Raw genomic sequence first — 55,404 nt, 5'->3', positions numbered from 1 at the left:
CTCGCCATGTCCGACCGCATCGCCGTGATGTTCGGCGGCAGGATCGCCCAGGTCGCCTCGCCAAAGGAAATCTACCAGCGCCCGGTCAACCGCCAGGTCGCCGACTTCCTTGGCGGCATGAACTTCGTCAAGGCCGAGATTGTCGAGGAGAACGGCGCCTCGCTGATCGTCGACACGCTGGGTTTCGGCCGCATCAAGACCGACAAGCCCAAGGCTTTCGTGCGCAACGGCGGCGGCGCCACGCTCGGCATCAGGCCGGAGCGCCTGCGCGTGCTATGGAACAATGCGACAGCCAAGTTCGAGGTCGCCGGCAAGGTGGTCGAGCGCCACTATTTCGGCGAGATCACCCATCTCATCGTCGAGATCCCCGGGCTGGAAAAGCCGCTATCGGTGACCGAGACCAACGATTTCGGTGCCGATGATATCCCGGTCGGCACCTCCATCCGCCTCGCTTACGATCCCGAAGCCCTGGTCGCGATGGCCGACTGAACATCGGCGATGATCCTGCGCGCCGCGATGCGCCCGGCCACGATCGCGCCTTCGACATAGCCCGGGAATGACGGCGACAGTTCCGACGAAGCGAAAAGCACCGGCGGCGCACCGGCAAGAATGGTGCGCTCGGCATCCCTCGCCGTCACATCGACGATCAGGTCGCTATAGGCACCGCCGCTCCAGCCATCATGCGTCCAGTCGCGGCGGTTGAAATCGAGACTATCGGCAGCCTCCGAACCAAGAGCCTCCACAAGCCTCGTCGTCACCTGCGCCCGCAGGTCCGCCTCGCCGAGTTCGTGCCAGCGCAGCGCCAGCGGCCCGCCAACGAAGACAACTAGCGCCGCGTGCTCGGAATCCCTGCTGGCGTCGCAGGCAAACAGCCCCGGCAGATCCCGCCACATCACCATCCCGCTCAAATTCCGCTCTCGCCAGAATGGCTTGGGATAGCGCACCAGGATCTTGATCGCCGCGCCGCTTTCCCAGGCGCCGAGCGCCGTTTCCAGGGCTGCTGGCAAGGTGGGCGTAAAATCGAGCGTCGCGGCTGTCGCCGGCGGCACGGCGACCAGGACTTCGCACGCTTCGACCACGCCATTGATCGAGACAACCCGAACCCCTGGCGGACCGTATTCGATGCGGGTCACCGGTTCACCGAGCCTTACACGGCCGCCGAGGTCCTCGGCCAGATCATCGGCCATCGACTGCATGGTCTCGCGCAGGGAATATTGCAGCTCCGGCACCTCGTTGGTGATGCGCCGGTCATTGTCGATGAGATACCACAGTGGCACCTTCTCCAATGCCAGGCACCACAGGCCTTCGATCATCGACCGGAAGGCCGCCTTGGCCTCGCCCGCGTCATCCTGCGTCTCCAGCCAACCGGCAACGGTCAATCCCGCAATGGCAGGATCGTTGGGCTCGATCCTGTTCATGCGCTCGCGGATTGCCATAGCGGCGTGATAGGTCCGCTCGGCTTTGCCGACCGACATTGACGGGTGGGTGATGAAATCACCCTCGACGTAAGTCTCGACGAATGTCTTGCCGCGAGCCCGGGCCAGTTCCATCAACTGCGGCATGTCCTCGCACAGGAATTGGCCGCCGCTGTCGATGCGCTCGCCAAGTCCATTTCGCACGGTCTCGACGCGGCCGCCGACACGATCGCGGGCCTCCACAAGCACGAAGTCGACGCCGGCGCGCTTCAATTCAATCGCGGCCGATAGGCCGGTGAAGCCGGCGCCGACGATGACGACGTCGGTTCTTTCGATCTTGTCGTTCAATAGCCAGCCTTGATCTTCTCGAACTCGTCGATCATGCGCTTCTTCAGCTCCGGCGGTACCGGCTGCTGGAACAGGGTCTTGTCGAGGAACTTGTCGAGATTGTCGAAGCCGCGGTCGGCCAGCACCTTGTGGTCGATTTCAGCCATCCCGGCGCCATTGCCGTGGCCGTAGCCGAAGGTCTTGACCAAATAGTCCGACACGCCGGGCGCGTTGACGGCGCTGAGGAAATCATAGGCCTCGTCGAGCTTGCCTGGCGCGTCCTTCATCAGCACATAGCCGCATACCCAGGTCGAAATCCCTTCCTTGGTCTCTCGGTTCATGGCGATCGGCAGGCCCTGTCCCTTCAGCGTCACGAAGGTCTCGTTCCAGCCCCAGACGAGATCGACCTCGTTGCCGATAAAAGCCTGGTTGAGGTCGGTGTCGTCGGTCCAGTAGAAACGGATGTTCTTGTGCACGTCGCGTAGGAAAGCGGACGCCTGCTTGAACTGGTCGTCGGTCATCTTGGTCCAGTCCTTGAGACCGATGACCAAACTGGCCAAGGCATAGGCGTCATCGACATTGTCGCCGATGGTGACGCGGCCCTTGAACCGCGGATCGGCGAAAATCTTGAGCGACTGTGCCTGTTCGGCCGTCACCTTGTCGGTGCGGTAGAGCAGCGAGGTGTTGCCCCAGTCGAATGGCATGAACCAGGCCTTGCCGTCGGCGGTGACGGCGAGATCCTTCATCGCCATGATACCGGGATTGAGATCCTTCCAGCCTTCTATCCTGGACGTGTCGAGCGGCTGCAGCATGCCGGCTTCGCGCCACTTCACCACGCTTTGCGAGCAGGGATGCGCGATATCGGCCTTGAAACCCGCCCGCATCTTCTCGAACGCCTCGTCCTCGTCGCCGAAGAAAGCAAAGGTCGGCTCGGCGCCGTATTTGGTCGTGTACGCCGGGTGTAGCAGCGGGTCCTCATAGCCCGACCAGTCGAACACGACGAGGTCGCCGCCGCCCTCGGCGAGCGCGTAAACCGCGCCGGCACCGAACGTGCAGGCAGCGGCGATGACAAGCCGGCGAAGCACGGAATTCATGGTGCGAAAAACTCCCCCATCGCGAAAGATGCCGAGAGCGAGGTTAGGCAAATTCAAGCGCTTTGGCGAGCCCATCCGCCGCTCCTGCCGGCGCACGGACGGGTCCGCCAGGCAAAGGCTTAATAGCCCGCTTTGATCTTCTCGAACTCGGCGATCATCTTGAGCTTGAGATCCGACGGCAGCGGCTGCTGGAACAGCGTCTTGTCGACGAATTTCTGCACGTCGTCATAGCCCTTTTCCTTCAGGACGGCCTGATCGACGCCGGCCATGCCCTTGGCATTGGCCTGGCCGTAGCCCCAATCCTTGACCAGCACCTTGGCGATCTCCGGATCGTTGACTGCGTTGAGATAATCATAGGCCTTGTCGGTATTGCCGGGTGAGTCCTTGAACAGCACATAGCCGCAGACCCAGGTCGAGATGCCTTCCGCCGTGTCCTTCTTCGACTTGATCGGCACGCCGGCGGCGGCCGACTGCACGGTCGCATCGTTCCAGGCCCAGGCGAGATCGACCTCGCCGCCGCTCAGAAGCTGGACGACGTCGGTGGTGTCGGTCCAGTAGGAGCGCACGTTCTTGTGTACTTGGCGCAGGAAGTCGGAGGCCTGCTTGAACTGATCGTCGGTCATCTTGGTCCAGTCCCTCAGGCCGATGGCGAGGCTCGCCAGCGCATAGGCATCGTCGACATTGTCGCCGATCGAGACCCGGCCCTTGAACTTCGGATCGGCAAACGCCTTCAGCGACTGCACGTCCTTCTCGTCGATCTTGGAGGAATTGTAGGTAAGCTGCGTATTGCCCCAGTCCCAGGGCATGAACCAGGCTTTTCCGTCATCGGTCGTGGCGAGATTCTTCATCGCCATGATGCCGGGATTGAGGTCCTTCCAGCCCGTGATCCTAGAGGTGTCGAGCGGCTGCAGCAGGCCAGCCTCGCGCCACTTCACCACGCTCTGCGAGCAGGGATGGCCAAGGTCGGCCTTGAAGCCGGAACGGACCTTCTCGAACGCCTCGTCCTCATCGCCGAAGAAGGCGAAGGTCGGCGAATCGCCGTTCTTCTCGACGTATTTCGGGTGGAAGCCCGGGGCCTCGTAGCCGGACCAGTCAAACACGATAAGATCCTTGTCGGCGGCGATCGCCAGGGCGGCGGCGGAAGCCGCCAGTGCACCGGCCAGTGCAAGCGTCAGTGTCAGGCGTCTTGTCAGTGTCTTCATTGCTGCTCCATCCTCTGTGGTTTTCTTATGATTTCGTTGGGCTGGCCGCCTTCCGCGGGTAATGTTTCGGGAAAGCCGCCGACAGGAATTCATTGGCCGCCTGCAAGGCCGTCTCGCGGGTCGTGTCCTCGGTGCCCATCATCAACCGCAGCCACAAGCCTTCCAGCATGGCGCTTAGAGCCAGCGCCATGACCTGCGGCTCGTAGGCATAGCCGCCGTTTTGCTTGAGCGCCGTGCAGAGGTCGATGAAAATGTTCTGGTAAACGGCATCCCGCGCACTGCTCAGCGCCTGGTAGGTCGGCCGCGATTTGGCCTCGCCCCAGAAGGCGCACCAGGCGGCAAGCTTGCGCTTGTTGCAGATCGAGCGGTCGAAATCGGCCGCGACCAGCGCCTGGAGCTGGTCGGCAGGATTGTCACCTGCCTTGTGCAGCGCATTGCGCCAATGCGCCGAGTATTCGTCATACATGTACTGCAAGGTCGCGATGAGCAGCTTTTCCTTGCTCTCGAAATGGAAATTGACGATGCCGCGCGACAGACCGGCGCCATCGGCGACATCGGCCATCGTCGTTTCCGAATAGCCGCGCTTGGCCAGCGAATCGATCGTCGCCTCGATAAGCTGAAGCTGCCTGACCTCCTTCGCGGCCTTGCGCCCGCGCTTTTCGGATTCAGCCTTCCGTACGGGTTCAAGGAGCGCGTCCCTGGCGTCTGCCGTCTTCATGCGTATGATGGTCTCCAGCATCGCCGGCTATCCCTTTGCGTCCGGCTTCCACCCGCGAAGATGAGTGGGACGGTGCTCGCCACTGTCAAGCACCTTCTGCATGGCTTCCCAGGTTCGAATGTTGTCGACACAACAGGCCGACCGACCACGGCAGCAACGGCCGAATAGCGATCCCTTCAACCCCATAGCGCATCGAGGAGCGGATGGCGGTGTAGTCATACTCCGGCTCGGCCTCCGCCGTTTCGATCATCAGCCCTCGGTCCCCAATGGACGAACGCCTGTTTCGAACGCCGGCAAAGCGTAATCCATGTCTGGAAAAACGCAACATCATTTGTTGAACATTCATTCAGAATGGCTGGACAGAATGGCTGACACCATGCCAAATTCCACGTATTCGGGAACAGATCACGCGAAAATGAAGAGCGGGTCGCAGATGAGAACTGGGCCAAAATGAAAGCTTGGGACGCGATCATCATCGGCGGCGGACACAACGGTCTGGTCAACGCCTGTTACCTGCAGCGCGCCGGGCTCGACGTGCTGGTGGTGGAGAAGAACGACTGGGTCGGCGGTGCCGCCACCAGCCGCGAGCTGACGCCGGGCTTCCTCTATTCCAACTGCTCTTATGTCTGCTCGCTGTTCCGGCCCGAGATCATGCGTGATCTCGAGCTGCCGCGCTTCGGCCTGCAGGTGATTTCCTATGAAGGCGGCGCGGTCTTCACCCGGGATGGCGATTATCTCGCCAACTACCGCGACCACGACGCGCACCGGCGCGAATTCGCCCGCTTCTCCAAAAGGGATGCCGAGGCCTATGACCGCTACTCCCGCGACGTGACGCGACAGTGCCGCTTCATCCAGCCGCTGCTGATGCGCACGGCGCCGGATCCGACCAGCCTGCGTCCGCGCGATCTCGGCGAACTGCTCTATCTCGGCAAGAAATTCACCGGTCTCTCCGCCGAGGAAATGGCGCTGACCCTGCGCTTCTGGACCATGTCCATCTCGGACTTCCTCGACGAATATTTCGAGACCGATGTCATCAAGGCGAACTTCGCGCTGTCCGGCATCATTGGCACGGCACTCGGGCCGATGTCGCCCGGCACGGCTTACGTCCTGCTGCACCACTATATGGGCGAGGTCGACGGTTCGGTCGGTGCCTGGGGCTATGCGCGCGGCGGCATGGGCTCGGTCACCAAGGCACTGGCCGCTTCCTTCAAGGCCGCGGGTGGAACCATCCGCACCGGCGCCGAGGTCGACCACGTGCTGGTAAACAGAGGCAAGGCGAAAGGCGTCGTTCTGGCCGGCGGCGAGGAGATTTACGGCAAGCTGGTCGTCTCCAATGCCGACGTGAAGCGCACCTTCCTGAAGCTGGTCGAGGAGAAGGAACTGCCCGACATCTTCCTGCGCCGGGTCAAGAATTTCAAGATCCGGGGCTCCTCAGGCAAGGTCAACATCGCACTCGATTCGCTGCCGGAATTTCCCGCGCTGCCAAAGGACTCGCCAGTCTACCGCGGCGACATGCATTTCACCGATTCGATGGAGCGCATGGAGCGCGCCTATGACGACTGGAAGGCCGGCCGCTGGTCCGCCGATCCCTTCCTCGACATGGTCATCCCGACGACGCTCGACCCGACCATGGCGCCGCCTGGCAAGCATTTCATGAGCTGCTTCGTGCAGTACGCGCCGCCCAAGATCGCTGGTCGCGAGTGGACGGACGCCGATCGCGACGGTTTTGCCGAAAGCGTGGTCGCGCAGATCGCTGAGTATTCGCCGGGTTTCCGCGAGCGCATCGTCCACATGGAGGTGCGCACGCCGCGCGAGATCGAAGCCGAGGTCGGCCTCACCGAAGGCAACATCTTTCAGGGCGAACTCACCTTCGACCAGCTGCTGTTCAACCGCCCGGTGCCGGGCTACGCGCAGTATCGGTCACCGCTCAGTGGGCTCTATATGTGCGGCTCCTCGACCCATCCCGGCGGCGGCGTCATGGGTGCGCCCGGACGCAACGCCGCGGCCGAAATTCTGCGCGACCTCGCAAAGTCCACCTCGCATATGAGCCCGGCCCATGACGTCATTTGATGCGCCAAAATGGGATGTGCTTGTCATTGGAGGCGGCCACAACGGGCTTGTCGCCGCCGCCACGCTGGCAAAGGCCGGCCGCAAGGCGCTGGTGCTGGAAGCCGGAGCCGATCTCGGCGGCGCCGCGCGCACCGAGGAATTCGCGCCCGGCTTTCGCATCTCGTCGGTCGCGCATGTGCTGAACCGGCTGCATCCCGATGTGGTGAAGACGCTGGAGCTGGAAAAACACGGGCTGCAAATCGCTCGCGCCGACTTCGCCCCGTCGGTCGCTTTGTCGAAAGATGGACCGCCGCTTGTCCTGCATGGCGCCTATGGCGAGGTGCTGACCGGCGCCAGTTCGTCGGAACAGTCCGCCTGGAAGGAATTGCGCGCGCAACTGCTGCGCTACGCAGGCATCCTGAAGCCCTTCCTCTCTCGACGCCCGCCCGATCTCGGCGGCATGTCGCTGTTCGAAGGCGCGGCACTTGGCCAGACCGCGCTGGCGCTGAAGAAGCTCGGCAAGGAAGACATGCGCGACTTCCTGCGCGTGCTTTTGATGAACGTTGCCGACCTGCTTGACGAGCAGCTCGCCGACGACAGGCTGAAAGGCCTGCTCGCCTTCGATGCCACGCTCGGGAGCCATCTTGGCCCGCGCTCGCCGACCTCGCTGCTCGGCCTCTATTATCATCTGGCCGGAGAGATCGGCGGTGCGGCCGGAGCGCAGATACTGCCACAGGGCGGCATGGGCGCGGTGGTCGCCACCCTCCGCGCCGCTGCCGAAAAGGCTGGCGTCACGATCCGCACGTCGGTGCCCGTCGCAAGGATCATTGCCGAGAAAGGCCGCGCCGTCGGCGTCGTCCTCGACAATAGCGAGGAGCTTCGCGCTAGGACGATCGTCTCCGCCATCAATCCGGCGACCACCTTCCTCGATCTTGTCGGGCCGCGCGGGATCGACACCGGCTTCATGCGCAAGGTCAGAAATATCCGCATGAAGGGCAATACCGCCAAGCTCCATTTGGCGCTCGACCGGCCGCCGCAATTTTCCGGGGTCGATGCTGCCGGCAGCAAGGGGCGGCTGGTCATTGCGCCCTCCCCAAACCATGTCGAGCGTGCCTTCAATCCATCCAAATATGGCGAGTTCTCGTCCGAGCCGGTGATGGAAATCACCTTGCCCAGCCTTGCGGACCCATCCCTGGCGCCGGACGGTGCCTGCGTGCTGTCGGCCGTGGTGCAATATGCGCCTTATGCACTGAAGCAAGGCTGGGATGCCGGCAAGCCGAAATTCCTCGAGGCTATCATGGCTCAGTTGGAGGCCTACGCACCTGGCATAGGCAAGACGGTGGTTCAAGCCGAACTGCTCACCCCTGCCGACATTGAGAAGCGCTTCCGCATGCCAGGCGGCCACTGGCACCATGGTGAACTGCAGGCCGATCAGATGCTGATCTCGCGCCCCGTCTCCGGCCGGTCGGGCTACGACACGCCGCTCGACGAGCTGTTCCTGGCCGGTGCGGGTTCGCATCCCGGTGGTGGTGTTTCGGGTGCGCCCGGCTTGAACGCGGCACGGCACATCATCGCGATGAAAGCGTGACGGGATGTCTCAGTTGGCCAACACCGCCTTCCACTGCGAAGGAACGCTGCCATGACCAGTCAGCTCGACAACGCGGCCCGCACCCTGGCGCAATCCCACTTCCGAACGCCGCGCCTTGGCACGCCGTTCCAGCCACGTATCGACGCGCTAGCCAGGACCCAGGACTGGTACAATTGGGCCGGCTGCCGCGCGCCGCATTCGCTTTGGGACGAGGAGCTCGAATATTTCGCCATCCGCAGCCAGGCAGCACTGTTCGACATCTCGCCGATGACCAAATACCGGATCGAGGGACCGGATGCCGAAGCCTTCCTCGACCGCGTCACCTTGCGCGATGTCACCAAGCTCAGGCCCGGCCGTGTTCATTACACCGCGTGGTGTGACGACGAAGGTTTTGTCCTGGACGATGGTACGCTTTTTCGCTTGTCGCCGACACGCTTCCGGCTGTGTTCGCAGGAGCGGCATCTGCCGTGGCTGCTGGACAGTGCCCTTGGCGTCCACGTCATTGTCGAGGACGAAACCGAGGCCGTCGCCGGGCTCGCCTTGCAGGGCCCAACCGCCTTCGCCGTGCTGCGCGATGCCGGTTTCGCCGGTGTCGAGAAGCTGAAGATATTCGGCCTTGCCGAATTCCCGCATGACGGCGACACGGCCACCATCTCGCGCACCGGCTTTACCGGCGATCTCGGCTACGAGCTGTTCGTGCCGGTCGACAAGGCGCTCAGCCTGTGGGACCGGTTGATGGCCGCGGGCGAACTTCGCGGCATCCGCGCCATCGGCTACACCGCGCTTAATCGGGCTAGGCTCGAAGCCGGGCTGATCGTCGCCAATGCCGATTTCACCACCGCCGAACACGCCATTCGCGCCGACCGCCGGCGCATGCCCGACGAGGTCGGGCTCGGCTTCATGATCGATCTGGAAAAAGGCCATTTCAACGGCCGTCGTGCCATCCTCGAAGCGAGGGCGAAACGCAAGCTGCGCCATGTCCTGGTCGGGCTGGAGATCGAGGGCAACATCCCGGCCGAACACGCGATCGTCTACCACAAGAAGTCAAAGGATGTCGGCCTGGTCAGCGCCGCCATGTGGTCGCCGACGGCCAAGCGCAACATCGCCATCGCCTCGCTGGCGCGGCCCTATGGTGATACTGTCGTGGAGGACCTCTGGGTCGAGATCTACGCCATGCGCGAGCTGCAGTACCAGAAGCTGATGAAACGGGCCAAGGTCGTGGCGCGGCCTTTCATAAAGCTCGACCGCCGCACCGCCAACCCGCCATCGGATTTCTGAGCATGACCGAGGAAGCGGGCAAGCACCAGGAAGAAGGCGAAGCCGCCGAGCAGTGGGAGCTGGTCAACACGCCGCTCGGCGAGAAATGGTCCGGCCGCACGCGCTATGCCGCCGCCATGTTCTTCTACAAGCAGGGCGAGATGAGCGCCGAGACGCTCGAAGTCTATCGCATCTGCGCGCGGCTCGATGCGGAAAATCCGCTGCCGATCATCAGGGATCGTGGCGTCGGCAAGGACTGGCTGAAGCGCATGGGCTTCGAATAAACCATTCTAACCTATCGTTCTTTGCAGCATGCTCAGCCAGTTGCGGTAGGCGATCTTTTCGATCAGCGCGCGGCCGAAACCGCGTGCCGCCACCGCATCGATGAGTTTCGGCAGGCCAGCGACGTCGCCGATGACGGCCGGGATCATGGCACCGTCGAAATCCGAGCCGAGACCGACGCCGTCCTCGCCCAAAGCCTGCAGCAGGGAATCGATATGGCGCACCATGATGTCGAGGCTGGTGTCGGCATTCATGCGGCCGTCCTCGCGCAGGAAGCCGGTGGCGAAGTTGAGGCCGACCATGCCGCCGGACTCGCGGATCGCTCCGAGCTGCCAGTCCGTCAGATTGCGCGAATGGCCGCAGATCGCGTGCACGTTGGAGTGGGTGGCGACCAGCGGCGCATCGCTAAGTGCTGCAACATCGCGGAAGCCCTTCTCGTTGAGATGCGAGAGGTCGATCATGATCTTCAGTTCATTGCAGGCCTTGACCAGCGCCTTGCCGGCATCGGTCAGGCCAGGTCCGGTGTCGGGCGAGGACGGAAAGCGGAACGGCACGCCATTACCGAACGCATTCGGCCGGCTCCAGACGATGCCGAGCGAACGCAGGCCCGCGGCATGCAGAACGTCGAGCATGGTGAGTTCGGGATCGATCGCCTCGACGCCCTCGATGTGGAACACCGCGGCAATCGTGCCTTGTGCCATGGCGTTGCGCACGTCGCCGGCACTGCGGCAGATCGCCAATGCGCCGGCGCGCTCAAGCCGGAACAGGATGGACGCCATGGCGATCGTCGAGTTGAGCGCATCGGCGCGCGGAACCTCGGGCGGCAGCGGCTCGCTGTCGCTCGGCGCCGAAGGCACGGCGCTGCGCCGCGCTTTCTCGACCGGCGGCGGGAAGATGGCGAACATGCCGCCGGCGAATCCGCCGGCCCTCGCACGCGGCAGGTCGATATGGCCGCCCGATTTCCCGTCGATGAACAGCTTTTCGACGTCGCTGTCCTTGGACTGATAGAGCCTCAGCAGCGTGTCGTTATGGCCGTCGAAGACGGGGACGAGGTCGGAGTCTGTCATGGGGGTCATTCGGTTCGTTCATCGGCGCGGGAGCGATATATCATACCCACTTAGGCACGATGTGCTACCCGCGCAAATGACAAAGCCTGTCCGACCTATTGCTTCAGCACGTCGGCCCATTCCGGATGGCGACGGAACTGGGCGTTGGCGAACGGGCAGAGCGGGATGATCTTCTTGCCCGCTGCCCGCGCGTCCTCGACGGCGCGGGTGACGAGCCGAAGCCCGGCGCCCTGGCCGCGAAAGGCGTCCGGCACTTCCGTGTGGTCGATGATGAGCTGGTGCTCGCCGATCTTGGTGAAGGTCATCTCGGCCTCGGCGCCGCCGGGGCCGCGCAGGAAGTAGCGACCCTTGGATCCGCGATCTTCAAGTTCGATCTCTGGCAGTTGATCGGGCATCTCTACACTCCTTGGGCGACACCGGCAAAAAGCCGCCGCGCCGCCTCGATTTCGTTTGGCCGCACCTCGTGCCCGCCGTCGTGCCACTCCACTGTGACATCGGCGCCATCGGCACGCAAATAGGCTTCCAGCCGCGCGGTCACGTTCGGCGGGCAGATCGGATCGCGCCTGCCGGCGGTCACCAGGATGTGACGGCCGGCAAGGCTGCCTTTCACCTCCGGTTCGAACGGGATCAGCGGATGCATCAGCACCGAAGCGTCGAACAGGTCAGGGGCTTCGAACACCAGCGAGGCCAGGATGTTGGCGCCGTTGGAATAGCCGAGGCCCAGCACGGCCGACGGCGTCGCAGCCTCGACATGGGCCTTGACGAATTCAGCCATCTTGCCCGTCGCCCGCGCCAGGTCGTCCATGTCGTAGACGCCCTCGCCGGTGCGGCGGAAGAAACGCGCCGCACCTTGTTCGGAAACATCGCCGCGCGGCGAGATGATGGTGGCCTGGGGCGCGAGATCACGCCCCAGCGAAACAAGCTGGCTCTCGTCGCCGCCCGTGCCATGAAAGACGAAGAGCAGCGAACCGCCCGGCGAACCGGGCAGCACCTTGTGGATGAAAGCGTCCTTGCTCATCGCTCAGCCCTCCAGCTTCTGCAGATGCTGTTCGAGATAGGGCCGCAGGTGCTGATGCTGGGTGGGCAGCTTCAGTGCCTCGCCGAGATGGGCGGTGTCCTCATCACGGTCGAAGCCCGGCTCGTTGGTGGCGACTTCGAACAGCACGCCGCCAGGGGTGCGGAAATAGATCGCCCAGAAATAGTCGCGGTCGATCACCGGCGTCACGCCATAGCCCGTATCCATCAGCGCTTTGCGCACTTCGAGCTGCTTGGCGCGGTTCTCGACGGAGAAGGCGACATGATGGACGGAGCCCGCGCCGAGGTCGGCGAAAGGGGCAGTCGGCAGCGATTCGATGTCGACGACATCGGCGCCGTTGCCGTTCCTGACGGCGAGCCGCCTGACATTGCCCGACTTGTCGACCTCCTCGTAGCCCATGAACTTCAACAGCTCCTCGGTGGCGCCGCCATCCTTCAGCCTGAGCGAAACCGAGTGAAAGCCGCGGATCGCCTCGTCCGCGGCAATGCCGCCTTTCACCCAGGGCGCTCTGCTGTCGGCCTTGTCCTCGACGAGGGCAAATCCATCGCCGTCCGGGCCGGCAAATCCGAGCCGCTTCTCGCCAAAGCTGTCCTCGCGGGCGACATTGGTTACGCCTTCGTCGGTGAAGCGTTTTTCCCAATAGGCAAGCGTGCCTTCCGGCACGGAGTAGACCGTGGTGCCGACTTCGCCGACGCCATGGCGGCCTTTGCCAATATTGGGAAAGGGGAAATAGGTCATCACCGAACCCGGCGTTCCGACCTCGTCGGCATAGTAGAGATGGTAGACGTCGGGCGCATCGAAATTGACCGTCTTCTTGACCCGGCGCAGGCCCAGCTTGTGGGTGAAGAAATCATTGTTCTGCCGTGCATCCCTGGCCATCGAGGTGACGTGATGCAGGCCCTTGATCTGGTCGAGCATGGTCTTTGCTCCTTCCCTTGGTGCTTGTGCGGCCTCGCCGCTGTCCACGCCAATATGAGGACGCGATCGATTGTGGCAAAGGCGGCAAACACAGAATGGACTGTGCTTCAAAAGTGAACAATGAGAAGGCGCTTGTTCACCATCCAGCCAACAGCCTTGGTCTTGCGCGGTTGATGGAAATCGGTTCCATGTGCGCATTCGAATATACTGGGAAGGGGTAGCGCAAGTGACTGGAAAAGGCAGGCGGCCGAATGTCCTCCTCATCACTTGCGACCAGTGGCGCGGTGATTGCCTGTCGGCTGCCGGCCATGCCCAGGTGAAGACACCGAATGCCGATGCGCTGGCCGCCGAAGGTGTGCTGTTCAAGCGCCATTACGGCGGTGCGGCTCCGTGCTCGCCCGCGCGTGCCTGCCTCTATACGGGCCTCTACCAGATGAACAACCGTGTCTGTCGTAACGGCACACCGCTCGATGCCCGCCACGGCAATATTGCGCTTGCCGCGCGCAGCGTCGGTTACGATCCGACCTTGTTCGGCTATACCGATGTGTCGCTCGATCCGCGCCAGCTTGCACCGGCCGATCCGCGGTCGCACAGCTACGAAGGCGTGCTGCCCGGCTTCACTGTGCGCCAATTGCTGCCCGAACATCAGAAGCAGTGGTTGTCCTGGCTGAAGCAGCAGGGCATCGATGCCAGCGCTGGAAGTCCTGATATCCATCGTCCCGTTGGCGAGGCGGACGGCGCGGTGACTGAGGCGCCACCCATCTACTCGAAGGATCAGACCCCAACGGCCTTCCTCGCCGGCGAATTCATCCGCTGGCTGAGCGAGCAAGAGGAAGCCACGCCATGGTTTGCGCATCTTTCCTTTATCAGCCCGCATCCGCCCTTCATCGTGCCGGAACCGTACAACATCCAATACGATCCGGCGGACGGCCCCGCTTTTCACCGCGCGGAAAGTTGGCGTGCCGAATCTCAGGGCCACCCCTACATCGCCTATGATCTTGGCCGGCAAGAACGCGCGAAGTTCCGCCCCGGCGCCACGGGCAAGGTACACGACTGGAGCGAGGACGATTTCCGCCGTATCCGGGCAATCTATTACGGCATGATCTCGGAGGTCGACGCGCAGCTCGGCCGCCTATGGCAAGCGCTGAAGACCGAAGGCGCGTGGGACAACACCATCATCGTGCTCACCTCCGACCACGCCGAAATGATGGGCGACCATTTCATGCTGGGCAAGGGCGGCTATTTCGACGGCAGCTACCATATCCCGCTGATCATCCGCGATCCACGCCACCGTAAGGCCGCCGCCAGCAAGATCGATCGCTTCACCGAAGCGGTGGACATTTTGCCTACGCTCATCGACCTGCTCGGCGTGGCTCCCGAGCCGCATCTTGACGGGTGCTCGCTGAAACCCTTCTTGAGCGGTGGAACTCCAGCCGTTTGGCGCGACGCCGCGCACTGGGAGTTCGACTTCCGCTCGGTCGCGGCCGGTGAAGCCGAACAGCACTTCGGTATTACCTCGCGCCAGTGCAACCTCGCTGTCATCCGCACACAGAAATTCAAATATGTGCATTTTGGTGGCGTCTTGCCGCCCCTGCTTTTCGACATGGAGGACGACCCTGGCGAACTGAAGAACCTCGCCAGCAGTCCGGCACACCGTTCCACCCGGCTGGAATTCGCCGAAAGGCTGCTTGCCTGGCGGGCCGAACATCTCGACCAGTCGCTTGCACTCTGGGAACTGACAGAAAACGGGGTGGCTGGGTATGCCAGGTAGCAAGCAGGGCGGTAAGGGATTTCCCCTACCGCCCGCATTCCTTGCCTACCGGACGACGAGGCGCTGCTCGTCGCGCTTCTGGGCGTAGGAGCCCTTATTGTAAGCCGCTTGCTTCTCAAGCTGCTCCTTGGTGAAGGTCGTATAAAGGTACTTCTTGCCGTTCTTGTCGGTCATGAACTTCAAATTATCCATGCCGACCGCGACCTCCTTCGAGCCGATGCCGAGGAAGCCGCCGACATCGACGATCACGGCATCGGTTTTCTTGTCGGGCGTCAGCACGACATCGCCGATCTCGCCGACCTTGGCGTCGTTGGCGCCATAGACCGTCGTGCCCTTCAGATCGTCACCCCTGATCTCGCCGACCGGCATCTCCGTCAGCTTCGACTTGTCGATGGCCGCGGTCTTTGTCTGGTCGGGAGCCGTGGCGTCAGCCGGCGCCGCCGCCGTCTTGTCCGCCGGAGCGGCAGCGGGAGCTGTCGCGGCGGGAGCGGTGGCCGCCGGCGCGTTCGATGCCGTCGTGGCCGGCGCCGGATCATAGGCCTTGCGGTTGAAGTCCGGCTGCGCCTGCAGCTCTTCCTTGGTGGTCTGCGCCACCAGCCAGCGGTCGCCATTCTTCTGTGCCCACTGCGCCTTGGCGAAATCATAGGCGACGTTCTTTTCGCCCATGCCGAGGAAGCCGCCCACGCCAATAATCAGCGACTGCGCCTTGCCTTCCTTGGTCAGTACGATGTCGTTCACGTCGCCGATCTTCTGGGCGTCATCGCCTGTGCCGTTGTAGACATTTTCGCCGATGATGTTTGTGGCCAGGTTGCCATCAGCCTGTTTCACCGGTTCCGCGTTCGCCTCTGCGGGCTTCTGTGCTGCGTCGGTCGACGTAGCCGGCGCCTGGGCAGTCGTCGGTGCGGCCGGGGCCGGCGCATAAGCTTTGCTGTCGAACTCCGGATGCGCCTTCAGCTCGTCCTTGGTTGTCTGGGCCACGAGCCAGCGGTCGCCGTTCTTCTCGGCCCATTGCAGCTTGTCATAGTCGAAGGCGACGTTCTTGGTTCCGACGCCAAGGAAGCCGCCGACGCCGATGACGACGGATTTCGCCATGCCGTCCTTGTCGAAGACGACGTCAGTGACCTTGCCGATATTCTCGGCATTGTCACCAGTGCCGTTATAGACGGTTTCGCCGATGATATTGGTGACGATGCTGCCTTCCGCCCGGATCACTGGCGCTGCCGGCTCCTGGGCGGCCGGTGGATTCGCGGGGGCTGGGGTTGCGTTTTGCGCGAAGGCACCGGTTGCAACCATTGTTGCAAGGGCGGTTGTCGCTAAAAGGGTGCGGATCATGATAATCTCTCCTCGTGCCTGATTTCGTGCACGCCGCGTAGATCGGGCGCGGCATCTCTACAGGTTCACAACGTCGTGACCATGCTGTTGTTCCGACAAAAAACCGCGGCATCCGAGACCAAAACCACCAAGTGGATGCCTAACCGCCAGCCGACGCAACCCCTGAATTCCGACCTTGGATATCGGCCTGGATTCCAGCACAACCGGAACCTTTCCTGGTCCGCTGCGTTTGGCCTCGGGCTAGGCAGCCTGGGCCAGTTTTGATTGAACAGCGGAGCCGGGCATGAATTTTGCAGCGGTGCTGAACCGGGACGGCGGCACCTTGCGCACCACCGATCTCATGGCCTTTTCCGACCGGATGCGTCAGACGCTGGAATCGGCGGGCCATTCTCTCAGCATCGACATCGTTGCCGGCCGGGATATCGCTGAAACCCTCGACAGCGCCGTCTCGCGCCGCACCGTCGACGTCGTGCTCGCCGGCGGCGGCGACGGAACCATCTCAGCCGCGGCTGCCAGGCTGATGGGCAAGAAAAAGGCGCTCGCCATATTGCCGGCCGGCACGATGAACCTGTTCGCGCGCGGCCTCGGCATTCCGCAGTCGCTCGATACCGCGCTGGAATCCTTCGCCGACGGCGAAATCATCGCCGTCGACATGGCCACGGCCAATGGCCAGCCATTCGTTCATCAGTTCTCGATCGGCATGCATGCCAAGATGGTGCAACTGCGCCAGAAGATGGAATTCCGGTCGCGCCTGGGTAAGATCGGTGCTTCAGCCAAGGCCGCCTGGGCGACGATCAAGAACCCCCCGGCAATGAACGTTACGCTCGGCATTGGCGACGCCGAGGTGACGGCGCGCATATCGGGCATCGGCGTCACCAACAATCTGTTCGGCGAAGGCCATTTGCCTTATGCCGACAACCCTGCGGGCGGCGTGCTTGGCATCTACGTCACGGTGGCGCAACAGCGCGCTGAACTGGTCAAGTTCTTCTTCAACATGGCGCGCGGCAAATGGCGCGACAACGAGCACGTCGAAATCCATCAGGCCGACCGTGCAGTGCTGAAAATCCATTCCGGCGGCAGAAAATTTCGCGCCGTGATGGATGGCGAACTGGTCAGGCTCGATCGTGAGACGACAATCGAAATCAAACCCGGAGCGCTCAATGTGCTGGTGCCGGCCAGCGTGGCCCAGGCGAAGGCCGCCTGATGCGGTGTGAAGCCACGGGAGCCGCGATTTAGCCGGAGGGCGCCGGGCCGGAATCCGGCGGAGCGGGGACGTGTTGTTCGCCTGTGTTCGGTGCTTTGATCAGCTCGCCGTAAATCTCGACGACACCCCAGGCGATGAGCGCAAGGAGCAGTCCGGCGATCAGGATTTGGAACCCATGCCAACCCCATCGCCCCTGACGCGCTTTGTTTTCGGGAATGTTCTTGGTCATGGCGGTTCCTCGTCTGGCTTCGTGTTGGCTGGCCCGATCGGCAAATCACGCTCGGGTAACGGTCCCTCGCAAGGATGGTTCCGGCTGCAAGGCTGTCTCGGGCCGGCGGGGGCAAGGACATCACGGCAAGCCCGTTGGAGACCTGGTTGGATAGCAGGGTGGAAACAGTGTCCAGCGCGACGGCGTCTTCGCCGAGATATCGATGGCGCTGGAATATCTGTCGAAGTGACACGAGGCGGGCCGGCCGGCGCTGCTATCCTTCGCCGGCATCCGGACGGTCGGCGTCGGATTTCACGTTCTCGCGGTAGATGGCATAGGCCGCGAGTGCCACGGCCGGACCAAGAATAATCCCGAGCCCACCTTTTCCCTTGAGCAATGTCGGTAGCACCGCAAGCGCGGCCGTAATGCCGATCGCCTTCATGTCGGCCTTGCGCCGCCTTGCTTCGCGGCGGACCTGGGCGCCCGACACCAGCCGATGGATCAGAACAATAAGGCCCGCGATCACCAGGAAGCCGACACCGAAGCCAACCGCGGCAGCCAGCGATCCATAGCGCGCCGATGTCCAGATGTAAGCCGCCCCGACCAGGAAGCCGAGGCCGCAGAATGCCGCCAGCGCTGCAAGCGCATAGACGATGGCCGCCGTGCGCGCGCGGCGCACCACAGCCATTGTTTCACCCGAAGCGAAACCCGAGAGCAGGGAAGCCAGCAGTCCCATCTCGGCGAAACTAGCGACGCGCGAGCAGCGCGAACAGGAAGCCGATGCCAGCGGCGATTGCCAGCGACGTTACCGGCTTTTCGCGTACGCTTGCCACCATTTGCGCCTCGATATCCCTGGCGTTGCCGCGCAGGCTGTCGAAGGCGGCCTCCCCTTGGGCGCGCAACTGCTCGACGCCTTCGACCGCCGCCCGGCGGGCCGTGCCGTAGCCGTGTTCACCGATCTGGGCCAACTGTTTGGTGAGCTTGTCGATATCGGCCTTCAACTGCCTGATGTCGGCTTCAAGATCTGAATTCGTCCGCGCTTCGTTGGCGGTTTTCCCTGCGGCGGTTGCCATTGCTTAACTCCTTGTGATTGCTCGATTTCAAACGCGATACGCGTCTCAAGGTTCCGATGCCGGGGCAAACTAGGCGAAAACCAGGTCATGCGCACCCGATCCCCCAACTCTGGTAAGAAGCGCTGCGTCAGATCAGCGGCCGTAACGGCCATTCCTCGCAAGGATATTGCCGGCTTGAAAAAACGCGCTCGGTCTTGCTTGGCATTCGCCCCTTGCAAATGCCTGCCGCCAGCAGGTCCGTTCTACGCGCCTGCCTGAGATTGGCCTTTCATCGGAGGCGCATATCTTTTTTAAATGACAACACACCGAATTGCGATCATGACTCCCGACGTTTCAAGGAGCAATTGCCTGTGCCTCAATTACTTGACGGATTGCGCATTCTTGTCCTGGAGGATGAATACCTCATAGCCATGGATGTCGAGCAACTCTGCCGCGACCACGGTGCAAGCGAGGTGGTGGTGGCCCGCGACCTGGCCGAGGTCGATGGCCGGAAGGTCGCGACGGATTTCGACGCGGCCATTGTCGATCTAGTGCTGGGCGGTGCCTCGACGCTCGAATTCGCCGCGGGCCTGCGTGAAGCCGGCGTCCCGTTCGTATTCGCGTCCGGCTATTCGGATGCGGACGAGATCAAGGCGTCATTCCCCGGAGTGAGGCTGGTCACCAAGCCCTATTCAGGCGAAGACCTCGTCGAAGCCGTGGCGCTGGCCTACGGTCGCGGCTTCCCTGGCAGAGACTGACGCGACACGTCCGCATCGCCGTTATTCGGCCCGCATTCAATGCGCCGCCGTCCCCGTGACCTGAGCCGAGATCGCATCGGGACCATACTCGTCCTCGCCGGAGATTTTCAGGATTTCCTGCAGGCGCGTGCGGGCCCTGCTGACGCGGCTCTTGATCGTTCCGACCGCGCAACCGCAGATTTCGGCGGCCTCCTCATAGGAGAAGCCCGATGCGCCGATCAGGATGATGGCTTCGCGCTGGTCCTCCGGCAATTGCTCGAGAGCGCCGCGAAAATCCTTGAGGTCGAGTTGGCCGTGCTGGGCAGGGTGCACTGCAAGCCGGGCCGTCATGATGCCGTCGCTGTCCTGCACCTCGCGGCCGCGTTTGCGCATTTGCGAATAGAATTCATTGCGCAGGATCGTAAAAAGCCACGCCTTGAGGTTGGTGCCGGGCTGAAAGCTCTCATGCTTGTCCCAGGCCTTGACCAGCGTTTCCTGAACGAGATCGTCGGCCTTGTCGGCATTCTGCGTCAGCGACACGGCAAAAGCCCGCAAGCTTGGGATTGCTCCAAGCAAATCGGTCTTGAAGCCTTGGGAGACCGCTGCCATGCCTCAGTCCTTCTTCTGTGCGGGTTCGGCCTGTTCCAGTTGGCTGAGCAACCGGGCGAAGCGATCCGGCACATTGTCGGAGACCAGCTCGTCATAATATTGTTTGAGTTTGCGCCCGATTTCGGAGTTCGGCCCAAGAGGGTCGCCGACGCCGTTCCGGCGCCTGCCCGCGGCGCCAGCCAGAATATCTTTCGTCATATCCTTCATTTCGCCCTTTTATTCCCAGAACTCAAGCCGCTCATACGCAACACAAGGCAAGCGCCGCCCTCGTCTGGTTTCCCCAACCCGACGTGCAAACGCCATTGCCACTGATTCGTTCCATATCGGCGGAACTTTTTCGGAAAAGCGGCGTTATTTCCACGGGGCTTGCAATCAGCGTGACCCGCAATGCATCCAACCGCGTCATCTGAGGGAGACGTCCATCATGAGCTTGTCCGCCACCATCGCTCCGCATCTGCCGTTCCTGCGGCGCTTCTCGCGTGCCGTCTCGGGATCGCAGGAGAGCGGCGACGCGCTGGTCGCCGCGATGCTGGAGGCCATCATTGCCGATGTCGACATCTTCCCGGAGGCGTCGAGTGACCGGATCGCCTTGTACAAGGTTTTTGCCAAGCTCTTCACATCCGTTGCCATCCGCGTTCCGCAGGAGCAGTCACAATCGGCCTGGGAGCAGCGCGCGGCCGCCAATCTCAATGCGATCGCGCCGCTTCCCCGCCAGGCCTTCCTGCTGGTTGCCGTCGAAGGTTTCAGCGAGGACGAGGCGGCCGAAATCCTCGACGTCGGCGACCAGCAGTTCTCCGATCTGCTCGCCCAGGCAAGCAACGAGATTTCCCGTCAGGTGGCGACCGACGTGCTGATCATCGAGGATGAGCCGCTGATCGCCATGGACATAGAGGAGATGGTCGAAAGCCTCGGTCATCGGGTCGTGGGAACGGCGCGCACCCATGCCGAAGCGGTGACGATGTTCGGCAAGACCCGGCCGAAGATGGTCCTGGCCGATATCCAGCTCGCCGACGGCAGTTCAGGCATCGAGGCCGTGAACGAAATCCTCTCTTCGACATCGGTGCCGGTGATCTTCATCACCGCCTTTCCCGAACGTCTCCTGACCGGAGAGCGCCCCGAACCCGCCTTCCTCGTGACCAAACCGTTCAATCCCGACATGGTCAAGGCGCTGATCAGCCAGGCGTTGTTCTTCGACCGGCAGGCCAAGGCTGCCGCATAGATCGCTGACTCGGACGCAGGCAGAGACATCAAGGCGGGGGATGCGATTGTTTCCGGCGGTCTTTTGACAAGCCGGATCGGCCACCGGCGACTTTCCGGCCCGCGCCGCCCGGAACGATTTGCAAGCACCGTCTTTTTCGGCGAAGGGTGGAACAAACCGCATCCACCCACGTTTTTGTCGCATCATTGGAAGGAGATGAGCCATGCTTTACTGGGCGCTCGTATTTCTCGTCGTGGCGATTATCGCCGGCGCGCTTGGTTTCGGCGGCATTGCCGGCACCTCCGCCGGTATCGCGCAGATATTGTTCTTCATCTTCCTGGCTTTCCTGATCATTTCGCTTCTGGCCGGCCTGTTCAGGCGGGCGTGAGCGCGGCGAGCTATCAGGCGAACACTGGAAGCCGCACCCCTCAAACGGTTTCCAGCCACCGCCGGGCGGCGTCCTTCAATGGATACCGTCCGGCGGACCGCTTTTAGGGGAACCCATTCGACAGTGAGCCGTTCAGCCGGAGTTGGGTGAACAGATTGACCTATGCGCTCCAGGACTTCAGATAAGACGGAAGGCGCACGGAGCGATGAAGTCATCGCCATGCACCCCGCTGAAAGCGGCATGCAGCTTGGCCGTGCCCTTCTTCACGCCCTGCACAATGCCGGGATTTCCGTTCTTTATCAGGATCGCGAGATGAAAACCGTATGGGCCCGCAACATGCGCGCGCCCTGGGTCTCCGATGAGGTCGAGGGGAATGGCATCCTGCCGATGCCGCAGGCCGACCGCATCGCCGCCGCCAAGCGCGAGGTGGTCGCGACCGGCGATGCCCAGCGCCTTGAAATCAGTGTCCCGGTCGAGAACGGCGTTCGCTGGTTTCAAATCTGGGTCGATGCCGACCGAGGCGACGATGGCGATGTACAAGGCGTCGTCACCACTATGGTCGAGACGACCGAGCAGAAGCGGCGCGAACAGACATTGACGACGTTGCTGCGTGAAGTCAGCCACCGCTCGAAGAACCTGCTGGCGATCATCCAGAGCATCGCGACCCAGACCGGTCGTTATTCCGACGGCGTCGGCGATTTCCTGAAGCGCTTCCGCGGCCGGCTGCAGTCGCTGGCCTCCTCCCAGGATCTGGTGACATCCTCCAACTGGCGAGGGGCAGCCCTTCATGAACTGGTGGCGAGCCAGGTCGGCCGCTACGGAGCGAACCCATCGCACAGCCTTCGCTTCCGTGGCGCCAATCCCTACCTCAATCCCAACGCCGCGCTGCATATTGGCCTGGCGATGCATGAACTCGCCGTCAACTCCGTCAGCTACGGCGCCCTGTCCCGGCCGGACGGTTTCGTCGAGGTCACCGCCGACCTCAACGCCGCCGCCACGGGGGACGTGGCCTTGTCTTTGACATGGGCCGAAACGATAGGGACCGACGACGATGGGGGCGGTCAAAAGCGATTCGGCAGCGTCGCGTTGGAGCGGGTGGTGCCAGCGTCCCTGAACGGAACCGCGAACCTCGATATCGGCGACGGCCACCTCGAATACCGCCTGGTCGTTCCGCACAGCAATTTCGAGACGCAGTGAGAGCCCGGCAAGCAGCGATTCTTAACCGGCTGTTCACCATAAGAGCGAATATTGTTTTTCCCAGACATCGCCGGAACCCACCCCTTTTTCGGACATTGTTGGCAGGCTTGCAGCGCGGTACGGGAGGAACGTCTTGACGGTTGCCGACATGAACAGACTGGAACAAGCCGCCCGGATTTCGATGGGCGAATTTCAGGAATCCGAATCCTCCGCAAGAACACTCCCTGAAGCAGGCAAGGGTTTGATGAAGGGGCTCGTTCTTGCGCTGGCCGCGATAATGTCGCTGGCCGTTCTTTGGCAGTTGACCTGACTTAGGTCCTGCTCTCCTCACCGTGCGCGCTGTTGAAATCGCCGATCGGTCAACGCGGGGGCACCTTCGACCGTGAGAGCCCCGTTGGAATGACAGGAACTTTTTGATGATGTTGGTCGTTATTGCGGCCAGAGGAACATCTGTCATGCAACACATAACCGCGTTGGCCGAATGCCGGGAACTGCAGGTCCCTGTCAGTGTTTTTGCGACTGCTGACGAATGCCACGCTGAGCGCCCCTTCGCGATGGGCGACGTACAGGGGCAGGCGCAGCATGTCGTCACCGAATGCCTCGCGGTCGATCCTGCGTCGGAGGACGAGTACGATCAAATTGTCTGCAAGATGCGGCCAGACGGTAGCCTTAACGCTTCGTTGACCATTTCCGACCTCAGCCCAGGAAAAGACGACGTTAATCAACAATAAATTGCAGCAGCAAAGGCCGTCGTTTCGTGCTAAACGGCGGTTGGAGCTTACTAAAGTGTGGACACAAGTGAGGAGTGACTCTATGCGGAAAATACTTATTGCCATGGTTGCGGTGGTCGCCGTCAGCGGCTGCACCACGACCGAGCAGGACGTCGTCGGCGGCGGCTTGATCGGTGCGGGCGTAGGCGGGTTGGTCGGCGGCGGCAAGGGCGCGCTGATCGGCGCGGCCGTCGGTGCCGGGTCCGGCCTGCTGGTTCGCAACCTGCGCAACGGCTACTGCCAGTATCGCGATCATCGCGGCCGTATCTATACGGCCCGCTGCAACTAATTCAGCGATTAGAGCAATCAGGAGCGGCTCGGCGATTTCTATCAAACGCTGAACCGCTCTAATGGAATACAAAACCGGGGGCCATATCCGGCCTCCGGATTTTCTTGGCCGTTGCCGATCGGCAGGATTTCAGCCGACCAACGGAATTCTGATTTCCACCTTCAAGCCGTCAGCCTGGAAATCCCGCGTGATCGTGCCGCGCAATTCGCGGGTGACGTTGAGGTCGATCAGTTTCGTACCGAATCCGGTCACGGCCGGCGCCTCGATCTTGTTTTTTCCAGCTTCCCGCCAGTTCAGCGCCAGGATCCGCTCGCGTCCACGCCCTTCCAGCGACCAGTCCACTTTCAGCGCCCAATCCCCCTTGGACGAATTCGCGGAATTGCCGGCTTCACCATATTTCAGCGCATTGGTGGCGAGTTCATGAAAGGTCAGGCCAAGTGCCTGCGTCGTGGTTTCATCGAGCAGCACCTCCGGGCCTGACAGGAGCCCCTCCGGCAACTCCTTGCCGAACACCTGGCCGAGCTCGATGCGCAGCAGGTCGGCAAGGTCGGCTTTCTGCCAGCGCGAGCGCGTCAACATGTCCTGCGAGGCGGCCATCGCCTGCAGCCTGGCCGAGAAGGAAGCGGAGAACTCATTGACGTCGGTTGCCCGCGACGCCGTCTGCCGGGCGATCGCCAGCACCCTGGTGATCGAGTTCTTGATGCGATGCTTCATCTCCTGCAGCATCAGGTCCTTTTCGAGCAGGCTCTTTTCCGTTGTTTCGTGCAAGGCCGACACCGCGTCATAGGCCCGCTCCTGATAGCGCGCCACCAGCGCGATGGCGCCGGCCAGGAGCAGGCCGAACAGTCCCAGCATGACAGGGATGGCGCGCGACGAGGGTTGCGAGAAGGCACTGGTCGGCCTGAACAACACGGTCCAAGGGCGCCCCGCCACGGTCATCTTGCGGGTGACCAGCAGCCGGTCTCCTAAGGATGAAGCCGGTGGCGTCTCCGAGCGGAACAACAGATTGTCGCTGTTTACCGCTCCGTCATAGATCTCTGTGTTGACCGGCAGCAGCGGCGCGCGGCTCAGCGCGATCTGGAACAGATCCCGGGCGCGGAAGGCGGCATAGAGAAAGCCGGCGGTCGAGGTGCGCGATGCGTTGATGACCTCCGGCGCCGTTTCGACGTTGAGCCGCACGAAGACCAGGAAGCCGGTGAAGGTCTGCGCGGCACCCGTGCCCTGGCCGAGCTGCACCAGCCCGCTTGCATGCTGTTGGTCGTCGGCCATCGCCTTTTCGATCGCCGCGCGCCGCACCGGCTCGCTGAACATGTCGTAGCCGATGCTGGCCTGGTTGGACGGATCCAGCGGCTCGAAAAGCGCAATCGGCGTGCGCCAGGGCTGCGTCGTATCCGGATAGACCGGATGGCTGGCGCCGAAATCGTGGAGGATGTCGCGTTCGACCGTTTTCTCGTCGCCCGTCTTGACCAGCCGCAGGAAGCCGATGCCGCGCAGGCCGCCGAAATTGCTGTCGAGATCCAGCGCCTTGAAGAAGGCCTTGAACTCGTTCTGGGAAATATCGCCGTTGCGGGCGTCGAACAGGGCCTGCGTCGAGCGCAGCAGCGACAGATGCAGGTCGATGCGGCTCTCGATCCGATTGAGGGCGTCATCGGCCGCCCCTTCGAACTTGATGCGGGCGGCTTCCTGCGTCGCGAAATAAGCGAATCCCGCCATGGTCATGCTGATCAATGCAACGGCAATGAACGCGACGATTGGAAAAAGCTTCTTCAACGGATGATGCGGTCCACGATCAAACAGGACCTTTATGGGCAAGTCGCCGGGCCAACACAATGGTCAGGCCAAGCCATCGTGATCACTGGCATATCATGTGAACGGCAACGGGGCGTGCCAGAACAGCCTGGCCGGCCTCAGGCGGCGATCTTCAGCGCACCCGGCCCCGGTATGGCACCTGGAGGACATTTACCCAGGATGATCATGCCCAGCACCTCGTCCTGGGTGACATCCGTGGTGCGTGCCGTGCCGACGACCTGGCCGTTCTTCATCACGCAGACCCGGTCGGCAAGCTCGAACACGTCGTGGATGTCGTGGCTGATCAGGAAGATGCCGATGCCCTCGGACTTGAGCTGCCTGACCAGTTCGCCGACCTGTGCCGTTTCCTGGGGCCCGAGTGCCGCCGTCGGCTCGTCCATGATCAGGATGCGGGCGTTGAACAGGATGGCGCGTGCGATCGCCACCGACTGGCGCTGTCCGCCCGACAGTTTGATCACCGGTTCCTTGAAACGCTGGAAGCGAGGATTGAGCCGCCCCATCACCTTGCGCGCCTCGGCCTCCATGGCGACGTCGTCGAGCGTGCCCCAGACGGTCATCAGCTCGCGGCCGAGGAACAGATTGGCGGCGGCATCGACATTGTCTGCCAACGCCAGCGTCTGGTAGATTGTCTCGATCCCGTATTTCTTGGCCTCGCGCGGGTTGGAGATCGGTGCCTCCTCGCCATTGACGAATATCTGGCCGGAGTCGCGCTTGTAGGCGCCGGACAGTATCTTGATCAGCGTCGACTTGCCGGCGCCGTTGTGGCCGAGCAGCGCCACGACCTCGCCGGGGAAAAGATCGATCGAGGCATCGTCGACGGCACGGATGCCGCCGAATGCGATCGAGATATTACGCATGTCGACCAGCGCGGTGGCTGCAGGAGCAGTCTTGTCAATCACGGCGATGCCTCCCTAAACGCGCTTGCGGTAAACGGTGTCGAGCCACACCGCGATGACCAGCACGGCGCCGACGACAATGCTCTGCAGCGGCGAATCGACGCCGAGCAGCACCATGCCCGACTGCAGCGACTGCATCAGCAACGCGCCGAGCATGGCGCCGATGATCGTTCCCGAGCCGCCGGCAAGCGACGTGCCGCCGATGACGGCCGCGGCAATGACGAGCAGTTCATCCAATGTTCCAAGCACATTGGTGGCCGAGTTCTGCCGGGCCGACGAAATGGCGGCGGCAATCGTGGCCAGCACGCCCATGATCATGAACACCTTCATGGTGATCCAGCGCGTGTTGATGCCGGCGAGGTTGGCCGCTTCCGGATTGCCGCCGATGGCAAAGACATAACGGCCGAAACGGGTGCGTTTTGTGATGAAGGTCATGACCAGACCGACGGCGACGGCCATCAGTACCGGTATGGCGATGCCGTGGGCGATGAATAGCCCGCCCTCCGGCACGGTGATGTTGTTGGCGGCCGCGTACCGGTTCACGATGCCGATCGGCCACGGATAGGAGTTGGCCAGCCACACCGCGCCCATGATGACGGCACAGGTGACGACGCCGAGCAGCGTCTCGGCCCAGATCGGCCGCAGCGGGAAGCGGAACCGCTTTCGTTGCACCCGCCCGTTGAACAGCGCAAACACGACGGCCAGGCAGGCGACGATGCCTACGACCCAGCTCCAGGTCGCACCGATCGATCCGGCCGGTCCGCCGCCCATCAACTGGAAGGTGGCGTCGAGCGGTGCCACCGTCTGGCCGCTGGTGACCCACCAGGCGGCACCGCGCCAGACCAGCAGGCCGCCCAGCGTGACGATGAAGGCCGGCACTTCGAGATAGGCGATGACGAAGCCCTGGAAGGCGCCGATCAACAGGCCGAGCGCCAGGCCGATGACCAGTGCCAGCACCCAGATCCATGGATTGCCGAGTTCAAGCCCCACGAACCGGACCAGGAAGTGCACCTGGGCAAAGCCCATGACCATGCCGATCAGGCCCTCGGCGGAACCGACGGACAGGTCGATGTTGCGCATGACGATGACCAGCACCATGCCGCAGGCCATGATTGCGACCGCGGACGTCTGCACCGACAGATTCCACAGATTGCGCGGCGTCAGAAACGTGCGGCTGTCGAAATCGAACGGATTGACGCCAAGACGCAAGCTCGAAATCACATGCAGCGCGACCCAGATCAGCAGCAGGGCGCCGATCATGCCGAGCATACGGGTGTCGATCTCGGTCGCTTTCAGGAACCGGGCAACCGCGCCGAGTTCCGAGGCGCGCGCGGTATCGGCCTGCAGGTTGGACGTCGTGTCGGTCATGATTTCCTCCAACCGGCTGGCCGTCTGACGCGGATGCCGAACCAGCCTAGAAGCTATCCGCGCGATGCGGAAACACAAATCTTTTTGAGAAAACGCCGCGGCTTGGGGGCCGCGGCGCCTTCATTCTTCAAGCGGTCAAACTCAGTTGCAGGCCGCGACGCTGCCGGCGGCGACGCCCGCGCAGACTTCGTCCTTATTGATCCAGCCGGCGTCGATGACGAGGTTGAGATTGTCCTTGGTGATGGCGACCGGGGTCAGGAACAGCGACTTGACGGTGTTGCCGCCAGGCGTCGTGAAGTCCTTCGCGCCGGCGATGTCGGTCATCTTCTTGCCGTCGGCGAGCTGCGAGGCGATCTCGGCGGCGTTCTTGCCGAGTTCACGCGCATCCTTCCACACCGACACGGTCTGGGTGCCGAGCGCGATGCGGTTGAGCGCGGCGTGGTCGCCGTCCTGGCCAGAGACCGGCACGGTGCCGGCGAGCCCCTGCGCCGTCAGCGCCGCGACGACTCCGCCGGCGGTGCCGTCATTGGCCGCGACCACGGCGTCGACCTTATTGTCGTTGGCGGTGAGGAACTGCTCCATGTTCTTCTGGGCGTTGGCGGGCAGCCAGCCGTCCGTATAGGCTTCGCCGACATTCTTGATCTTGCCGCTGTCGATGGCTTCCTTCAGCACTTCCATCGAGCCCGAGAACAGGAAGTCGGCATTCGGATCGGCACCCGAGCCCTTGATGAAGACGTAATTGCCTTCAGGCTTCACCTTGAACACCTCGCGGGCCTGCATGCGGCCGACTTCCTTGTTGTCGAAGGTCAGGTAGAAGACGTCCTTGTTCTCGATCAGGCGGTCATAGCCGACGACCGGAATGCCCTCGTCGAGCGCCTTCTGCACCGCCGGGCCGATGGCCGAAGCATCCTGCGCAAGGATGATCAGCGAATTGGCGCCCTGCGAAATCAGGCTTTCGACATCGGTCAGCTGCTTGCCGGGATTGGACTGCGCATCGGCGGAAATGTACTTGTCGCCCGCGGCCTCGATCGCCTTCTTCATGGCGGCCTCGTCGGTCTTCCAGCGCTCTTCCTGGAAATTCGACCACGAAACGCCGATGACCTTGTCCTTCGCCTGCGCCACCGACGCCAGCGTCAGCGACATGGCGACACCCGCCAGGATGGCGACTGTGAATCTCTTCATGATATATCCTCCCTGCGCCGCGTATGGCGCGACCAAACTGGCCCGAAGGCCCGCACAAAGGCCCTATTTTTTCGAGCCTCGAAAAAACACTGATCCATCGTCGGAACACTGTCAACATCGATCCTGATGGATTTTGAGGTGCCGGGAAGCTTTTTTCGAGTCCCGCAATAAATAAATGACAGCTCCTGCCGCATCTGCCAGTATTCGGCCCATTGCCGGAGAGGTTCGAGGGGGTGTCAAGAACCGCGGCGACGGGGAGGATGTGGGAAGCATGTCGGTCGGAATCCGCCACGACGATCTGCGCCGGCGCAACCGCGCCATGGTGATTGCAGCCGTGCGTCAGGGTGGTCAGCCCTCGCGCACCGAGATCGCCGCCACCACCGGCCTCAGCCACTCGACCATCTCGGCAATATCAGCCGACCTGATCGGCGAGGGTATCCTGACCGAAGGCAAGCCGAACGAGGCTGGTTCATTGAAACGCGGCCGGCCGCAGGTCGGTCTTGGCCTCAACCCCGAGGCCGCGGCTGTGATGACCGTGGTGCTGTCGCTGAATTTCCTGTCCGTCGCCGTCATCGATTATTCCGGCCAGGTGGTCGCCGAGGAACAGCGCCGGCTGGACACGCTGACCATGTCGCGCGAGGCGCTGATCGGCGAATGCACGGCAATAGTGCGGCGGCGCCTCGAGGACCCCGATCTCGACGTCCGCAGTATTGCCCGCATCGCGCTGGCGATCCAGGGCATCACCGACACCGAAGCGCGTGCGATGCTGTGGTCGCCGATCACGCCGCAGACGGACATTCCCTTCGCCGACATACTTGAAGCCGAGTTCGGCATCCCCGCCACCATGGAGAACGACTGCAACATGATGGCGGTGGCGCTGCGCTGGCGCGACCCCGAACGCTACCGCGACGACTTCATCGCCATCCTGCTCTCGCACGGCATCGGCATGGGCCTGGTGCTGAAGGGCGAGCTGTTCACCGGCACGCATTCATCGGGAGGCGAGTTCGGCCACATGATCCATCGCCCGGGAGGCGCGCTCTGCCGCTGCGGACGGCGCGGCTGCGTCGAGGCCTATGCCGGCAACTACGCCATCTGGCGCAACGCCAGGCAGCTTGGCGAGGACGCCGAACCGGTCGCAGATGTCAGCGATGCGCAGATGCGGACACTCGCCGCGACGGCAAGGGAGAAAGACGGACCGGAGCGCGAAGCCTATCGCAAGGCCGGCGAGGCGCTGGGCTATGGACTGGGCAGCCTGTTCGCGCTGATCGATCCCGCACCCGTCGCCATGGTCGGCGTCAGCGCCGCCGCCTTCGACCTGATCGAGCCGGCCTTGCGCGAGGCCATCGCCCAGACCGCCGGCGGCCAGCATTCGGAATCGATTTCCTTCGACACCGAGCCGAACGAGCTGCCGCTCATCCGCGAAGGTTGCGCCATGCGCGCATTGACCTTCGTCGACCAGGAGATTTTCGCGCCGGGCGTGCTGGCGAGGCCCGGCGTTTCGGGCAAGAATGTAGCCTGATTTCAGTCTTCGCGGATCGCGTAGCCCGCGCCGCGAATGGTGCGGATCACGTCCGGCATGCGGCCGTTGTTGACCGCCTTGCGCAGCCGGCCGACATGCACGTCCACGGTGCGTTCATCGATGTAGATCGTCTCGCCCCAGACATTGTCGAGCAACTGGCTGCGCGAGAACACGCGGCCGGGATGGCGCATCATGAATTCCAGCAGGCGGAACTCGGTCGGTCCGAGCCGGATCTCGCTCTTCTTGCGATAGACCCGGTGCGATTCCCGGTCGAGCACGATGTCGCCGACCTTGAGCACGCTGGACAGCACTTCCGGCTTGGCGCGGCGCAGCAGCGCCTTGACCCGGGCCATGAATTCCGGTGTCGAGAACGGCTTGACCAGATAGTCGTCGGCACCGGTCGAGAGGCCGCGCACACGGTCGCTCTCCTCGCCGCGCGCCGTCAGCATGATGATCGGCAGCCTCTCGGTCTCGGGCCGCATTCGCAGGCGCCGACAGAGTTCGATGCCGGAAACCGCCGGCACCATCCAGTCGAGCACCAGGAGGTCGGGCACGTTCTCCTGGAGGCGGATCTCGGCTTCGTCGCCGCGTGTCACCACCTCGACCTGGTAGCCTTCCGATTCCAGATTGTAGCGGAGGAGCACGCCGAGCGGCTCCTCGTCCTCCACCACCATGATGCGTGGCGCGATCATCGATTGATCATCCCTGCCGTCAAGCCGCCGGCACCGACATCGCCGTCTCGTCCTGCTTCGGACGGTTGGCGGGCAGTTGCGTGCCGGTCAGCACATAATATGCATTCTCGGCAATGTTGGTCACGTGGTCGCCGATGCGTTCGAGATTCTTGGCGCAGAACAAAAGATGCGTGCAAGCCGTGATGTTGCGCGGATCTTCCATCATGTAGGTCAGGAGTTCGCGGAACACCGATGTGTATTTGACATCGATGCGTTCGTCGTCATTCCTGAGCTTGGCGAGTGCGGCGGCATCGCCGGCCGCATATTCCTCGACCACGCCCTGCACCTGGATCAGCACCAGCTGCGCCATGGAGTCGATCGAATGCGACAGGTCGCGCGGCGTGGCGGAGAGGCCGACGGAGCCGACGCGCTTGGCGATGTTCTTGGCAAGGTCGCCGATGCGCTCGAGATCGCCCGCCATCCGGATCGAGCCGACGACATGACGCAGATCGTCGGCCATCGGCTGACGCTTGGCGATGAGGGTGATGGCGCGGTCGTCGAGTTCGCGCTGGCGCGCGTCCATGATGGCGTCGTCGGAGACGACGCGCTGTGCCAGCGCGTTGTCGGAATTCAGCAGCGCCTTGGTGGCGCCGCCGACCATCGTGCCGGCGAGATCGCCCATGTCACTGATCAGCCTGCTGATCTGTCCGAGATCCTCGTCGAAGGCTGCGACTGTATGTTCGGCCATGATCCTGGTCCTCGTATGCGTGATATCAGCCGAAGCGGCCGGTGATGTAGTCCTGCGTGCGCTTCTCGCGAGGCGACGTGAAGATCTTCTCGGTCTTGTCGAATTCGACCAGTTCGCCCAGATACATGAAAGCCGTCTGGCGTGACACGCGCGCCGCCTGCTGCATATTGTGGGTGACGATGACGATCGTGTAGTCGGCCTGCAACTCGTCGATCAGTTCCTCGATCTTGGCGGTCGACAGCGGATCGAGCGCCGAGGCCGGCTCGTCGAGCAGGATGACCTCCGGCTTCACCGCCACGGTGCGGGCGATGCAAAGACGCTGCTGCTGGCCGCCCGACAGGCTGAGGCCGCTGGCGTTCAGCTTGTCCTTGACCTCGGTCCACAATGCGGCGCGCTTCAGCGCCTGCTCGACACGGCCGTCCATCTCGGCCTTGCTGATCTTCTCATAGAGCCTGACGCCGAAAGCGATGTTCTCATAGATCGACATCGGGAACGGCGTCGGCTTCTGGAACACCATGCCGACCTTGGTCCGCAGCAGGTTGAGATCCTGCGAACGATCGAGAACGTTCTGGCCGTCGAGCAGCACCTGGCCCTCGGCGGTTTGCTTGGGGTAGAGTTCGTAGATGCGGTTGAAGACGCGCAGCAGCGTCGACTTTCCGCAACCCGACGGTCCGATGAAGGCCGTCACGCTGCGCTCGGGCAGCGACAACGTGATGTCCTTCAGCGCCTTCGACTGGCCGTAGTAGAAATTGAGGTTCTTGACCTCGATCTTCGCCTTGGCGGCTGCCTCGGTGGCAATGGTCATGTCTGGAGACAACATCTGGCTCATTTGTCCTCTCTGCGTCCGGTCAGGCTGCGCGCAAAGATGCTGAGCGCGAGAACCGTCAATGTGATTATGAGTGCGCCGGTCCAGGCCAGTTGCTGCCATTCCTCATAGGGGCTGAGAGCGAACTGGAAGATGGTGACCGGCAGGCTGGCCATCGGCGCGTTGAGATTGCTCGACCAGAACTGGTTGTTGAGCGCGGTGAAGAGCAGCGGCGCCGTCTCGCCGGAGATGCGGGCGATCGACAGCAGTATGCCGGTGACGATGCCGGAAAGTGCTGCACGGTAAGCCACTGATTTGATGACCACCCAGCGCGGCGCGCCGATCGCGGTGCCGGCTTCGCGCAAGGCGTTCGGCACCAGGTTGAGCATGTCCTCGGTGGTGCGCACGACCACGGGGATGACCAGGATGGCCAGCGCGACGGCGCCGGCGATCGCCGAGAAATGCCCCATCGGCCGCACCATCAATTCGTAGACGAACAGGCCGATGATGATCGACGGCGCCGACAGCAGGATGTCGTTGATGAAGCGCACCACGGTGGTGAGTTTCGAGAAGCGGCCGTATTCGGCCATGTAGGTGCCGGCCAGAACACCGATTGGCGTGCCGACGATAACGGCGATGATCGTCATCACCACGCTGCCATAGATAGCGTTCAGCAGGCCGCCGGCATCGCCGGGGGGCGGCGTCATCTGCGTGAACACATCAAGGGAGAGCCCGGCTGCGCCTTTGTAGACCAATGCGCCGAGGATCAGTGCCAGCCAGGCAAGCCCGATGCCCGCGGCGGCGACGCACAGCGTCATCATCACCGAGTTTCTGGTCTTGCGGCGGCGGTGAAGCGACGAGGCTGTCGACATCGGTCAGGCTCCGGTGCGGGCGTCGATGCGCATCAGCATGTAGCGTGCGATGGCAAGGATGAGGAAGGTGATGACGAACAGGATCAGGCCGAGCGCCACCAGCGAGGACGTGTAGAGGTCGCCGACGGCTTCGGTGAATTCATTGGCGATGGTCGCGGAGATTGTCGTTGCCGGCGCGAACAGCGAGGTCGAGATGCGGTGCGCATTACCGATCACGAAGGTCACCGCCATGGTTTCGCCGAGCGCGCGGCCAAGGCCGAGCATGACGCCGCCCATGATGCCGATGCGGGTGTAAGGGATGACGACGCGACGTGTCACTTCCCAGGTCGTGCAGCCAATGCCGTAGGCGGACTCCTTCAGCACCGGCGGCACCGTGTCGAACACGTCCTTGGTGATCGAGGTGATGAAGGGCAGCACCATGATGGCGAGGATCAGCGACGAGGTCAGCAGGCCGATGCCGTAGGGCGGACCGGCAAACAGGCTGCCAAGGCCGGGAACGCCATGGAAAACGCTGATGATGAAGGGTTGCACCGTCGTCTGCAGGAACGGCGCCAGGACGAACAGGCCCCAGATGCCGTAGATGATCGAAGGAATGCCGGCCAGCAGTTCCACCGCCATGCCGATTGGGCGCCGAAGTGGGCGCGGGCAAAGCTCGGTGAGAAAAATGGCAATGCCGATGCCGAGCGGCACGGCGATCAGGATGGCGATGGCCGATGTGACAATGGTGCCATAGATAGGCGCCAGGGCGCCGAATTTCTCCGTCACCGGGTTCCAGCTCTCGCTGGTCAGAAACGAGAAGCCGAAGGTCGACAGTGCCTGCCAGGAACCGGCAAACAACGAGATGGCGACGCCGCCAAGCAGCACCAGCACGAGAATGGCGGCGGCGCGGGTCAGCCCATGGAAGATCGAATCGGTTAACGCGAAACGTCTGACGATGGCGTCGCGCGAGCCCTTGATGGCCGGCAAGGCTTCCTGGACAGCACTCATGTCAAGCTCGGCTCTTTGTGTTGAGAAAAAGGAGCGCCGCGTGAAGCGGCGCTCCTTCGGGTGATGTTACTCGCCAGCGTAGACCGGCTTGCCGCCGGCCTGGATGTCGGCCTTCCACGAAGCCTTGATCAGGTCGACGACACTGTCGGGGATCGACACATAGTCGAGCGCCTTGGCGGTTTCCTTGCCGTCCTTGTAGGCCCAGGCAAAGAACTTCAGCGCTTCGCCGGTGGCAGCGGCATCGTCCGGAGCCTTGTGGATCAGCACCCAGGTCGAGGCGGCGATCGGCCAGGTGGCGTCGCCGGGCTCGTTGGTGATGATGACGTTGAAGTTCTTCGCGCCCTTGAAGTCGGCATTCGAAGCGGCGGCGCCGAAGGATTCGAGCGACGGCTCGACGACCTTGCCGGCTGCATTCACCATCTTGGAATAGGACAGCTTGTTCTGCTTGGCATAGGCATATTCGACGTAGCCGATGCCGCCGTCGGTTTGCTTGACGGTGTTGGCAACGCCTTCGCTGCCTTTGGCGCCGACGCCGGTCGGCCATTCGACGGCCGTGTCCGAACCAACCTCGTCCTTCCAGTCGGGCGACAGTTTCACCAGGTAGTCGGTGAAGTTGAAGGTCGTGCCCGAACCGTCCGAGCGATGCACGACCGCGATCGCGGTCGACGGCAGGGTGAGCGAGGGGTTCAGCGCCTTGATCGCGGCGTCGTCCCAGGTGGTGATGGCGCCGAGATAGATCTGGGCCAGCGTCTTGCCGTCGAGGACGAGTTCGCCCGGCTTGATGCCCGTGAGGTTGACGATCGGCACGATGCCGCCCATCACCATCGGGAACTGCACGAGGCCGTTCTTTTCGAGGTCTGCGTCGGACATCGGCTTGTCGGTGGCGCCGAAGGTCACGGTCTTGGCGATGACCTGCTTGATGCCGCCGCCGGAGCCGATCGACTGGTAGTTGAGGCCGATGCCGGTGTCCTTCTTGTAGGTGTCGGCCCATTTGGCGAACACCGGATAGATGAAGGTCGAGCCGGCGCCGGAAAGATCAGCTGCCATTGCTGCGGAAAGGGTGAGGGTGGACGCCGCAGCCATTGCAATCGCAACGGCCGCCGAGCGGATGAAATGTCTCATGTGGCCTGCTCCTGTTCGGAAGATGGTCTCTCGGCGCCACTTCTTTCCGGCGCCCGCTGAGGCCAATAGCCTTGGATTATAACAGTCGCATGACAGTTTCATGTCAGCCCGGTAACGCGTCGCCGGCACCGGGAAAAGCACCGGTGTCGGGCGCTTCGCGGCGCGGTCCGAGTTTACCGCCGGAATCAGGGGCTTGAGCCGTTCGACGGCTGGAAGCACCCGGGATTCGACGGGGCTTTCCCAAGTGAAGAAAATCCGGACGGGAGCGCGTTGCTCGCAGCCAGAGCGTGTCATGGCCGGGCCATCGCCAAAAACAGGTCCGTTGGGGTAGAGTGACACTGTTTCTTGCAGGCGGTCGCTGCTCCCGCCCGTAACTGAGAAGAGCGGAATTCGATTTTGCTATTGTTCCGGCTGGACACCGTCTTTGATATGGCGCGATCGCACCATAGTCACTGCACGCGGAAGTAGCGGCAAATCCCCTGCTGATTCCCTCGATTTGCCTCACCGGATCCTAAATCAAGGCGACGCGGGCGCTATCCCGCGTTGCGATGGACCTGACGGCCGGCGCCGACCCAGCGCTCGACCTTCTCGAGCAGGGCCTTGGGGCTGATCGGCTTGGGCAGATAGTCGTCCATGCCCGCCTCCAGGCAGCGTTCGCGGTCACCCTTGAGCGCATGCGCGGTGACCCCGACGATCGGCACATGCGTACCGGTTTCCTGCTCCAGCAGGCGGATCGCGGCCGTCGCTTCGAGACCGCTCATCTCCGGCATTGAGACATCCATCAGGATCATGCACGGATTGAGCGTGCCGAAGGCGTCGAGTGCCTTGCGGCCGTTGCCGACGATCTCGAAACCGTACCCAGTCTCGCCGAGGATCTGGGTGAAGACCATCTGGTTCACCTCATTGTCCTCGGCCACCAGGATATCCAGCCTGTGCCCGCCCCCGGTGGCAGGCAGTCTGGGACGAACCGGCGGCGGCTGCAGCTGCGCGCGCTGCTCGGAAAGCGCCAGAGGCGACCGCGGGGTAATCTCGAGCGCCTCGCTCGCTGGCGGCTGAACGGCCTGATCGTTGGTGGCGTGGCGATGGCGCTGGATGGTCGCGACCAAGGTCTCCAGGAGTACCGAGGAGCGTGCCGGCTTTATCAACTGCGCGTCGATGCCGAGATCGCGGTAGCTGGTGTTGGCAAGCGACTGGTCGACCGAGGTCAGCATGATGATCGGCGTGTCCGCGAGGCCCTCGGTGTTGCGCACGATGCGCGCCATTTCGGCGCCGCTCATCTCAGGCATCTGATAGTCGAGCACGACACAATCCACCGCCACGCCATAGGCTGCCGCGGCGATCAGCACCTTGAGACCTTCGGCGCCGCTTTCAGCCGCGCAGGAATCGAACGTCCACGAGGTCATCTGCTCGGTCAGGATGGCGCGGTTGACGGCATTGTCGTCGACGATCAGCACGCGTGCGCCCGTCACGTCCACCGGCGTGATGCGCTGGCCGTTCTGCTGCCCGGCCCCCGGCAGCGTCACCGTGAACCAGAAGGTCGACCCCTTGCCTTCGGCGCTCTCGACGCCGATGTCGCCACCCATCAGGTCGACCAGCCGCGAGGTGATGGCAAGGCCAAGCCCGGTGCCCTCGTGGCGCCTTGTCGACGACGTGTCGACCTGGCTGAATTTCTCGAACACCAGTTTCTGTTTTTCCTCGGGGATGCCGATGCCGGTGTCGGTGACCGAGATTGTCAGCCTGGTTCCCGTCGGAACCCGTTCGCCGGTCACATCGACCAGCACGTGGCCTTCTTCGGTGAACTTCACCGCATTGCCGAGCAGGTTGGTGACGATTTGCCGGATGCGGCCGACATCGCCGATGAACAGGCTTTCGAGCCGCGGCTCGATGCGCACGATGAGCTCGAGGTCCTTTTCCTTGGCCCGCGTAGACACCAGCGTCGCCACGTCCTCGATCGCCTCGGCGAGATTGAAGGGCGCCGGGTCGAGCACCAGCTGGCCGGCATCGATCTTGGAGAAATCCAGGATGTCGTTGATGATGGTCAACAGCGCATTGCCCGATTTGACGATGATGTCGGTGAATGTCTTCTGCTTCGGGTCGAGATTGGATTTGGCCAGCAGTTCAGCCATGCCCAGCACGCCATTCATCGGCGTGCGGATCTCGTGGCTCATATTGGCGAGGAATTCCGACTTGGCGCGGTCGGCGAGCACGGCGCGCTGGCGCGCTTCGCTGAGCTCAGCCTCGCGCTGCTTCAGTTCCGTGATGTCGGTCGTCGAACCGATCAAATAGAGCGAACCGTCGGAGGCGATCATTGCGCCCTTGCGGGCGAACTGATGCCTGACGCTGCCGTCGGGAAGGCGCACCGTCTCCTCGATTTCCTGGGTCTCGCCGGTACGCAGCACGGCGAGATCGCTGGCCACGAAGGCCTCGCCATCCGGCCCGAAGATCTCGACGTCGGTGTTGCCGATCGCCTCCTGCTTGCTGAAGCCGGTGAGGTCGCACCAGCCCTTGTTGACATAGAACTGCCTGAGATCGGAGCGCTTGGCGTAGATCGACACCGGTACATTGTCGATCAGGCTGCGGAACACCTCGTTCTCGCGCATGCTCTCTTCCAGAGCTTGCTCGCGTGCCTTGACGTCGGTGATGTCGGTGCTGGAGCCGACCAGATGCACCGATCCGTCCGTGGCCACCAGGCGGCTCTTGCGCGTCACCAACTGCCGCACCGTTCCGTCACGATGGGTGACGGGCTCCTCGACCTCACGCACATTGCCGTTCGTCACGACATCGGTGTCGTCCTGGCTGAAGCCCTCTGCTTCCTCGCCGCTGAACAGCTGGCGGTCGGTCCGGCCGATGACATCGTCCTTGGCGAGACCGGTCAGCGCGCACCAGGCCTTGTTGACGAATTCGATGCTCAGGTCCTGCGCCTTGATGAAGGCGGCTACCGGCAACTCGTCCATGACATGCCGGAAGAGATCGAGCCGGCGCATCGAGTGATGAAGCGCAGCCTCGCGGCTCTTCAGGTCGGTGATGTCGACGCGCACGCCGATGAAGGTGCCGTCTCCGGTGCGCATGTCGTAGACCTGATACCAGCGTCCATCCCCATTGGGGCGCTCATAGGAGGAATTCGGCAGGCGGTAACGCGCCAGGATGCCATCAAGCCAGCGTTCGGAATCGACTTCGTAAAGGCTGTCGATTCCAGGATCGCCGCTCGACCGGAAATAGCCGACCGAATGGCCGAACTCCAGCGCTTCGCGGAAAGTGCGGCCGGGCTGCCAGAAGGGCTTCAGCGCCGGCAGCGAATCCTGCAGCCTGTGGTTGGCGAAGACGAACTTGTCGTCCCGGTCGTAGATGATAACGCCTGCCGGCAGCGATTCCAGCACGCTGGCGAGATGCTTGCGCGCATCTTCGGCTTCGGTCTCGCGCCGCTTCATGTCGGAGATGTCGAAGAGAAAGCCGGCGACATAGTCGCGGCCGCTTGCCATGCGGACGCGGTTCTTCCTGACAATGCGCGAACGGCTGGCGCCGTCGGCCTCGAAGCTTTCTTCCACTTCATATTGCCGCCCGCCGGCCAGCACCTCACGTTCGCTGCTTTCGAACAGCGCGACGTCGGCCGGCCCGAGGAAATCGCCCCCCGGCCTGCCAAGCATGGCTTGCGGCGCCTGCTTGAACAGCGCCGCGAAGGCTTCGTTGACGAAGACGAATCGCAGATTGTCGTCCTTGACGAAGATCGGATCCTTGACGCCGTTGATCACGGCCTCCGCCAGCCGCGCCTTCTCCAGTGCTTCGGCAAGTTCAGCCTCTCGGTCCTTCATGTCGGTGATATCGACGTAGGAAATGAACCGCTTGCCGCCGGCCAGCGCCGCCATCGACGAGATCAGCGTCCGGCCGTCATTGCGCGGGAACTGCCGCGATCCGGCTGTGCCGGCTCTGATTTCAGCCTCGCGTTCGGCGACATGTCGCTGCCATGTCGCGTCGTCCGAACCATAGGGGTCTATGTCGCGGCTCGCGTCCATCAGATTGCGGAAGCTGCAGCCGATCTTGGCGCGCCGGGCGTCGATCTGCCAGAAATCGTAAAAGGCGCGGTTGATGACCTCGGCACGCATGTCGGCATCGAGGACGAGGACACCGATCGGCATCTGATCGACCATGGTGCGAAGATTGGCGAATGTCTCGGCGATCTTGGCGTTGGCATTCTCGATCTCCGCGTCACGACGCTTGACCTCGGTGACCTCATAGTAGGTCAGCAGCCGCTTGCCTCCCGACAGAGCCGTGACCGAGAACATCATGGTCCGCCCGTCGGTGTGGACAAACTCCCGAGGTGCGACGGTACCGCCCCTGATCTCCTCGATGCGAGTGGCGAGGTAGCGCTGCCATTGCTCTTCGTCGATGTCGCCATAGATGCCGTTGCGGCGGTTGAGTTCCATCAAAAGGCTGAACGGCGCTCCAACCGTCACGGCCCCATCCGGAATCCTGGAGAGGTCGCGATAGGCCTTGTTGACGATCAGCGTGTCGAGCCCGGCATCCAGAAGCACGACGCCCATATGCATGGCGTCCATCGTCCGCTCGAGGTCGGCAAGATGCTGGACGGGCTCGCCGCCAGCCGGCGGCTCGATGTCCTCGAAGGCGCTGGCCAGCCCGGTGACGTTGCGGCCTATGCCGCGATAGCCGGCAAATTTTCCGTCACTGTCGAAACGCGGGAAACCTGACGTCAGCACCCAGCGGCAGTCGGGACGGCCACCCTTCAGTTCGTAGACGAAGTCGCGGAACGGCCGGTGCGCCTGCAAGTCCTCCAGATGGGCTGCCGCGCTGCGGTTGCCCTTCCTGACCTGATTGAGAAAATCGAACCGGAACCGGCCAAGCACATCAGCCGGATCGATGCCCGTCGCAGCTTGGTAGTCTTGAGAAAGCCAGGAAAAGCGAAGTTCCGCGTCGGTTTCCCAGGTCCAGTCCGAAGCCGCTTCGACGAGCTGGCGAAGCGCGCCGGCGCGATCCATGTCTACGCCGGACGATCCATCGCCGCCATGCGCGGCTGCCTTGCCGGGCTCACGCTTGCCGCGCGCGTCGATTGCTTCGTTCGATTCCGCCATGCTGTCCCCACCCCGAAAATCAAGGCCGAACCCTCCCTCCGCGGTTCGTCGGCGGAATGTGCCGCAGAAGCATTAACGATCCGCTAACCTTAACGGCGCAACCGGCCTGTTCCTGCTGCGTTATTCCGTCCGGTTGTGGCGCGCGGCAAGGCCGCGCTATAAGCATGCGCAGGGGTGTTGCTAATGTATGGACGAATAGGGCCTTTCTTGCTGGGCGCGGCGCTGCTTTTCGGCGGCGGCTGCTCGCGCAGCTATGACGGCACGGTCATCATCCCGCGGCCGCTCGACGCCAGGCGGATCTGGGACCGGCCACCGCCCAATGTCGATTACCAGCCGCAGGTCGACAACGGCGCCTTTCCGGGGCCGCCACAACCCCCCGGACGGCTCTCCGAGCGCAAGGCCCTGAAACCTGCGCCGCACAGACGGCATCAGGCCAGGGCGTCACCGCCGCCTTCCCCGTCATCGGACTCCGAAAAGCAATTGGCATGCAGGAACGTCAGCGCGCCCGGCCAAAGGGTTCGCATGGTCTGCGAATAGAACGGTTCGGCGTTTGACAGTGTCGCCAGACCGCTCCCGGAACAATGTCCTACAGCGACGCCGCGCCCTTCCTCGGTTGCTTGGCTCCAGCCTGTCATTCAGCCGGGAAGAAGGCGGGCCCGACCACACGCACGGTGCGCTTGCCGGGCTCGATCGACTGCAGCTGAGCGGCGCCCGGAGCCTCGATGTCGGTTTCCGGAATTGCCGCGACGCTGCCGAGGTCCGGCTTTGCCTGAGGCAAAGGGATGATTGCATTGGTCATGTTCGTGGGCGTCACCGTCCTAGCCTTCAGTTCGGCAACCCGCTGATAATAACGCTTGACGTCGCAGGCCTTGAAATTGGCATCGTCACGATACCGGAAAGCGGCCGGCAACTCGGTGTATGGTTTGCGCGTGTCGAGCGCCACCATGCTGTCGGTTTCCTGGCTGATATCGCTCAGCGTGTAGAGATCGACCGCCGGGTCATCGCAGATGTAACGGCATTGATCGGCCATTTCCTTGAGATCGCGGTTGCCGGCGAATTGCGACTTTGGCGCGGGGAAGAAATACCCATCCGAAAGGCGGACGCAAAACAGCATCGCATTGCCGCCGGTCGTGCCCCCGGCCGCTGCCATCGCGGATTTCGCCTTCGGCGCCGGGCGCTCCTGCTTTACCCCCGATGAACAGCCGAGCGCCGCGAACCGCGCCTGCAGGCCCGAATTGTCACGGTCGGAATTGGACACAGCCGCGATCTGGCGCTGCACCTCCGTCCGGTTTCGAGCGAGGTCGGCACAAGCGTTGAAGAAGCCGCCCGCAGCACTTTGCGCGGTGCACTTGCGCTGCCTCTCCAGGCCCTGGATTGCCGCGAGCTGGCGACGAAGCTGAGCCAGTGCCGGGCTCACGCCTCCGCCGCGGCCAGCGGACAGCAATTGACTTTTGATCGCACCACAACTGTCCGCGTAGGAAGGTGTCGTGCCGGACGCAAACGCAGCGACCGTTGCCAGCGCGATCATCATGGAAAGACAGAAACGGGTCATCTGAACGTCATGATCCTTGTTGCCGAATAGTCCGGAACTAGGCTCTTTCGACTTGGGCAAACTTCCACTAAATGAGCTATACCTAATATTTTAAGACTTCTGACCTGAACAGACCTTCATCTAGTGTAATATAGTCCTGCATGTAAATTCCATATTACATTTTTATCAAGATTGAGACGAACCGGGAAGCAACGGAGACAGATCCGCGTCCGCCGGCAGGCCTGCGTCGAGCCATGCGATCAACCGGGCGTTACCGGTCTCTGCCTTGAAACCTTTGCTCGTGCTTCTGCGTTGAGGGGCGAAGGAGAACGCAGATGTCGATCCACTTCACGGTGTCGGAACTGACAAGAAACCTTTTTCACTCTCTCGGGCGGGATCACGAGCGTGGCCCACGGCCGCTCAACCCCGAGCAAAACCTGTTGCTCGAGTGCTATCTGGCCGGGCAGATTCCTGAATCGGCCTGGAGCGACTATGTCTTTGAGACACCGGATCTGGCACGGCATGCCGAAGTACGGCGCCTGAGCCGTTGATTTGCGCCAACCAGGGAAAGACGCCCGACGCAGCTTTCCGATTCAGACGAACCAGCCACCTTGATGCCCGTTCCATGGCAGATTTTTTTGGGCGTGCCGCTACTGCTTGGGCGAAACGAATTGCTGTGTGAACACGTTGCCGGCAATTCCTCGTGACAGCTCCGGCGATAAACTCAGCGGTGTACAATTCTTCACCGCCGCTATTGCCGCCTCGATGAACGACTGACGCGCCTTGTCGTCGCCGGCCACCTTGACGGCGGTTGGTCGCGGCGCGCCGATCAGAGTACCGTCGCGCTTGAAACTGAAGCTCAGGGTTACAGTCGAATTCCCGGCGTCGGCGGGCGGCGTCCAGCACGACTGGATCGCGGCCCCGACAGCGTCCATGGTGTTGAGCGTTGCGGCAACCGATGCGCATACGACACCCGTCGACATCACGCCCGCAATCACCAGCTTTGCAACGCCTTTCATCGCACGCCTCATCGTCACGACCAGCCGGCAATCCGCGCGGACTGCCGGAATCGATGGTAGGGCCGATACAGGCAATGGCAATATCCCTCGCCGAAAAGTTGTTCGGAGAGAGCGGACTGCGAAGCCGCCCGGGCGACTGACCGAGACCGATGCGAGCCAATGCCGAAAAACAAAAAGGCCGGCACTGAGCCGACCTTTCCTTTCCGCCTCGGCAGTTGCGCCAGTACATCCGTGGTCGCGGGCCGAAAGCGAATTGTCTCCAGTAGACAGGCTATTGGTAAACCAAACCTTAACGTGCCTGCCGTCCCACGCACTAAGTCAGGATTCGATAGCCCTGAAGGCCATCATCTTGCGGTAGGATGGTCCAGGCGCCCGCCCTGAACTCGGCTTCCGGCAGGTGGATTCGGGCATACGGACGAGCCGGTTTTTCACGGGGCATCGCGCGCTCTTTTCGAGGCATGCCGAGCCCATGCAGGTACTGGTCCGAACTTGTAGCTTGTCAGGAGGGCAACGACCGGGCCGTTGCTTGGTACGCCCAAGGGGAATCGAACCCCTGTTCCCGCCGTGAGAGGGCGGTGTCCTGACCGCTAGACGATGGGCGCGTTCAAGAAGGGGCGATATAGGCTGGCGGCTGGGAAAAAGCAACTGGGGTTTGGCGGCTTTGCAGCATCGAACGAAAAACCGCCCACAAGCTAGCGTTTCGGCTCGATCAGGTCCCAGAGATTGCCGTGGAGATCGGCGAAAACGGCCACGGTGCCGTAGGGCTCGAAGCGCGGCGCCTCGCGGAATTCGACGCCTTTGTCCAGCATAGCGGCGTGATCGCGGGCAAAATCGTCGGTTTCGAGGAACAGGAAGACCCGGCCGCCGGTCTGGTTGCCGATGCTTTTCCTCTGCGCCTCGTCGGACGCCTCGGCAAGCAGCAGCCTGGCACCCTGTCCGTTGGCCGGCGCGACGGTCACCCAGCGCTTGCCGCCGCCGAGACCGACATCCTCGGTCAGGGTAAAACCCAGCCGCTCGACATACCAGGCGATCGCCTCGTCATAATCGGCGACGACCAGCGTCACGGTCGCGACACGGCGATGTTCGGCAAACCCGGTCATGTCCGGCGCAAACTTGTTTGCTGCATTGCCGCCTGCCTATTTGTTGCGGATTGCAAAACGGCCGATCAGGCGGCGCTCGGCGATATCATAGACGAAGATCGCACGGCTGCCGTCGGCAAGCTCGGCGTCGATAGACAGGCGGCTGCCCGACAGTGACTGACCGACCACCCGGGAGCCTACCGGCAGCACGATGTCCCCGCTGAGCGGTTCGCCGGCGGGCACCTGGACGTCGCCGGCCAGCGGCGGGCTCACCGGCGTTGCCTTGCGTGATTTGTAGACAATCGCCGCGATCACCACCATAAGAGCCAGAAAGAGCAGGCCGAGATTGATGGCCATGAAGCGCATGAGTCTGCCGCGCAGCTTGTCGACCGCGGGGTCAAGCGGCTTTTCCTGCTCTTCATCGGCATCGGGCCGGGCCATGGCAAATATTCCGGAATGGTTTTTCGATGAGCGCTCATAGCGAAGAGGCCCCTGAATTGATAGAGGCCGCGCCCACCTTGCTGGTCGCCGGCGCGGATGCGGCCGGCCAACGCCTCGACCAGTGGCTGGCGGCAGCGCTTGGCCCGGACATGTCACGCAGTCGCGTGCAGATGCTGATCAGGCAAGGCGGCGTCGTCATCGACGGCAAGCCGGTCGACGAAACCAAGCGCAAGATGAGCGCTGGCGAAAATGTGTCGGTCGCCATGCCGGAACCGGAACCGGCGCTGCCGCAGGGCGAGAACATCGCGCTCGACGTGCTCTACGAAGACAACGAGTTGATCGTCATCAACAAGCCGGCGGGGCTTGTCGTGCACCCCGGCGCCGGCAACTGGACCGGCACGCTGGTCAATGCGCTCATCCACCATTGCGGCGACAGCCTGTCGGGCATTGGCGGGGTACGCCGCCCGGGCATCGTCCACCGCCTCGACAAGGAGACCAGCGGCGTCATGGTGGTCGCCAAGACCGACCGCGCCCACAAGTCGCTGTCGGAAGCCTTCGCCGACCACGGCCTGACCGGCGACCTCGAACGCGCCTACCTGGCTTTGGTTTGGGGCACACCGCAAAGGCCGACCGGCACGATCGATGCGCCGCTTGGCCGCGCCGCCGACCGGGTGCGCCGCGCCGTCGTGCCGGAAGGCCGCGACGACGCGCGCCACGCCGTCACCCGCTTTGCCGTGCAAGAGCGCTTCGGCGAAGGCCAGCGGGAATTCGCCACCGCGAGCCTCGTGGAATGCCGGCTGGAAACCGGCCGCACCCACCAGATCCGCGTCCACATGGCCCATATCGGCCATCCCGTTATCGGCGATCCCGATTACGGCTTGGCGTTCCGCACCAAGGCCAATCGGCTGCCGGAGCCCCTGAAAACTCAGGTCAAGGCATTTTCCCGGCAAGCTTTGCATGCCTGGCTCCTTGCATTTCGGCACCCCACTACCCATCTAACGATGAGGTTCGAGGCGCCGATACCGGAGGACATGGAGGAACTCGTCGACGGCTTCCGCAAACTCTGAACCAACCATCAAAAAACCTGACTGTCATTGTTCACTTCAGCGTGACACACTGTTTCGTGTTGAACAAATGCCTGTCTTTTCTGGTTTTGTTCCTGTATAAGATCTGATGTCGCGGGCGAGCCTTTTGGTGCTCGCGTCACATGCCCGCCGCGTTTCGGGGGCATTACTCCAATAGAGAGGGGGCGCTATCATGGCCCAGTCATTACCCAGTATCGTTTCCGGCGAAGGCGGCCTCAGCCGCTATCTGGAAGAAATCCGCCGCTTTCCCATGCTTCAGCCGCAAGAAGAGTACATGCTCGCCAAGCGTTATGCCGAGCATGAAGACACCACGGCCGCGCATAAGCTCGTCACCAGCCATTTGAGGCTCGTCGCCAAGATCGCCATGGGCTATCGCGGCTACGGCTTGCCGATCGGCGAGGTGATCTCGGAAGGCAATGTCGGCCTGATGCAGGCCGTCAAGAAATTCGAACCCGAGCGCGGTTTCCGCCTCGCCACCTACGCCATGTGGTGGATCAAGGCCTCGATCCAGGAATACATCCTGCGCTCGTGGAGCCTGGTCAAGATGGGCACGACCGCCAACCAGAAGCGCCTGTTCTTCAATCTCCGCAAGGTGAAGGGCAAGATTCAGGCGCTGGACGACGGCGATCTCAAGCCCGACCAGATCGCCGAAATCGCCACGCGGCTGAACGTTTCCGAGGCCGAAGTGGTGTCGATGAACCGCCGCCTGTCCGGCGACGCGTCACTCAACGCGCCGATCCGGGCGACGGAAGGCGAGTCCGGCGAATGGCAGGACTGGCTGGTCGACGACCACGAAAGCCAGGAAGAGATGCTGATCGAGCAGGACGAACTGGAAAACCGGCGCGGCATGCTGTCGGGCGCTCTGGCTGTGCTCAACGATCGCGAGCGGCGCATCTTCGAGGCGCGTCGCCTCGCCGAGGAGCCGCTCACCCTGGAAGAGCTTTCGGCCGAGTTCGACATCAGCCGCGAGCGCGTGCGCCAGATCGAGGTGCGCGCTTTCGAGAAGGTGCAGGATGCCGTCAAGGCCGCCGCCAAGCGCCAGATGCAGGCGCTGCGCACCATCGAGGCACAGCCGGCGGCTTAAAGCCGGGACCGATTACGAAATGGAGGGCGGCCTCAGGAAACTGGCGCCGCCCTTTTTGTGTACAAGAAGCCGGAGCGTACCCTCAAAGCCCATCAAGCGGAAACTTGAGGTACCGCCGGCCATTGGCTTCCGGCTCCGGCAGCCGTCCGCCATTCATGTTGACCTGCAGCGCATGCAGGATCAGCCGCGGCATCGGCAATGTCCGGTCACGCGCCTCGCGCAGGGCGACGAACTCGGCCTCGCTGCGGGCAGCGACAAGATGGATGTTGGTCGCCTTTTGCGCCCCGACCGTGCTTTCCCACATCGGCTCGCGCCCGCCGGCCTGGTAATCATGGCCGACGAACAGCCGGGTTTCCTCCGGCAAGGCCAGGATGCCCCGGATCGAACGCCAGAGCCGCGCGGCGCTGCCGCCGGGAAAATCCGTCCTTGCCGTGCCGCTGTCGGGCATGAACAGCGTGTCATGCACGAAGGCGGCGTCACCGACCACATAGGTGATCGAGGCCAGCGTATGTCCGGGTGAGAACAGCACCTTGACTGGAAGGGTTCCGATCCGAAACGTCTCGCCTTCGGTAAACAGCCTGTCCCACTGCGAACCGTCGGCGGGAAAATCGGGCCAGTTGTAGATGACCTTCCATAGTGCCTGGACGTCGACGATCCTGTCGCCGATCGCCATCGGCGCTTCGGTCTTCTGTTTCAGATAGTGCGCCGCCGAGAAATGGTCGGCGTGGGGATGGGTGTCGAGGATCCACTCGAGCTCCAGCCCATTTTCCCCGATGAAAGCGAGCAGCGCATCCGCGCTCCTCGTCCCCGTTGCGCCGGATTTCTCGTCGAAATCCAGGATCGGATCGATGATGGCGCAGCGCTTCGTCGTCGGGTCCGCGACGACATACTGGATGGCTCCGGTCGGCTTGTCATAGAAGCCGCTGACCAAAGGCCTGGCCAAAGCTACATCCACTTCCGGCTCCATCGCTCACAGCCGGCAGGAACGATTTTCTCCGCCGGAACCCGCCGCGAGCATGGTTGTCCGCCCCGTCGAGCCAGTCAAGCATGACTTGGCTCGCAGGAGCGGAAAAACCAAAAACTGTTCCGACGCGCCGGCTCAGGCGGAAGGTTGTTTGGTCTTCCTGAGATAGGGCAGGATGGTCTCGTAGGCGCCGAAGCGCTTGATCGCATCCTCGTTGGAAACGGCGGCCGTGATGATGACGTCCTCGCCCTGCTTCCAGTTCGCCGGCGTCGCCACCTGGTGCTTGGCGGTGAGCTGCATGGAATCGACCGCGCGCAGGATCTCGTCGAAGTTGCGCCCCGTCGTCATCGGATAGGTCAGCACCAGCTTGATCTTCTTGTCCGGTCCGATGACGTAGACCGAGCGCACGGTGGCGTTGTCGGCGGGCGTGCGGCCTTCCGAGGTTTCGCCGGCGCCGCCTGGCAGCATGTCGTAGAGCTTGGCGACCTTGAGGTCCTTGTCGCCGATCAGTGGATAATGCACCGAATGGCCCGTCGCCGTCTTGATGTCGTCCTGCCATTTGCCGTGGCTTTCGACCGGGTCGACCGAAATGCCGATGATCTTGACGTTGCGCTTCTTGAACTCGCCCTCGAGCCCCGCCATCGTGCCAAGCTCGGTCGTGCAGACCGGCGTGAAATTCTTCGGATGGCTGAACAGGATCGCCCAACCGTCGCCGATCCAGTCATGGAACTTGATGGTCCCTTGCGTGGTCTCGGCGGTGAAGTCCGGCGCGATGTCGTTGATACGAAGACTCATGACCTATCCCTACCCCTGGTGAAATCTAGCCTGCATTCTATCGCCGACCGGCGCCGGCACCTATTCCTAGCACCGCTACGTGACTGATTAAACGGTGGAGATGACGGCTATTCACCCGACGGGCAAAAATTTTTCCGCGCCTTCGGATCGGGGCGAAAATAAAGCGTGACATTGGGCATGAGACAAACGCCAGGGATCGGCGAGGCGCCTCAGGCCTTGGTGATCGCCAGCGACGTCGCTAGGTCTTCCATACGCTGCGCCAGGGCGCCGAGCGCGTTGGTCAGCACGCTGTCGCTCTTGTCGGCCTTGGTCAGCGCCTCGTCACGCGTCTTGCGCAAGGTCAGCACTTCGCTCTCCATGCCTTTGACCCGCTTCTGCAGTTCGGAAAGCTCGTCCATCACCATGATGCCGGCCATGACGGTCAGCCGCTGGTCGCCGATCTCGCCAAAAGAATCCTTCAGATGCGAGACATAACGATCGAAGCGTTCGGCGAGATCGATCAGATGCTCTTCCTGGCCCTCGTCGCAGGCCATGCGGTACTGCTTGCCGTCGATTGAAACCGTGACCTGTGCCATCGGGCCAGCTCCTATCTGTCCAACACGGCGCGGATGGTTTCCATCGCGGTCACCAGCCGTCGCGAGACTTCCTTGTTGGCGTCTTCCAGCCGTTCGGCGCGAGCTTCGGAATTGTCGAGCTCCTGCGCCAGCCGCGAGCGATCGGCATTCATCCGCTGCACTTCTGCCTCGGCTTCCGAATAGTCGCGTTCGTGCTCGAGCTTGGCCGCGACGGCGTTTTCCAGCCCCTCGATGGCCTTGCTCAGCCTGGCGATTACTTCCTTGAGCGTGGTTTCCCCGGTCATGGCCTTCGTCCTGTGCCCTGCCCATCACCGAATCGTTCGCGTTCAGAACGCGTTATGTCTGAAACATTAGGCACCGGGTGAAGGCCACGTCAACAAAGCTCTCGCGACTGTCCCCCGCTAACGCTAAAGTAGTCCCGCCTGCGGCATCACAAGACCGGCAAATGTGCACCCGATTTGTTGACTAAAAGCCCGCGCCTGCTATGTGTCGCGCACCCTTTTTCAAGGGCTCTCCCAAAGCCCCCAAACCCCCACCCTGGAGGTACCATGACGTCGCGTGAACAACATGACCGGATGGCCAATGCGATCCGTTTTCTCTCCATGGACGCCGTCGAGAAGGCGAATTCCGGCCATCCTGGCCTGCCCATGGGCTGCGCCGACATCGCCACGGTGCTGTTCACCCGCTTCCTGAAATACGATCCCAAGGCCCCGCACTGGGCCGACCGCGACCGCTTCATCCTGTCGGCGGGCCATGGCTCGATGCTGCTCTACTCGTTGCTGCATCTGACCGGTTACGAAGACATGACCATCGACCAGATCAAGCACTTCCGCCAGCTGGGCTCGAAGACAGCGGGCCATCCCGAATACGGCCATGCCACCGGCATCGAGACCACGACCGGTCCGCTCGGCCAGGGCCTCGCCAATTCGGTCGGCTTCGCGCTTGGTGAGCGCATCATGAACGCCGCCTTCGGCAACGACCTCGTCAACCACTACACCTATGTGCTGGCCGGCGACGGCTGCCTGATGGAAGGTGTTTCCCAGGAAGCCATCGCGCTTGCTGGCCACCTCAAGCTCAACAAGCTGATCGTCTTCTGGGACAACAACAACATCTCGATCGACGGCCCGGTCTCGCTCGCCGACAACACCGACCAGGTTGCCCGCTTCCAGGCATCCGGCTGGAATGCCAGCCATATCGACGGCACCGATCCGGAAGCGATCGCCTACGCCATCGAGGCCGCACGCCACTCGGACAAGCCGACGATGATCGCCTGCAAGACGACGATCGGTTTCGGCGCCCCGACCAAGGCCGGCACCAACAAGGCGCATGGCTCGCCGCTGGGCGCCGACGAGATCGCCGGCGCGCGCAAGTTCTTCAGCTGGGACTCGCCGCCCTTCGAGATTCCAGCCGACATCCTCGACGCCTGGCGCACCGCCGGTAAGGCCGGCGTCAAGGCGCGCACCGACTGGGAAGGCCGCCTCGCCAAGGCCGATCCGAAGCTGAAGGCCGAGTTCGAGCGCCGCACCGCGGGCAAGCTGCCGGCGAATTTCGACGCCGTCATCGCCGACTACAAGAAGAAGCTTACGGCCGACAAGCCGAAGGTCGCCACCCGCAAATCGTCCGAGATGGCGCTGGAAATCATCAACGGCGCGGTGCCCGAGACCATCGGCGGCTCGGCCGATCTGACCGGCTCCAACAACACCAAGACCAGCCAGACCAAGAACATCACGCCGGACGATTACGGCCAGCGCTACGTTCACTACGGCGTTCGCGAGCATGGCATGGCCGCTGCTATCAATGGGTTGACACTGCATGGCGGCCTCATCGCCTATGGCGGCACCTTTCTGTGTTTCTCCGACTATGCCCGTCCGTCGATGCGGCTTGCCTCGCTGATGGGCATCCGCTCGATCTTCGTCATGACCCATGATTCCATTGGTCTGGGCGAAGACGGCCCGACCCACCAGCCGGTCGAGCACATGGCGGCCCTGCGCGCCATTCCCAATCACAATGTGTTCCGTCCGGCCGACGCCGTGGAGACCGCCGAATGCTGGCAGATCGCGCTCGAATCCGAAAAGACGCCGTCGACGCTGGCGCTGACCCGTCAGAACCTGCCGACCGTGCGCACCGAGTTCACCGAAAACAACCTGAGCAGCCTGGGCGCCTATGAACTCGCCGGCGCCAGCGGTGACGCCGCGGTGACGATCTTCGCCACCGGTTCCGAGGTCGAGATCGCGCTCGGCGCCCGCGAACTTCTGGAAAAGCATGGCCACCCGACCCGTGTCGTCTCGGTGCCTTGCTTCGAACTATTCGATAAGCAGAGCGACGCCTACCGCAAGAAGACGATCGGCGACGCGCCGATCAAGATGGCGATCGAGGCCGGCATCCGCCAGGGCTGGGATCATCTTATCGGCTCCGATGGCATCTTCATCGGCATGACCGGCTTCGGCGCCTCGGGCACCATCGAGCAGCTCTATCCGCATTTCGGTATCACCGCCGAGGCGGCCGCCAAGGCAGCGGAAGCTCGCTTGCACGGTAAATGACTTTTGGGGGTCCGGCGAGATCGCGTGAAAAGCGGTTTTGCCGAACTGGCCTAACCTAATCGATTTAAATCCGGCCCGCTGCGGCTGGATTCTTCGCCCGTCCGCCGCTATGAAGCTGCGGACCAATCGTCTGCCTTCCAGCTCCCAGGGAGAGAACAATGACCGTCAGAGTTGCCATCAACGGGTTTGGCCGCATCGGCCGCAACATCCTGCGCGCCATCCATGAGTCCGGCCGCAGGGACATCGATGTCGTCGCCGTCAACGATCTCGGCCCCGTCGAGACCAACGCCCACCTGCTGCGCTTTGACAGCGTGCACGGCCGTTTCCCGCATGAAGTGTCGGTCGACGGCGACCAGATCACCGTCGGCAAGGAGAAGTTCAAGGTCACGGCGATCAAGGACCCGACGCAATTGCCATGGAAGGAACTCGGCGTCGACATCGCGCTCGAATGCACCGGCATCTTCACCGCCCGCGACAAGGCCGCCGCGCACCTGACCGCCGGCGCCAAGCGCGTGCTGGTCTCGGCACCTGCCGACGGCGCTGACTTGACCGTCGTCTACGGCATCAACCACGACAAGCTGACCAAGGACCACATCGTCATCTCGAATGCGTCCTGCACCACCAACTGCCTGGCGCCGCTCGCGGCCGTCCTGCACGAGACGGTCGGCATCGAAAAGGGCATGATGACGACGATCCATTCCTACACTGGCGACCAGCCGACGCTGGACACCATGCACAAGGATCTCTACCGCGCCCGCGCCGCCGCCCTGTCGCAGATCCCGACCTCGACCGGTGCCGCCAAGGCCATCGGCCTCGTCCTGCCCGACCTCAAGGGCAAGCTCGACGGCATCTCGATCCGCGTGCCGACGCCGAATGTGTCGGTCGTCGACTTCAAGTTCATCGCCAAGCGGTCGACCACGGTGCAGGAAATCAACGAGGCGGTGATCGCCGCCTCCAACGGCAAGCTGAAGGGCATCCTCGGCGTCACCCATCACCCGAACGTGTCGATCGATTTCAACCACGATCCGCGCTCCTCGATCATGGCGCTCGACCAGACCAAGGTGATGGACGGCAACTTCGTTTCGGTGCTGTCGTGGTACGACAATGAATGGGGCTTTTCCAACCGCATGGGCGATACCGCCGTCGCTTTCGGCAAGACCATCGCCTGATCGAAGATCCGTCTTCTCGACACTCCAAACGCCCGGCTTCGTCCGGGCGTTTTCGTTTGCCGGGGCAGCAACGCGAAAATCAGCGGCGCGGGGCAAAAAACCACCCTCCCGCCTTGCACTGGTCACGCCTTCGCCCCACTCTGCCGTAAAGCCAGCAAGCAGAGGAATTCGAGGGGCAAATCACGGATGGAGCATGCGATCTATCTCGTCACGCTGGTCGGCACGGCGCTTGTTGTCGCCGCCGCGTTTTCGAGCCTGATCGCCTTCCGCTTCGGCGCCCCGCTCCTGCTCCTGTTTCTGTGCATCGGGCTCGCCACCGGAACCGACGGCCTCGGCATCCAGTTCGACAACGCCCGCGTCGCCTATTTTGCCGGCTCACTGGCGCTCGCCGTCATCCTGTTCGATTCCGGTTTCGGCACGCCGCTCAACGCTTTGCGGCAGGCGGCGGGACCAGCCCTGTCGCTGGCGACCTTCGGCGTGCTTCTCACCACCGGCCTGTTCGGCGCCGCCGCCTATTATCTGCTCGACCTCAGCTGGCTGGAATCCTTCCTGCTCGGCGCCGCCGTCGCCTCGACCGACGCGGCGGCGGTGTTCTTCCTGCTGCGCGCCGGCGAGATCAACCTGCGCGAGCGCGTGCGCTCCACGCTCGAGGTGGAATCCGGCACCAATGATCCGATCGCCATCTTCCTGACAATCACGCTGGTCGAGATCATAGCCGCCCACGCCAATCCCGAAGCCAATGTCCTGGTCACCAATCTGATGCTCGGCTTCCTCGTCAACATGGGCCTCGGCGCCATCGTCGGCGTGCTTGGCGGCCTCGCCATCGTACGCCTGGTCGACCGGCTCAACCTCGACCATGGCCTGTTGCCGATCTTCGTGCTGACCCTGTCGCTGATGGTCTTCGCAGCCGCCGGCGCGATCGGCGGATCGGGCTTCCTGGCGGTGTATATCGCAGGCCTGATTGCCGGCAACTCCGACATCCGCGCCGTCACCATCCTGAAGCGCTTCCAGGACGGCATGTCGTGGCTGGCGCAGATCATCATGTTCCTGATCCTCGGCCTGTTCGCCACGCCCTCGCAATTTCCGGCCATCATGGTGCCTGCGGTGCTGCTTGGCCTGTTCCTGATGTTCGTCGCCCGCCCTGTCGCGGTCTGGCTCTGCCTGATCCCGTTCCGCCTGCCGCGTCCCGAAGTCGCCTTCGTCTCCTGGGTCGGCCTGCGCGGCGCCGTATCCATCCTGCTCGCCATTACACCGCTGCTCGGTGGGCTGGAGAACGGCCGCACCATCTTCAACGCCGCCTTCATCATCGTTCTGGTGTCGCTGGTCATCCAGGGCTGGACCGTCGGCCCACTGGCGCGTCGCCTGGGCCTGATCGTGCCGGCGCGGCTCGGACCGCTGGACAAGGTCGAGCTGGAACTGCCCGGCTCCGCGCATCACGAGCTCCTTGCCTATCGTGTGGCGCCGGGCAGTCCGGTGGCGCGCGGCGAGCGCATCCCGCGCTGGGCGCGGCCCTCGCTGGTGCTGCGTGACGGTCGCTCGATGCGTTTCCAGGACATGGGCCGGCTCGCCGCCGGCGACCAGGTCTACATCTTCGTGCCCGACCGCTATCCGCGCCTACTCGACAAGCTGTTCGCCAGCCGCGCCGTGGTCGATCCGGAGGATGCCGATTTCTTCGGTGCCTTCGCCGTCGATCCGGCGCGTTCCGCGGCCGAACTGGAAGCCGCCTATGCGCCCGGTCTCACCGAGGCCGAGCAGAAGCAAACCGTCGGTGCGTTGGTCACGGCGCGGCTCGGCGGCCATGCCGAATATGCCGACCGCGTGCTGCTCGGCCCTATCGAATTGATCGTGCGCGACGTCGACGACAAGGGCAAAATCACCGGTCTCGGCCTGTCTTTCGAGCCGACCGCGCCGGTGGCGCGCGTGCCTGTCTTCCTCAGCGCCGGTGAGATCGGCGACCGTCTCATCGCCTTTATCCGCGACTGGCGCAAGCCGGCTGAGGCGCAGGTGGCGGCGCGGGCGGATGACGCCCCCGAGCCGCCGGTCGAGAAGGCATCGGCCGAAAGCTGACACGGCAGACCGTTCGCACCGCCCCGACATACGGCGGGCGGTCTTCACCGACTATGTCCCCGCCCGTCTCAAAATTTCGCATCCGACCCCGGCCAAAGCCTTGCATCGCCGCCGATGCGGGGTATGGTCCCGGCGATTTTCAGACGAAAGGGACCGGCATGGCTGCCTTCAAGACACTGGACGATATCGGCAACATCAGCGGCAAGCGCGTGCTGGTGCGCGTCGACCTCAACGTTCCCGTCGCCGACGGCAAGGTCACCGACGCAACCCGCATCGAACGCATC

57 protein-coding genes and 1 tRNA gene (2 of these 58 only partly in view) are annotated in these 55,404 nt (G+C 62.9%); 23 read left to right on the top strand and 35 right to left on the bottom strand.

The genetic code is table 11. The features are described 5' to 3' along the window. On the top strand, window positions 1–489 hold the final stretch of the coding sequence (locus tag O7A60_RS08055; RefSeq protein WP_337105784.1) for an ABC transporter ATP-binding protein. It extends 585 nt beyond the left edge of the window; the window shows 489 of its 1,074 coding nt (coding positions 586–1,074); its start codon lies beyond the left edge, outside the window; it ends in the stop codon at window positions 487–489. Here O7A60_RS08055 and O7A60_RS08050 read toward each other — a convergent pair. The 5 genes from O7A60_RS08050 to O7A60_RS08030 all read right to left on the bottom strand — a co-directional run bounded on the left by O7A60_RS08050 (window position 453) and on the right by O7A60_RS08030 (window position 5,006). Further along, window positions 453–1,763 carry a flavin monoamine oxidase family protein gene (locus tag O7A60_RS08050; RefSeq protein WP_337105783.1) on the bottom strand — a complete coding sequence of 437 codons (1,311 nt, stop codon included), beginning with the start codon at window positions 1,761–1,763 and terminating at the stop codon, window positions 453–455. The two genes, O7A60_RS08055 and O7A60_RS08050, sit on opposite strands and share 37 nt — an antisense overlap. After that, window positions 1,760–2,836: an extracellular solute-binding protein gene (locus O7A60_RS08045; RefSeq protein ID WP_337105782.1), complete on the bottom strand. Its 1,077-nt coding sequence runs from the start codon at window positions 2,834–2,836 to the stop codon at window positions 1,760–1,762. The genes O7A60_RS08050 and O7A60_RS08045 overlap by 4 nt, the downstream gene beginning before the upstream one ends. Window positions 2,837–2,955: 119 nt before the next feature. Continuing rightward, window positions 2,956–4,038: an ABC transporter substrate-binding protein gene (locus O7A60_RS08040; protein WP_027141928.1), complete on the bottom strand. Its 1,083-nt coding sequence runs from the start codon at window positions 4,036–4,038 to the stop codon at window positions 2,956–2,958. Window positions 4,039–4,063: 25 nt separating this feature from the next. Beyond that, window positions 4,064–4,777, bottom strand: a complete 714-nt coding sequence (gene betI, locus O7A60_RS08035; protein WP_337105781.1) for a transcriptional regulator BetI — start codon at window positions 4,775–4,777, stop codon at window positions 4,064–4,066. 64 nt (window positions 4,778–4,841) lie between these two features. Further along, window positions 4,842–5,006 (bottom strand): hypothetical protein, encoded by a 165-nt coding sequence (locus O7A60_RS08030; protein WP_337105780.1) that lies wholly within the window; start codon window positions 5,004–5,006, stop codon window positions 4,842–4,844. 200 nt (window positions 5,007–5,206) lie between these two features. Between O7A60_RS08030 and O7A60_RS08025 the strand changes: the two genes are divergently transcribed. From O7A60_RS08025 to O7A60_RS08010, 4 genes are read left to right on the top strand one after another with little or no spacing between them, the layout of a single operon-like run. Then, window positions 5,207–6,826: a phytoene desaturase family protein gene (locus tag O7A60_RS08025; protein WP_337105779.1), complete on the top strand. Its 1,620-nt coding sequence runs from the start codon at window positions 5,207–5,209 to the stop codon at window positions 6,824–6,826. Then, the gene (locus O7A60_RS08020) at window positions 6,813–8,393 is read left to right on the top strand and encodes a phytoene desaturase family protein (RefSeq protein ID WP_337105778.1); all 1,581 of its coding nucleotides are present in this window, start codon (window positions 6,813–6,815) and stop codon (window positions 8,391–8,393) included. The genes O7A60_RS08025 and O7A60_RS08020 overlap by 14 nt, the downstream gene beginning before the upstream one ends. Window positions 8,394–8,444: 51 nt before the next feature. Then, the gene (locus O7A60_RS08015) at window positions 8,445–9,671 is read left to right on the top strand and encodes an aminomethyltransferase family protein (protein WP_337105777.1); all 1,227 of its coding nucleotides are present in this window, start codon (window positions 8,445–8,447) and stop codon (window positions 9,669–9,671) included. A 2-nt stretch (window positions 9,672–9,673) separates the two neighbouring features. Further along, on the top strand, window positions 9,674–9,934 hold the full coding sequence (locus tag O7A60_RS08010; RefSeq protein ID WP_027141923.1) for a hypothetical protein: 261 nt from the start codon (window positions 9,674–9,676) through the stop codon (window positions 9,932–9,934). Window positions 9,935–9,940: 6 nt separating this feature from the next. On the opposite strand, the gene O7A60_RS08005 is transcribed toward O7A60_RS08010, so the two are convergent. The 4 genes from O7A60_RS08005 to O7A60_RS07990 all read right to left on the bottom strand — a co-directional run bounded on the left by O7A60_RS08005 (window position 9,941) and on the right by O7A60_RS07990 (window position 12,953). Further along, window positions 9,941–10,999, bottom strand: a complete 1,059-nt coding sequence (locus tag O7A60_RS08005; protein ID WP_337105811.1) for a dipeptidase — start codon at window positions 10,997–10,999, stop codon at window positions 9,941–9,943. A gap of 95 nt (window positions 11,000–11,094) precedes the next feature. Further along, entirely contained in the window at window positions 11,095–11,394 is a 300-nt protein-coding gene (locus tag O7A60_RS08000) for a GNAT family N-acetyltransferase (protein WP_006200562.1), read from the bottom strand. A 2-nt stretch (window positions 11,395–11,396) separates the two neighbouring features. Then, window positions 11,397–12,017 carry an alpha/beta hydrolase gene (locus tag O7A60_RS07995; protein WP_337105776.1) on the bottom strand — a complete coding sequence of 207 codons (621 nt, stop codon included), beginning with the start codon at window positions 12,015–12,017 and terminating at the stop codon, window positions 11,397–11,399. 3 nt (window positions 12,018–12,020) lie between these two features. After that, window positions 12,021–12,953 carry a VOC family protein gene (locus O7A60_RS07990; RefSeq protein ID WP_337105775.1) on the bottom strand — a complete coding sequence of 311 codons (933 nt, stop codon included), beginning with the start codon at window positions 12,951–12,953 and terminating at the stop codon, window positions 12,021–12,023. Between the two features lie 226 nt (window positions 12,954–13,179). Here O7A60_RS07990 and O7A60_RS07985 point away from each other — a divergent pair, with 226 nt between their 5' ends. Beyond that, window positions 13,180–14,724, top strand: coding sequence for an alkaline phosphatase family protein (locus O7A60_RS07985; RefSeq protein ID WP_337105774.1), 1,545 nt, complete (start codon window positions 13,180–13,182; stop codon window positions 14,722–14,724). Between the two features lie 45 nt (window positions 14,725–14,769). Here the strand turns inward: O7A60_RS07985 and O7A60_RS07980 are convergent, their stop codons facing one another. After that, the gene (locus tag O7A60_RS07980; protein ID WP_337105773.1) at window positions 14,770–16,056 is read right to left on the bottom strand and encodes a PRC-barrel domain-containing protein; all 1,287 of its coding nucleotides are present in this window, start codon (window positions 16,054–16,056) and stop codon (window positions 14,770–14,772) included. Window positions 16,057–16,339: 283 nt separating this feature from the next. Here O7A60_RS07980 and O7A60_RS07975 point away from each other — a divergent pair, with 283 nt between their 5' ends. After that, the gene (locus O7A60_RS07975) at window positions 16,340–17,260 is read left to right on the top strand and encodes a diacylglycerol/lipid kinase family protein (protein ID WP_337105772.1); all 921 of its coding nucleotides are present in this window, start codon (window positions 16,340–16,342) and stop codon (window positions 17,258–17,260) included. A gap of 28 nt (window positions 17,261–17,288) precedes the next feature. Here the strand turns inward: O7A60_RS07975 and O7A60_RS07970 are convergent, their stop codons facing one another. The 3 genes from O7A60_RS07970 to O7A60_RS07960 all read right to left on the bottom strand — a co-directional run bounded on the left by O7A60_RS07970 (window position 17,289) and on the right by O7A60_RS07960 (window position 18,541). Beyond that, window positions 17,289–17,489, bottom strand: coding sequence for a hypothetical protein (locus tag O7A60_RS07970; RefSeq protein ID WP_032934944.1), 201 nt, complete (start codon window positions 17,487–17,489; stop codon window positions 17,289–17,291). A 253-nt stretch (window positions 17,490–17,742) separates the two neighbouring features. After that, entirely contained in the window at window positions 17,743–18,204 is a 462-nt protein-coding gene (locus tag O7A60_RS07965) for a hypothetical protein (protein WP_337105771.1), read from the bottom strand. A 10-nt stretch (window positions 18,205–18,214) separates the two neighbouring features. Continuing rightward, window positions 18,215–18,541 (bottom strand): ElaB/YgaM/YqjD family protein, encoded by a 327-nt coding sequence (locus O7A60_RS07960; protein WP_337105770.1) that lies wholly within the window; start codon window positions 18,539–18,541, stop codon window positions 18,215–18,217. A 350-nt stretch (window positions 18,542–18,891) separates the two neighbouring features. Between O7A60_RS07960 and O7A60_RS07955 the strand changes: the two genes are divergently transcribed. Continuing rightward, window positions 18,892–19,278: a response regulator gene (locus O7A60_RS07955; RefSeq protein ID WP_337105769.1), complete on the top strand. Its 387-nt coding sequence runs from the start codon at window positions 18,892–18,894 to the stop codon at window positions 19,276–19,278. Window positions 19,279–19,314: 36 nt separating this feature from the next. Here O7A60_RS07955 and O7A60_RS07950 read toward each other — a convergent pair whose 3' ends face one another. Both O7A60_RS07950 and O7A60_RS07945 read right to left on the bottom strand, forming a co-directional pair. Beyond that, window positions 19,315–19,866, bottom strand: a complete 552-nt coding sequence (locus O7A60_RS07950) for an RNA polymerase sigma factor (RefSeq protein WP_010911883.1) — start codon at window positions 19,864–19,866, stop codon at window positions 19,315–19,317. 3 nt (window positions 19,867–19,869) lie between these two features. Next, complete coding sequence (locus tag O7A60_RS07945; protein WP_032934943.1) at window positions 19,870–20,073, bottom strand: NepR family anti-sigma factor; 204 nt, start codon at window positions 20,071–20,073, stop codon at window positions 19,870–19,872. Between the two features lie 217 nt (window positions 20,074–20,290). On the opposite strand from O7A60_RS07945, the gene O7A60_RS07940 reads away from it, so the two are divergent. From O7A60_RS07940 to O7A60_RS07915, 6 genes are all read left to right on the top strand, one after another. Beyond that, window positions 20,291–21,085: a response regulator gene (locus tag O7A60_RS07940; protein ID WP_337105768.1), complete on the top strand. Its 795-nt coding sequence runs from the start codon at window positions 20,291–20,293 to the stop codon at window positions 21,083–21,085. Window positions 21,086–21,287: 202 nt separating this feature from the next. Beyond that, complete coding sequence (locus O7A60_RS07935) at window positions 21,288–21,452, top strand: DUF1328 domain-containing protein (protein WP_006203859.1); 165 nt, start codon at window positions 21,288–21,290, stop codon at window positions 21,450–21,452. Between the two features lie 162 nt (window positions 21,453–21,614). After that, window positions 21,615–22,649, top strand: coding sequence for a sensor histidine kinase (locus O7A60_RS07930; RefSeq protein ID WP_337105767.1), 1,035 nt, complete (start codon window positions 21,615–21,617; stop codon window positions 22,647–22,649). A gap of 133 nt (window positions 22,650–22,782) precedes the next feature. Continuing rightward, complete coding sequence (locus O7A60_RS07925; RefSeq protein ID WP_337105766.1) at window positions 22,783–22,959, top strand: hypothetical protein; 177 nt, start codon at window positions 22,783–22,785, stop codon at window positions 22,957–22,959. 106 nt (window positions 22,960–23,065) lie between these two features. Next, window positions 23,066–23,380 (top strand): hypothetical protein, encoded by a 315-nt coding sequence (locus O7A60_RS07920; RefSeq protein WP_415926805.1) that lies wholly within the window; start codon window positions 23,066–23,068, stop codon window positions 23,378–23,380. Between the two features lie 82 nt (window positions 23,381–23,462). Beyond that, window positions 23,463–23,708 carry a YMGG-like glycine zipper-containing protein gene (locus O7A60_RS07915; RefSeq protein ID WP_027141909.1) on the top strand — a complete coding sequence of 82 codons (246 nt, stop codon included), beginning with the start codon at window positions 23,463–23,465 and terminating at the stop codon, window positions 23,706–23,708. A gap of 129 nt (window positions 23,709–23,837) precedes the next feature. Here O7A60_RS07915 and O7A60_RS07910 read toward each other — a convergent pair whose 3' ends face one another. The 4 genes from O7A60_RS07910 to xylF form a co-directional block, all read right to left on the bottom strand. Next, window positions 23,838–25,478, bottom strand: coding sequence for a CHASE domain-containing protein (locus O7A60_RS07910; protein ID WP_337105765.1), 1,641 nt, complete (start codon window positions 25,476–25,478; stop codon window positions 23,838–23,840). A gap of 137 nt (window positions 25,479–25,615) precedes the next feature. Further along, on the bottom strand, window positions 25,616–26,374 hold the full coding sequence (locus O7A60_RS07905; protein WP_337105809.1) for an ATP-binding cassette domain-containing protein: 759 nt from the start codon (window positions 26,372–26,374) through the stop codon (window positions 25,616–25,618). 54 nt (window positions 26,375–26,428) lie between these two features. Continuing rightward, the gene (locus O7A60_RS07900; RefSeq protein WP_140509741.1) at window positions 26,429–27,781 is read right to left on the bottom strand and encodes a sugar ABC transporter permease; all 1,353 of its coding nucleotides are present in this window, start codon (window positions 27,779–27,781) and stop codon (window positions 26,429–26,431) included. A 141-nt stretch (window positions 27,782–27,922) separates the two neighbouring features. After that, window positions 27,923–28,963 (bottom strand): D-xylose ABC transporter substrate-binding protein, encoded by a 1,041-nt coding sequence (xylF, locus tag O7A60_RS07895; protein ID WP_337105764.1) that lies wholly within the window; start codon window positions 28,961–28,963, stop codon window positions 27,923–27,925. 271 nt (window positions 28,964–29,234) lie between these two features. Between xylF and O7A60_RS07890 the strand changes: the two genes are divergently transcribed. Beyond that, a complete protein-coding gene (locus O7A60_RS07890; RefSeq protein WP_337105763.1) occupies window positions 29,235–30,482 on the top strand; it encodes an ROK family protein in 1,248 nt (415 codons plus the stop codon). 2 nt (window positions 30,483–30,484) lie between these two features. Here O7A60_RS07890 and phoB read toward each other — a convergent pair whose 3' ends face one another. The 7 genes from phoB to O7A60_RS07855 form a co-directional block, all read right to left on the bottom strand. After that, entirely contained in the window at window positions 30,485–31,174 is a 690-nt protein-coding gene (gene phoB, locus O7A60_RS07885) for a phosphate regulon transcriptional regulator PhoB (protein ID WP_010911896.1), read from the bottom strand. Window positions 31,175–31,193: 19 nt separating this feature from the next. Beyond that, window positions 31,194–31,901 (bottom strand): phosphate signaling complex protein PhoU, encoded by a 708-nt coding sequence (phoU, locus tag O7A60_RS07880; RefSeq protein ID WP_337105762.1) that lies wholly within the window; start codon window positions 31,899–31,901, stop codon window positions 31,194–31,196. Window positions 31,902–31,926: 25 nt separating this feature from the next. Beyond that, window positions 31,927–32,730, bottom strand: coding sequence for a phosphate ABC transporter ATP-binding protein PstB (gene pstB, locus O7A60_RS07875; RefSeq protein ID WP_337105761.1), 804 nt, complete (start codon window positions 32,728–32,730; stop codon window positions 31,927–31,929). Next, window positions 32,727–33,578 carry a phosphate ABC transporter permease PstA gene (gene pstA / locus O7A60_RS07870; RefSeq protein ID WP_337105760.1) on the bottom strand — a complete coding sequence of 284 codons (852 nt, stop codon included), beginning with the start codon at window positions 33,576–33,578 and terminating at the stop codon, window positions 32,727–32,729. Before pstA ends, pstB begins: the two co-directional genes overlap by 4 nt. Window positions 33,579–33,581: 3 nt before the next feature. Beyond that, window positions 33,582–34,565, bottom strand: coding sequence for a phosphate ABC transporter permease subunit PstC (pstC, locus tag O7A60_RS07865; RefSeq protein ID WP_337105759.1), 984 nt, complete (start codon window positions 34,563–34,565; stop codon window positions 33,582–33,584). A 66-nt stretch (window positions 34,566–34,631) separates the two neighbouring features. Continuing rightward, window positions 34,632–35,687, bottom strand: coding sequence for a phosphate ABC transporter substrate-binding protein PstS (gene pstS, locus O7A60_RS07860; RefSeq protein ID WP_337105758.1), 1,056 nt, complete (start codon window positions 35,685–35,687; stop codon window positions 34,632–34,634). A gap of 533 nt (window positions 35,688–36,220) precedes the next feature. Continuing rightward, complete coding sequence (locus tag O7A60_RS07855; protein WP_337105757.1) at window positions 36,221–40,771, bottom strand: PAS domain-containing protein; 4,551 nt, start codon at window positions 40,769–40,771, stop codon at window positions 36,221–36,223. Between the two features lie 207 nt (window positions 40,772–40,978). On the opposite strand from O7A60_RS07855, the gene O7A60_RS07850 reads away from it, so the two are divergent. Next, window positions 40,979–41,308: a hypothetical protein gene (locus tag O7A60_RS07850; RefSeq protein WP_337105756.1), complete on the top strand. Its 330-nt coding sequence runs from the start codon at window positions 40,979–40,981 to the stop codon at window positions 41,306–41,308. Window positions 41,309–41,402: 94 nt separating this feature from the next. On the opposite strand, the gene O7A60_RS07845 is transcribed toward O7A60_RS07850, so the two are convergent. Beyond that, window positions 41,403–42,323 (bottom strand): DUF2865 domain-containing protein, encoded by a 921-nt coding sequence (locus tag O7A60_RS07845; RefSeq protein WP_337105755.1) that lies wholly within the window; start codon window positions 42,321–42,323, stop codon window positions 41,403–41,405. Window positions 42,324–42,637: 314 nt separating this feature from the next. Here O7A60_RS07845 and O7A60_RS07840 point away from each other — a divergent pair, with 314 nt between their 5' ends. Next, window positions 42,638–42,853, top strand: coding sequence for a hypothetical protein (locus O7A60_RS07840; protein WP_084636366.1), 216 nt, complete (start codon window positions 42,638–42,640; stop codon window positions 42,851–42,853). A gap of 99 nt (window positions 42,854–42,952) precedes the next feature. Here O7A60_RS07840 and O7A60_RS07835 read toward each other — a convergent pair whose 3' ends face one another. The 4 genes from O7A60_RS07835 to O7A60_RS07820 form a co-directional block, all read right to left on the bottom strand. Next, on the bottom strand, window positions 42,953–43,321 hold the full coding sequence (locus O7A60_RS07835) for a hypothetical protein (RefSeq protein WP_337105754.1): 369 nt from the start codon (window positions 43,319–43,321) through the stop codon (window positions 42,953–42,955). A 527-nt stretch (window positions 43,322–43,848) separates the two neighbouring features. Continuing rightward, a tRNA-Glu gene (locus O7A60_RS07830) sits at window positions 43,849–43,923 on the bottom strand. A 90-nt stretch (window positions 43,924–44,013) separates the two neighbouring features. Next, complete coding sequence (locus tag O7A60_RS07825) at window positions 44,014–44,421, bottom strand: VOC family protein (RefSeq protein WP_027141894.1); 408 nt, start codon at window positions 44,419–44,421, stop codon at window positions 44,014–44,016. A gap of 36 nt (window positions 44,422–44,457) precedes the next feature. Continuing rightward, window positions 44,458–44,841, bottom strand: coding sequence for a fimbrial protein (locus O7A60_RS07820; RefSeq protein WP_337105753.1), 384 nt, complete (start codon window positions 44,839–44,841; stop codon window positions 44,458–44,460). 26 nt (window positions 44,842–44,867) lie between these two features. Here O7A60_RS07820 and O7A60_RS07815 point away from each other — a divergent pair, with 26 nt between their 5' ends. After that, entirely contained in the window at window positions 44,868–45,908 is a 1,041-nt protein-coding gene (locus O7A60_RS07815; RefSeq protein WP_337105752.1) for an RluA family pseudouridine synthase, read from the top strand. Between the two features lie 190 nt (window positions 45,909–46,098). Then, entirely contained in the window at window positions 46,099–47,010 is a 912-nt protein-coding gene (gene rpoH, locus O7A60_RS07810; RefSeq protein WP_015315375.1) for an RNA polymerase sigma factor RpoH, read from the top strand. Between the two features lie 82 nt (window positions 47,011–47,092). On the opposite strand, the gene O7A60_RS07805 is transcribed toward rpoH, so the two are convergent. The 4 genes from O7A60_RS07805 to O7A60_RS07790 form a co-directional block, all read right to left on the bottom strand. Further along, on the bottom strand, window positions 47,093–47,977 hold the full coding sequence (locus tag O7A60_RS07805) for an MBL fold metallo-hydrolase (protein WP_415926804.1): 885 nt from the start codon (window positions 47,975–47,977) through the stop codon (window positions 47,093–47,095). Between the two features lie 132 nt (window positions 47,978–48,109). Beyond that, the gene (locus O7A60_RS07800) at window positions 48,110–48,769 is read right to left on the bottom strand and encodes a peroxiredoxin (RefSeq protein WP_140509714.1); all 660 of its coding nucleotides are present in this window, start codon (window positions 48,767–48,769) and stop codon (window positions 48,110–48,112) included. A gap of 209 nt (window positions 48,770–48,978) precedes the next feature. Further along, a complete protein-coding gene (locus O7A60_RS07795) occupies window positions 48,979–49,344 on the bottom strand; it encodes a cell division protein ZapA (RefSeq protein ID WP_027141889.1) in 366 nt (121 codons plus the stop codon). Between the two features lie 11 nt (window positions 49,345–49,355). After that, window positions 49,356–49,628 carry a DUF4164 domain-containing protein gene (locus O7A60_RS07790; RefSeq protein WP_015315371.1) on the bottom strand — a complete coding sequence of 91 codons (273 nt, stop codon included), beginning with the start codon at window positions 49,626–49,628 and terminating at the stop codon, window positions 49,356–49,358. A gap of 264 nt (window positions 49,629–49,892) precedes the next feature. Between O7A60_RS07790 and tkt the strand changes: the two genes are divergently transcribed. From tkt to O7A60_RS07770, 4 genes are all read left to right on the top strand, one after another. Continuing rightward, window positions 49,893–51,884, top strand: a complete 1,992-nt coding sequence (gene tkt / locus O7A60_RS07785; RefSeq protein ID WP_337105750.1) for a transketolase — start codon at window positions 49,893–49,895, stop codon at window positions 51,882–51,884. Window positions 51,885–52,042: 158 nt separating this feature from the next. Then, the gene (gene gap / locus O7A60_RS07780; protein ID WP_027141887.1) at window positions 52,043–53,053 is read left to right on the top strand and encodes a type I glyceraldehyde-3-phosphate dehydrogenase; all 1,011 of its coding nucleotides are present in this window, start codon (window positions 52,043–52,045) and stop codon (window positions 53,051–53,053) included. A 186-nt stretch (window positions 53,054–53,239) separates the two neighbouring features. After that, window positions 53,240–55,120 (top strand): potassium/proton antiporter, encoded by a 1,881-nt coding sequence (locus O7A60_RS07775; protein WP_027141886.1) that lies wholly within the window; start codon window positions 53,240–53,242, stop codon window positions 55,118–55,120. A 158-nt stretch (window positions 55,121–55,278) separates the two neighbouring features. Then, on the top strand, window positions 55,279–55,404 hold the start of the coding sequence (locus O7A60_RS07770) for a phosphoglycerate kinase (RefSeq protein ID WP_337105749.1). Its footprint extends 1,071 nt past the window's final position; the window shows 126 of its 1,197 coding nt (coding positions 1–126); the start codon lies at window positions 55,279–55,281; the stop codon falls past the right edge of the window.

Origin of the sequence: Mesorhizobium salmacidum (SeqCode) (assembly GCF_037179605.1) — a bacterium.
GTDB lineage: Bacteria > Pseudomonadota > Alphaproteobacteria > Rhizobiales > Rhizobiaceae > Mesorhizobium > Mesorhizobium salmacidum.
This window is presented reverse-complemented; position numbering and strand designations above follow the sequence as displayed.

Bases quoted from the DNA above. Each gene is read 5' to 3' on its own strand.
- O7A60_RS08045 (WP_337105782.1), bottom strand. From the start codon at position 2,836: ATGAATTCCGTGCTTCGCCGGCTTGTCATCGCCGCTGCCTGCACGTTC.
- O7A60_RS08040 (WP_027141928.1), bottom strand. From the start codon at position 4,038: ATGAAGACACTGACAAGACGCCTGACACTGACGCTTGCACTGGCCGGT.
- betI (WP_337105781.1), bottom strand. From the start codon at position 4,777: ATGCTGGAGACCATCATACGCATGAAGACGGCAGACGCCAGGGACGCG.
- O7A60_RS08030 (WP_337105780.1), bottom strand. From the start codon at position 5,006: ATGATCGAAACGGCGGAGGCCGAGCCGGAGTATGACTACACCGCCATC.
- O7A60_RS08025 (WP_337105779.1), top strand. From the start codon at position 5,207: ATGAAAGCTTGGGACGCGATCATCATCGGCGGCGGACACAACGGTCTG.
- O7A60_RS08020 (WP_337105778.1), top strand. From the start codon at position 6,813: ATGACGTCATTTGATGCGCCAAAATGGGATGTGCTTGTCATTGGAGGC.
- O7A60_RS08015 (WP_337105777.1), top strand. From the start codon at position 8,445: ATGACCAGTCAGCTCGACAACGCGGCCCGCACCCTGGCGCAATCCCAC.
- O7A60_RS08010 (WP_027141923.1), top strand. From the start codon at position 9,674: ATGACCGAGGAAGCGGGCAAGCACCAGGAAGAAGGCGAAGCCGCCGAG.
- O7A60_RS08005 (WP_337105811.1), bottom strand. From the start codon at position 10,999: ATGACAGACTCCGACCTCGTCCCCGTCTTCGACGGCCATAACGACACG.
- O7A60_RS08000 (WP_006200562.1), bottom strand. From the start codon at position 11,394: ATGCCCGATCAACTGCCAGAGATCGAACTTGAAGATCGCGGATCCAAG.
- O7A60_RS07995 (WP_337105776.1), bottom strand. From the start codon at position 12,017: ATGAGCAAGGACGCTTTCATCCACAAGGTGCTGCCCGGTTCGCCGGGC.
- O7A60_RS07990 (WP_337105775.1), bottom strand. From the start codon at position 12,953: ATGCTCGACCAGATCAAGGGCCTGCATCACGTCACCTCGATGGCCAGG.
- O7A60_RS07980 (WP_337105773.1), bottom strand. From the start codon at position 16,056: ATGATCCGCACCCTTTTAGCGACAACCGCCCTTGCAACAATGGTTGCA.
- O7A60_RS07975 (WP_337105772.1), top strand. From the start codon at position 16,340: ATGAATTTTGCAGCGGTGCTGAACCGGGACGGCGGCACCTTGCGCACC.
- O7A60_RS07970 (WP_032934944.1), bottom strand. From the start codon at position 17,489: ATGACCAAGAACATTCCCGAAAACAAAGCGCGTCAGGGGCGATGGGGT.
- O7A60_RS07965 (WP_337105771.1), bottom strand. From the start codon at position 18,204: ATGGGACTGCTGGCTTCCCTGCTCTCGGGTTTCGCTTCGGGTGAAACA.
- O7A60_RS07960 (WP_337105770.1), bottom strand. From the start codon at position 18,541: ATGGCAACCGCCGCAGGGAAAACCGCCAACGAAGCGCGGACGAATTCA.
- O7A60_RS07950 (WP_010911883.1), bottom strand. From the start codon at position 19,866: ATGGCAGCGGTCTCCCAAGGCTTCAAGACCGATTTGCTTGGAGCAATC.
- O7A60_RS07945 (WP_032934943.1), bottom strand. From the start codon at position 20,073: ATGAAGGATATGACGAAAGATATTCTGGCTGGCGCCGCGGGCAGGCGC.
- O7A60_RS07940 (WP_337105768.1), top strand. From the start codon at position 20,291: ATGAGCTTGTCCGCCACCATCGCTCCGCATCTGCCGTTCCTGCGGCGC.
- O7A60_RS07935 (WP_006203859.1), top strand. From the start codon at position 21,288: ATGCTTTACTGGGCGCTCGTATTTCTCGTCGTGGCGATTATCGCCGGC.
- O7A60_RS07930 (WP_337105767.1), top strand. From the start codon at position 21,615: ATGCGCTCCAGGACTTCAGATAAGACGGAAGGCGCACGGAGCGATGAA.
- O7A60_RS07920 (WP_415926805.1), top strand. From the start codon at position 23,066: ATGATGTTGGTCGTTATTGCGGCCAGAGGAACATCTGTCATGCAACAC.
- O7A60_RS07915 (WP_027141909.1), top strand. From the start codon at position 23,463: ATGCGGAAAATACTTATTGCCATGGTTGCGGTGGTCGCCGTCAGCGGC.
- O7A60_RS07905 (WP_337105809.1), bottom strand. From the start codon at position 26,374: ATGCGTAATATCTCGATCGCATTCGGCGGCATCCGTGCCGTCGACGAT.
- O7A60_RS07900 (WP_140509741.1), bottom strand. From the start codon at position 27,781: ATGACCGACACGACGTCCAACCTGCAGGCCGATACCGCGCGCGCCTCG.
- xylF (WP_337105764.1), bottom strand. From the start codon at position 28,963: ATGAAGAGATTCACAGTCGCCATCCTGGCGGGTGTCGCCATGTCGCTG.
- O7A60_RS07890 (WP_337105763.1), top strand. From the start codon at position 29,235: ATGTCGGTCGGAATCCGCCACGACGATCTGCGCCGGCGCAACCGCGCC.
- phoB (WP_010911896.1), bottom strand. From the start codon at position 31,174: ATGATCGCGCCACGCATCATGGTGGTGGAGGACGAGGAGCCGCTCGGC.
- phoU (WP_337105762.1), bottom strand. From the start codon at position 31,901: ATGGCCGAACATACAGTCGCAGCCTTCGACGAGGATCTCGGACAGATC.
- pstB (WP_337105761.1), bottom strand. From the start codon at position 32,730: ATGAGCCAGATGTTGTCTCCAGACATGACCATTGCCACCGAGGCAGCC.
- pstA (WP_337105760.1), bottom strand. From the start codon at position 33,578: ATGTCGACAGCCTCGTCGCTTCACCGCCGCCGCAAGACCAGAAACTCG.
- pstC (WP_337105759.1), bottom strand. From the start codon at position 34,565: ATGAGTGCTGTCCAGGAAGCCTTGCCGGCCATCAAGGGCTCGCGCGAC.
- pstS (WP_337105758.1), bottom strand. From the start codon at position 35,687: ATGAGACATTTCATCCGCTCGGCGGCCGTTGCGATTGCAATGGCTGCG.
- O7A60_RS07855 (WP_337105757.1), bottom strand. From the start codon at position 40,771: ATGGCGGAATCGAACGAAGCAATCGACGCGCGCGGCAAGCGTGAGCCC.
- O7A60_RS07845 (WP_337105755.1), bottom strand. From the start codon at position 42,323: ATGACCCGTTTCTGTCTTTCCATGATGATCGCGCTGGCAACGGTCGCT.
- O7A60_RS07840 (WP_084636366.1), top strand. From the start codon at position 42,638: ATGTCGATCCACTTCACGGTGTCGGAACTGACAAGAAACCTTTTTCAC.
- O7A60_RS07835 (WP_337105754.1), bottom strand. From the start codon at position 43,321: ATGAAAGGCGTTGCAAAGCTGGTGATTGCGGGCGTGATGTCGACGGGT.
- O7A60_RS07825 (WP_027141894.1), bottom strand. From the start codon at position 44,421: ATGACCGGGTTTGCCGAACATCGCCGTGTCGCGACCGTGACGCTGGTC.
- O7A60_RS07820 (WP_337105753.1), bottom strand. From the start codon at position 44,841: ATGGCCCGGCCCGATGCCGATGAAGAGCAGGAAAAGCCGCTTGACCCC.
- O7A60_RS07815 (WP_337105752.1), top strand. From the start codon at position 44,868: ATGAGCGCTCATAGCGAAGAGGCCCCTGAATTGATAGAGGCCGCGCCC.
- rpoH (WP_015315375.1), top strand. From the start codon at position 46,099: ATGGCCCAGTCATTACCCAGTATCGTTTCCGGCGAAGGCGGCCTCAGC.
- O7A60_RS07805 (WP_415926804.1), bottom strand. From the start codon at position 47,977: ATGGAGCCGGAAGTGGATGTAGCTTTGGCCAGGCCTTTGGTCAGCGGC.
- O7A60_RS07800 (WP_140509714.1), bottom strand. From the start codon at position 48,769: ATGAGTCTTCGTATCAACGACATCGCGCCGGACTTCACCGCCGAGACC.
- O7A60_RS07795 (WP_027141889.1), bottom strand. From the start codon at position 49,344: ATGGCACAGGTCACGGTTTCAATCGACGGCAAGCAGTACCGCATGGCC.
- O7A60_RS07790 (WP_015315371.1), bottom strand. From the start codon at position 49,628: ATGACCGGGGAAACCACGCTCAAGGAAGTAATCGCCAGGCTGAGCAAG.
- tkt (WP_337105750.1), top strand. From the start codon at position 49,893: ATGACGTCGCGTGAACAACATGACCGGATGGCCAATGCGATCCGTTTT.
- gap (WP_027141887.1), top strand. From the start codon at position 52,043: ATGACCGTCAGAGTTGCCATCAACGGGTTTGGCCGCATCGGCCGCAAC.
- O7A60_RS07775 (WP_027141886.1), top strand. From the start codon at position 53,240: ATGGAGCATGCGATCTATCTCGTCACGCTGGTCGGCACGGCGCTTGTT.